The organism is Shewanella sp. MSW (assembly GCF_007636515.1).
Classification (GTDB): domain Bacteria; phylum Pseudomonadota; class Gammaproteobacteria; order Enterobacterales; family Shewanellaceae; genus Shewanella; species Shewanella indica.
In genome coordinates, this window is the sequence record NZ_LVDR01000019.1 from 1 (window position 1) to 57,671 (window position 57,671).

Annotated in this window: 51 protein-coding genes, 1 rRNA gene and 1 pseudogene (1 of these 53 running past the window's edge); 11 read left to right on the forward strand and 42 right to left on the reverse strand. The window is 52.3% G+C overall.

Annotation, left to right across the window (positions count from 1 at the left end; genetic code table 11):
- Nucleotides 1-211: ribosomal RNA gene (locus tag AYI96_RS17085) — 16S ribosomal RNA — on the reverse strand; the annotation flags it as partial.
- A gap of 562 nt (nt 212-773) precedes the next feature.
- Here AYI96_RS17085 and AYI96_RS17090 point away from each other — a divergent pair.
- On the forward strand, nt 774-1,223 hold the full coding sequence (locus AYI96_RS17090) for an RNA recognition motif domain-containing protein (protein WP_039036161.1): 450 nt from the start codon (nt 774-776) through the stop codon (nt 1,221-1,223).
- Between the two features lie 5 nt (nt 1,224-1,228).
- Here AYI96_RS17090 and murI read toward each other — a convergent pair whose 3' ends face one another.
- On the reverse strand, nt 1,229-2,032 hold the full coding sequence (gene murI / locus AYI96_RS17095) for a glutamate racemase (RefSeq protein WP_039036162.1): 804 nt from the start codon (nt 2,030-2,032) through the stop codon (nt 1,229-1,231).
- 165 nt (nt 2,033-2,197) lie between these two features.
- Between murI and trmA the strand changes: the two genes are divergently transcribed.
- Both trmA and AYI96_RS20410 read left to right on the forward strand, forming a co-directional pair.
- On the forward strand, nt 2,198-3,298 hold the full coding sequence (gene trmA, locus AYI96_RS17100; protein ID WP_039036163.1) for a tRNA (uridine(54)-C5)-methyltransferase TrmA: 1,101 nt from the start codon (nt 2,198-2,200) through the stop codon (nt 3,296-3,298).
- Nucleotides 3,299-3,629: 331 nt separating this feature from the next.
- Nucleotides 3,630-3,845 carry a transposase gene (locus AYI96_RS20410; protein WP_222116214.1) on the forward strand — a complete coding sequence of 72 codons (216 nt, stop codon included), beginning with the start codon at nt 3,630-3,632 and terminating at the stop codon, nt 3,843-3,845.
- Here AYI96_RS20410 and AYI96_RS17105 read toward each other — a convergent pair.
- A pseudogene (locus AYI96_RS17105) lies at nt 3,781-4,753 on the reverse strand (IS630 family transposase). The gene AYI96_RS20410 and the pseudogene AYI96_RS17105 sit on opposite strands and share 65 nt — an antisense overlap.
- 462 nt (nt 4,754-5,215) lie before the next feature.
- Between AYI96_RS17105 and AYI96_RS17110 the strand changes: the two are divergent.
- Nucleotides 5,216-6,406: an NAD(P)/FAD-dependent oxidoreductase gene (locus AYI96_RS17110; protein ID WP_039035186.1), complete on the forward strand. Its 1,191-nt coding sequence runs from the start codon at nt 5,216-5,218 to the stop codon at nt 6,404-6,406.
- 61 nt (nt 6,407-6,467) lie between these two features.
- Here the strand turns inward: AYI96_RS17110 and AYI96_RS17115 are convergent, their stop codons facing one another.
- The 6 genes from AYI96_RS17115 to AYI96_RS17140 all read right to left on the reverse strand — a co-directional run bounded on the left by AYI96_RS17115 (nt 6,468) and on the right by AYI96_RS17140 (nt 13,086).
- Nucleotides 6,468-9,611, reverse strand: coding sequence for an efflux RND transporter permease subunit (locus AYI96_RS17115; RefSeq protein ID WP_039035185.1), 3,144 nt, complete (start codon nt 9,609-9,611; stop codon nt 6,468-6,470).
- 8 nt (nt 9,612-9,619) lie between these two features.
- Nucleotides 9,620-11,143 carry an efflux RND transporter periplasmic adaptor subunit gene (locus AYI96_RS17120; RefSeq protein ID WP_144362048.1) on the reverse strand — a complete coding sequence of 508 codons (1,524 nt, stop codon included), beginning with the start codon at nt 11,141-11,143 and terminating at the stop codon, nt 9,620-9,622.
- Between the two features lie 26 nt (nt 11,144-11,169).
- Nucleotides 11,170-11,490, reverse strand: a complete 321-nt coding sequence (locus tag AYI96_RS20610; protein WP_039035183.1) for a heavy metal-binding domain-containing protein — start codon at nt 11,488-11,490, stop codon at nt 11,170-11,172.
- Between the two features lie 115 nt (nt 11,491-11,605).
- Nucleotides 11,606-12,073 (reverse strand): hypothetical protein, encoded by a 468-nt coding sequence (locus AYI96_RS17130; RefSeq protein WP_260853020.1) that lies wholly within the window; start codon nt 12,071-12,073, stop codon nt 11,606-11,608.
- 122 nt (nt 12,074-12,195) lie between these two features.
- Nucleotides 12,196-12,651 (reverse strand): DUF2057 family protein, encoded by a 456-nt coding sequence (locus AYI96_RS17135; protein ID WP_039035182.1) that lies wholly within the window; start codon nt 12,649-12,651, stop codon nt 12,196-12,198.
- A 69-nt stretch (nt 12,652-12,720) separates the two neighbouring features.
- The gene (locus AYI96_RS17140; RefSeq protein WP_039035181.1) at nt 12,721-13,086 is read right to left on the reverse strand and encodes a hypothetical protein; all 366 of its coding nucleotides are present in this window, start codon (nt 13,084-13,086) and stop codon (nt 12,721-12,723) included.
- Nucleotides 13,087-13,474: 388 nt separating this feature from the next.
- On the opposite strand from AYI96_RS17140, the gene AYI96_RS17145 reads away from it, so the two are divergent.
- Nucleotides 13,475-14,038, forward strand: coding sequence for a NapC/NirT family cytochrome c (locus AYI96_RS17145; protein ID WP_039035180.1), 564 nt, complete (start codon nt 13,475-13,477; stop codon nt 14,036-14,038).
- Nucleotides 14,039-14,158: 120 nt separating this feature from the next.
- Here AYI96_RS17145 and AYI96_RS17150 read toward each other — a convergent pair whose 3' ends face one another.
- The 15 genes from AYI96_RS17150 to gspC form a co-directional block, all read right to left on the reverse strand.
- Nucleotides 14,159-14,593, reverse strand: coding sequence for a GNAT family N-acetyltransferase (locus tag AYI96_RS17150; RefSeq protein ID WP_039035179.1), 435 nt, complete (start codon nt 14,591-14,593; stop codon nt 14,159-14,161).
- 4 nt (nt 14,594-14,597) lie between these two features.
- Nucleotides 14,598-15,410, reverse strand: coding sequence for a 3'(2'),5'-bisphosphate nucleotidase CysQ (gene cysQ, locus AYI96_RS17155; RefSeq protein WP_039035178.1), 813 nt, complete (start codon nt 15,408-15,410; stop codon nt 14,598-14,600).
- A 59-nt stretch (nt 15,411-15,469) separates the two neighbouring features.
- Nucleotides 15,470-16,033, reverse strand: a complete 564-nt coding sequence (gene nudE / locus AYI96_RS17160; RefSeq protein WP_039035177.1) for an ADP compounds hydrolase NudE — start codon at nt 16,031-16,033, stop codon at nt 15,470-15,472.
- Nucleotides 16,034-16,249: 216 nt separating this feature from the next.
- On the reverse strand, nt 16,250-17,011 hold the full coding sequence (locus AYI96_RS17165; RefSeq protein WP_039035176.1) for a type II secretion system protein N: 762 nt from the start codon (nt 17,009-17,011) through the stop codon (nt 16,250-16,252).
- Between the two features lie 9 nt (nt 17,012-17,020).
- Nucleotides 17,021-17,500 (reverse strand): type II secretion system protein M, encoded by a 480-nt coding sequence (locus tag AYI96_RS17170; RefSeq protein ID WP_039035175.1) that lies wholly within the window; start codon nt 17,498-17,500, stop codon nt 17,021-17,023.
- Entirely contained in the window at nt 17,501-18,691 is a 1,191-nt protein-coding gene (gspL, locus tag AYI96_RS17175) for a type II secretion system protein GspL (RefSeq protein WP_039035174.1), read from the reverse strand.
- 48 nt (nt 18,692-18,739) lie between these two features.
- Nucleotides 18,740-19,732, reverse strand: a complete 993-nt coding sequence (gspK, locus tag AYI96_RS17180; RefSeq protein ID WP_039035173.1) for a type II secretion system minor pseudopilin GspK — start codon at nt 19,730-19,732, stop codon at nt 18,740-18,742.
- Nucleotides 19,732-20,475 carry a type II secretion system minor pseudopilin GspJ gene (gene gspJ, locus AYI96_RS17185; protein WP_144362049.1) on the reverse strand — a complete coding sequence of 248 codons (744 nt, stop codon included), beginning with the start codon at nt 20,473-20,475 and terminating at the stop codon, nt 19,732-19,734. Before gspJ ends, gspK begins: the two co-directional genes overlap by 1 nt.
- Entirely contained in the window at nt 20,456-20,839 is a 384-nt protein-coding gene (gspI, locus tag AYI96_RS17190) for a type II secretion system minor pseudopilin GspI (protein WP_039035171.1), read from the reverse strand. The genes gspJ and gspI overlap by 20 nt, the downstream gene beginning before the upstream one ends.
- Nucleotides 20,826-21,401, reverse strand: a complete 576-nt coding sequence (gspH, locus tag AYI96_RS17195) for a type II secretion system minor pseudopilin GspH (protein WP_144362050.1) — start codon at nt 21,399-21,401, stop codon at nt 20,826-20,828. The genes gspI and gspH overlap by 14 nt, the downstream gene beginning before the upstream one ends.
- A gap of 1 nt (nt 21,402) precedes the next feature.
- The gene (gspG, locus tag AYI96_RS17200; protein ID WP_039035169.1) at nt 21,403-21,837 is read right to left on the reverse strand and encodes a type II secretion system major pseudopilin GspG; all 435 of its coding nucleotides are present in this window, start codon (nt 21,835-21,837) and stop codon (nt 21,403-21,405) included.
- Nucleotides 21,838-21,886: 49 nt separating this feature from the next.
- Nucleotides 21,887-23,110 carry a type II secretion system inner membrane protein GspF gene (gene gspF / locus AYI96_RS17205; protein ID WP_039035168.1) on the reverse strand — a complete coding sequence of 408 codons (1,224 nt, stop codon included), beginning with the start codon at nt 23,108-23,110 and terminating at the stop codon, nt 21,887-21,889.
- 3 nt (nt 23,111-23,113) lie between these two features.
- Entirely contained in the window at nt 23,114-24,679 is a 1,566-nt protein-coding gene (gspE, locus tag AYI96_RS17210; RefSeq protein WP_039035167.1) for a type II secretion system ATPase GspE, read from the reverse strand.
- Nucleotides 24,672-26,795: a type II secretion system secretin GspD gene (gene gspD / locus AYI96_RS17215; protein ID WP_039035166.1), complete on the reverse strand. Its 2,124-nt coding sequence runs from the start codon at nt 26,793-26,795 to the stop codon at nt 24,672-24,674. Before gspD ends, gspE begins: the two co-directional genes overlap by 8 nt.
- Nucleotides 26,796-26,820: 25 nt before the next feature.
- A complete protein-coding gene (gspC, locus tag AYI96_RS17220) occupies nt 26,821-27,732 on the reverse strand; it encodes a type II secretion system protein GspC (protein ID WP_039035165.1) in 912 nt (303 codons plus the stop codon).
- Nucleotides 27,733-27,990: 258 nt separating this feature from the next.
- Here gspC and hslR point away from each other — a divergent pair, with 258 nt between their 5' ends.
- The 4 genes from hslR (at nt 27,991) to AYI96_RS17240 (ending at nt 32,907) form a co-directional block, all read left to right on the forward strand.
- The gene (hslR, locus tag AYI96_RS17225) at nt 27,991-28,389 is read left to right on the forward strand and encodes a ribosome-associated heat shock protein Hsp15 (RefSeq protein WP_039035164.1); all 399 of its coding nucleotides are present in this window, start codon (nt 27,991-27,993) and stop codon (nt 28,387-28,389) included.
- A 19-nt stretch (nt 28,390-28,408) separates the two neighbouring features.
- Nucleotides 28,409-29,272 carry an Hsp33 family molecular chaperone HslO gene (hslO, locus tag AYI96_RS17230; protein WP_144362051.1) on the forward strand — a complete coding sequence of 288 codons (864 nt, stop codon included), beginning with the start codon at nt 28,409-28,411 and terminating at the stop codon, nt 29,270-29,272.
- 165 nt (nt 29,273-29,437) lie between these two features.
- Entirely contained in the window at nt 29,438-30,979 is a 1,542-nt protein-coding gene (locus AYI96_RS17235) for a phosphoenolpyruvate carboxykinase (protein ID WP_039035162.1), read from the forward strand.
- Between the two features lie 188 nt (nt 30,980-31,167).
- Entirely contained in the window at nt 31,168-32,907 is a 1,740-nt protein-coding gene (locus tag AYI96_RS17240) for a hypothetical protein (protein ID WP_039035161.1), read from the forward strand.
- Between the two features lie 119 nt (nt 32,908-33,026).
- On the opposite strand, the gene urdA is transcribed toward AYI96_RS17240, so the two are convergent.
- From urdA to AYI96_RS17270, 6 genes are all read right to left on the reverse strand, one after another.
- Nucleotides 33,027-34,781: a urocanate reductase gene (gene urdA, locus AYI96_RS17245; protein ID WP_039035160.1), complete on the reverse strand. Its 1,755-nt coding sequence runs from the start codon at nt 34,779-34,781 to the stop codon at nt 33,027-33,029.
- 42 nt (nt 34,782-34,823) lie between these two features.
- Entirely contained in the window at nt 34,824-35,588 is a 765-nt protein-coding gene (locus tag AYI96_RS17250) for an outer membrane protein OmpK (RefSeq protein WP_039035159.1), read from the reverse strand.
- Nucleotides 35,589-35,855: 267 nt separating this feature from the next.
- On the reverse strand, nt 35,856-37,067 hold the full coding sequence (locus AYI96_RS17255) for a sensor histidine kinase (protein WP_039035158.1): 1,212 nt from the start codon (nt 37,065-37,067) through the stop codon (nt 35,856-35,858).
- Nucleotides 37,068-37,069: 2 nt separating this feature from the next.
- Nucleotides 37,070-37,732, reverse strand: a complete 663-nt coding sequence (locus tag AYI96_RS17260; protein WP_144362052.1) for a response regulator transcription factor — start codon at nt 37,730-37,732, stop codon at nt 37,070-37,072.
- A 1-nt stretch (nt 37,733) separates the two neighbouring features.
- Nucleotides 37,734-38,474, reverse strand: a complete 741-nt coding sequence (locus AYI96_RS17265) for a helix-turn-helix transcriptional regulator (protein WP_039035156.1) — start codon at nt 38,472-38,474, stop codon at nt 37,734-37,736.
- A 330-nt stretch (nt 38,475-38,804) separates the two neighbouring features.
- Nucleotides 38,805-39,197 carry a hypothetical protein gene (locus tag AYI96_RS17270; RefSeq protein ID WP_144362053.1) on the reverse strand — a complete coding sequence of 131 codons (393 nt, stop codon included), beginning with the start codon at nt 39,195-39,197 and terminating at the stop codon, nt 38,805-38,807.
- A 360-nt stretch (nt 39,198-39,557) separates the two neighbouring features.
- On the opposite strand from AYI96_RS17270, the gene AYI96_RS17275 reads away from it, so the two are divergent.
- Together AYI96_RS17275 and AYI96_RS17280 are read left to right on the forward strand one after the other, a co-directional pair.
- On the forward strand, nt 39,558-41,372 hold the full coding sequence (locus AYI96_RS17275; RefSeq protein WP_409928949.1) for a M14 family metallopeptidase: 1,815 nt from the start codon (nt 39,558-39,560) through the stop codon (nt 41,370-41,372).
- Nucleotides 41,373-41,404: 32 nt separating this feature from the next.
- Entirely contained in the window at nt 41,405-41,821 is a 417-nt protein-coding gene (locus AYI96_RS17280; RefSeq protein WP_144362055.1) for a GFA family protein, read from the forward strand.
- A gap of 75 nt (nt 41,822-41,896) precedes the next feature.
- Here the strand turns inward: AYI96_RS17280 and AYI96_RS17285 are convergent, their stop codons facing one another.
- The 12 genes from AYI96_RS17285 to AYI96_RS17340 form a co-directional block, all read right to left on the reverse strand.
- Nucleotides 41,897-43,234: a coproporphyrinogen III oxidase family protein gene (locus tag AYI96_RS17285; RefSeq protein WP_144362056.1), complete on the reverse strand. Its 1,338-nt coding sequence runs from the start codon at nt 43,232-43,234 to the stop codon at nt 41,897-41,899.
- A gap of 257 nt (nt 43,235-43,491) precedes the next feature.
- The gene (locus AYI96_RS17290) at nt 43,492-45,078 is read right to left on the reverse strand and encodes a methyl-accepting chemotaxis protein (RefSeq protein WP_144362057.1); all 1,587 of its coding nucleotides are present in this window, start codon (nt 45,076-45,078) and stop codon (nt 43,492-43,494) included.
- Nucleotides 45,079-45,508: 430 nt separating this feature from the next.
- Nucleotides 45,509-46,489: a formate dehydrogenase subunit gamma gene (locus AYI96_RS17295; RefSeq protein ID WP_039035150.1), complete on the reverse strand. Its 981-nt coding sequence runs from the start codon at nt 46,487-46,489 to the stop codon at nt 45,509-45,511.
- Between the two features lie 53 nt (nt 46,490-46,542).
- A complete protein-coding gene (gene fdh3B / locus AYI96_RS17300; RefSeq protein WP_025010615.1) occupies nt 46,543-47,112 on the reverse strand; it encodes a formate dehydrogenase FDH3 subunit beta in 570 nt (189 codons plus the stop codon).
- Nucleotides 47,113-47,141: 29 nt separating this feature from the next.
- On the reverse strand, nt 47,142-49,994 hold the full coding sequence (locus AYI96_RS17305) for a molybdopterin-dependent oxidoreductase (protein ID WP_039035149.1): 2,853 nt from the start codon (nt 49,992-49,994) through the stop codon (nt 47,142-47,144).
- A gap of 18 nt (nt 49,995-50,012) precedes the next feature.
- Nucleotides 50,013-50,210, reverse strand: coding sequence for a twin-arginine translocation signal domain-containing protein (locus AYI96_RS17310; protein ID WP_039035148.1), 198 nt, complete (start codon nt 50,208-50,210; stop codon nt 50,013-50,015).
- A 373-nt stretch (nt 50,211-50,583) separates the two neighbouring features.
- Nucleotides 50,584-51,582, reverse strand: coding sequence for a formate dehydrogenase subunit gamma (locus AYI96_RS17315; RefSeq protein WP_039035147.1), 999 nt, complete (start codon nt 51,580-51,582; stop codon nt 50,584-50,586).
- 45 nt (nt 51,583-51,627) lie between these two features.
- Nucleotides 51,628-52,224, reverse strand: a complete 597-nt coding sequence (gene fdh3B / locus AYI96_RS17320) for a formate dehydrogenase FDH3 subunit beta (protein WP_039035146.1) — start codon at nt 52,222-52,224, stop codon at nt 51,628-51,630.
- A gap of 27 nt (nt 52,225-52,251) precedes the next feature.
- A complete protein-coding gene (locus tag AYI96_RS17325; protein WP_144362068.1) occupies nt 52,252-55,101 on the reverse strand; it encodes a molybdopterin-dependent oxidoreductase in 2,850 nt (949 codons plus the stop codon).
- Nucleotides 55,102-55,119: 18 nt separating this feature from the next.
- The gene (locus AYI96_RS17330) at nt 55,120-55,317 is read right to left on the reverse strand and encodes a twin-arginine translocation signal domain-containing protein (RefSeq protein WP_025010612.1); all 198 of its coding nucleotides are present in this window, start codon (nt 55,315-55,317) and stop codon (nt 55,120-55,122) included.
- 75 nt (nt 55,318-55,392) lie between these two features.
- Complete coding sequence (locus tag AYI96_RS17335; protein ID WP_039035144.1) at nt 55,393-56,049, reverse strand: molecular chaperone; 657 nt, start codon at nt 56,047-56,049, stop codon at nt 55,393-55,395.
- Nucleotides 56,050-56,059: 10 nt separating this feature from the next.
- Nucleotides 56,060-57,671, reverse strand: the 3' portion of a protein-coding gene (locus tag AYI96_RS17340; protein ID WP_144362069.1) for a 4Fe-4S binding protein. 53 nt of this gene lie beyond the right edge of the window; the window shows 1,612 of its 1,665 coding nt (coding positions 54-1,665); its start codon lies off the right edge, out of view; its stop codon occupies nt 56,060-56,062.

Consider the following 57,671-nt stretch of genomic DNA (forward strand, 5'->3'; position numbering starts at 1 on the left):
AAGTTCCCCTGCTTTCCCCCGTAGGGCGTATGCGGTATTAGCAGTCGTTTCCAACTGTTATCCCCCACAAATGGGCAAATTCCCAGGCATTACTCACCCGTCCGCCGCTCGTCATCTTCAAAAGCAAGCTTTTGAAATGTTACCGCTCGACTTGCATGTGTTAGGCCTGCCGCCAGCGTTCAATCTGAGCCATGATCAAACTCTTCAATTAAAGTTTTGGTTGATTCCGAAGAATCGACTCAATGAATTCTGTTCGTATGAACACTCTTCATCGAGTTAAATCGTTTTGTCGATTTCTCAATGCCTGTGAGTGTCCACACAGATTGCTTGATATATTGTTAAAGAGCAGTACCGCGATGGTTCCCATCGGGTCAGGGCTGCGTATTCTACGCTTTCCTGCTGCGGCGTCAAGAGGTATTTACCATCTTTTTTCGCCTGTCGTTGAAAGGACTCGAGAGCCTCTTTTCTTCGACCCTGCCACGTCTTTCGCGTTGCCGCTGTGTCGTGTCAGTGGGAGCGCATTATAGGGAGGCCAGCCAATAGCGCAAGAGCTTTTTACTCCCCCTTACACTAAGCGCCTACCTTTTAACCTCGAAGGCCATTTAATAGCCTTTTTGCATAAAAAACTTAGCTTAAAGGTCCTGCTTATGTTTAAAAATGAGAGCAAAGGTCATTTTTTGGGCGTCAGTCTGGTTTAAAGGTAAATAATTCATTACCATAGTCATTGCTTTTAACAGTAATTTATCAATTATTCTTCACAGAGAACATTTCTTATGCAAAAGTCATTTTTGATTGTGTTGGGCATCGCCATTCTGGGCGCGCTTGCGATATACCAACTCATGCCTCAACTGCCTGCATTTTTGGCCTTCCCTGTTGGTGCACTCCTTGCTGCTGCAGTTTATGCATTCACATCCAGTCCAAGCCAGGCTCAAGCTAAAGGACAAGAAACTTACAATGGCCCAACCATGACTCTCTACGTGGGTAACCTCCCTTACAGAGCACACGACACTGAAGTAAAGTTATTATTTGAGGAATACGGTCCAGTGAATTCTGTTCGTTTAGTGAGAGATCGCAAAACCGGCAGACGTAAAGGATTTGGTTTTGTGGAAATGTCAGAGTCCGGCGCTCAAAAGGCGATGACCAAACTAAATGACTTCATATTCCAGGAGCGCACCCTGAAAGTACGTGAAGCCAAATCGCAAGATTCAGATAAACAGGAATAGTAGTCCTACGTCATCACGCTGGTCGAGGTCTTGGCCGTTTGAGCAAAACCATACTCGGCCAGCGTTGATTTCAATCCTTCAGTAATTCTCTCGCTGGTATAAAAAGCCCATTCATTACTTGGTTGATCTAAGTCAGCGGTTTCCTGCTGATATTGCAGTAGATTCTTCACTCTCTTCGCAATCGCCTCACCGGAGTCCAATAACTCAACATAATCACCCAGTATTTGTTGTAGCTCAGGCTTCAGCATAGGAAAGTGAGTGCAGCCAAGCACAAGCACATCTAGTTCACTGTAGATGATAGGTTGCAGTAACTTCTTCATTTCTGCGATATCTATGGCCTGACCAGCCGCCTTGGCCTCTGCTAGCAATACCAGTTCTGAACAACCAAAGAGTTCCACTTGACAGTCGTTGGCAAAGTGATTGATCAGTTCCTTGGTATAAGCCCTTTTGACAGTTCCCGGTGTGGCCAGTAAGCCTATATGCTTTCGCTTGGAGATAGCCGCAGCCGGTTTGATAGCGGGTACAACCCCGACAACAGGAATCGTCAGTTGAGATCTCAACTCGGGAAGAACCAAAGTGCTGGCTGTATTGCAAGCTATGACCACTATCGCGGCATCTATCTGCTTGGCCATGGTAGTAACCAAGTCCACACATCCGTTTATCAACTCTGCTTCCGCGAGCTCACCATAAGGCAAGCGCGCGTTATCAAACAGATAGCAATACTGTCTCAGCGGCAATAGCTTACGGATCTCTTTCAGCACCGATAGGCCACCTATGCCTGAGTCAAAAACCAGTATGGGACGTGACAAATTGAGCCTCTAAACGATATAAGACGAGTCATGGTTTGAAACCACGAAAGCAGATAAGAACTTATTTTTTCACAGCTTGAATAAAAGCACAAAGGAATGAAACTGGACATAAGCGCCACGTAGTATAATATTTGCGCCCCCGGTTTTAAGCCAAGAGTGAATATTATGAATTTAGAAGCAATGGACCCCAATCAATATGACACGCAGTTGGAACAAAAGCGTCTCAAGCTGGAACAGGCCTTTGCCCGCTTCACTCCGCCGGTATTAGAGGTATTTCCCTCGGTACAGAAACACTACCGTATGAGAGCAGAATTCCGGGTTTGGCATGACGGAGATGACCTCTACTACTACATGTTTGACCAACAACAACAAGCCAAGGTTCGTTGCGATCAATTCCTGCCAGCCAGTGCCCTTATCAATCAAATGATGCCAGCACTGATGGCCGAGCTACGCCCCAACAGCATACTGAGACACAAGCTGTTTCAAGTAGACTTCCTCTCTACTCTGTCCGGCGAGATTTTGGTGTCACTGCTGTATCACAAGCAGTTGGATGATAACTGGCTCGATGAAGCCAAGGCGTTGAAACAAAGACTCGGGAAAGAGTTCAAGGTCGATATTATCGGCCGAGCCCGCAAACAGAAGTTTGTCTTAGATAGAGATTTCGTTATCGAACGCCTGCAAGTCAACCAGCAGGAATACATCTATAAACAAGTGGAAAACAGTTTCACCCAGCCTAATGCCCATGTGGCGACCAAAATGCTGGAATGGGCGATAGACTGTACCCGTGACAGTAACGGCGATTTACTTGAACTCTATTGTGGTAATGGCAACTTTTCCATTGCTCTGGCACAGAATTTCACTAAGGTACTGGCAACTGAATTAGCCAAACCTTCTGTCGATTCCGCTCAATACAATATTGAGCAAAACGGCACTGAGAACCTGCAAATAATTCGTATGTCAGCCGAAGAGTTTACTCAAGCCATGACGGGTGAACGTAGCTTCAAACGTCTGGAGGGAATAGACCTCAAGAGTTACGACTGCAACACCATCTTTGTTGACCCACCGCGAGCTGGCCTGGATCCCGAGACCGTCAACTTGGTACAGAGTTATGACTCTATTCTCTATATTTCTTGCAACCCACAAACCCTGGCAATGAATCTCGAACAATTGAGTCAGACTCATGAGATCAGACGCTTTGCCTTGTTTGATCAATTCCCTTATACCGACCATATGGAAGCGGGTGTATTGCTAAAGCGCATTAAATAAAGGTTTCAGAGTTGCCATACTATAACGAGAATAACTCAAGGTACGGCGTGGGGGATATGGAAGCTGAATCGCCACTGATTTCCTAGACGCCTCTCAGTTAGAGAAACTGCGAACAAGTCCCATGTATGCACTGCGTCGGCTTACATGACTAAATGCAAGACGTGGTTCGTAGCAAATGGCCTTAGTCCTTTGCTAGAAACACAACACAGCATTCTGGTCTGTAAGCCACGAACTTCGGGGCCTTCACAGCAACCCGCTCTCTACACAAGAGAACGCCACAAAGGCTTATTCGCACCTTCCTTAGATAAAATAACTGAAAAATAGCTGGTCATTGAGTGGTAAACATTACCCTGAAGAGTTCCAAGTTGGAGCAGTCAAACAGCTTGTTGATCGTAGCCATTCCATCGCAGATGTTGCACATTGCTTAGATATCCCCCCAAGCAATCTAATAAAGCTCAAGCGGCTTTTAATACCATTCCGCATTAAAGTTCAGTCACTTTCGCCCAGTCTCTGGTGCACATCTTTATCACTCGCTTTGTACTGCTGACGCAGTCGTTCCAAGCCTGACTGCAAACATCCACAATGTCCTCATATCCTTTGAAACCGCGATTAGCGAGATGACGTTGGCGTAGCCAACTCCACACCTGTTCGATGGGGTTTAGCTCCGGGGAATAGGACGGCAATTTGAATATCGACAAGTTGGGGATATCAACTGCAATGTCATTGGTATGCCACCCTGCACCATCCATTACCACCACAGCATGTCGTCCTGGTTTAGTTCGGTTGGCGATCAGTTCCAGGTGCTGGCGCATGATGTCCTTATTAACAAACGGCGTGATGATGGCTTCAGTTTCTCCTGTTGCGGGGCAGACTGCGCCGAAGAGGTGCGCGTATTCAAACTGCTGCAGTTTGACGGCACGGGGACGGCTACTCCGTTTTGCCCAAAGTCTTGTCGTTTGGTTTTGCTGACCAAATCAGGCTTCGTCCTGAAACCAAATATCAATCTGGTGTGGTCGTATATGGATAGGTGTGTGAAGGTTAGTTTCCAGAGTAAACTTTTTTAAAAGCGTTCTGCACGCCTTGAGTCTGTTTGGGATGCCTGGAGCGGCTGGTTATCCAGCTGAACCCCATGCCTTTGAGTAGCTTGTAGATATGATTGAGGTGGTACTCGACACCAAACTCACTCAATATGTATTATTGGATATCTGCCCCGGTTAGCCTGCCTCCCTCATTCGATTGTGCTTTGAATTCAATATATCTGGCGAGCCTCCGCTTTTGGTCATAGGACAATGATGGTCTTTTGCCGGGTCGCTGCTTATCTTCAAGCCCTACGAGCCCTTGTTCAAGATAGTTTGAGACCCATGAGTTGACGCTGGATCTTGCCACCTTCAACTGGTTCGCTACTTGAGTACGATTACGGGATTGCAAAAATATGGACACGGCGAGTAACCGCATACGCTTTTGGGGATTTTTTCTTTTTTAGAGAGGCAAAGCAAGCTTTCGGCAGTTTCAGATTTCATGGGCCAACCATAAGTGTTGAGTTGCCTACCATTAGATCAGACTTCAATGCGGATTGGTCTTAGTTTCCATCGGTAAGTTTTTTAAAAGCCGCTTGAGCTTCATCAGATTGCTTGGGGTGTTTTGAACGGCCTTGGCCGGTTTGCGCAAGCACAGTGACCATTATCAATCGATTTTAGCTGGATGATGAGGGTTTGTTGATTTTGCTCGGTATGGACGGCTTCAAAGCCTTCCCAGAGCGCAATGGTAAAGGTAAGATTCGACATCGAGAATGGTTGGGGTTGGTCATTGTTTTTGTTTGGCGACTAAACAATAACTCCAACCGTTTTCGTTTCCAGTCCACACTAATCTGCGATGAACCTTTTTTATTGCCCCTTGTTGGGCCAGAGAGTGAGCGTTATGTCAGTTAAACAGCATCAGGTGATCATTATCGGCGCTGGCGCCGCAGGGTTAATGTGTGCCCTCACTGCCGGGTATCGGGGCCGGGATGTCCTTTTGCTGGATAACGCCAAACAACTGGGGCGCAAAATTCTGATCAGTGGCGGCGGTCGCTGTAACTTCACCAATCAGAACATTGAACCGGGCGCCTACCTCTGCAGTAACCCACACTTCGTCAAGTCGGCGCTGGCTCGTTTCAGCCAGTGGGACTTTATCGCCATGGTCGAGCGGCACGGCATCGATTATCACGAGAAGACCCTTGGACAGCTGTTTTGCGATGACTCGGCCAAAGATATTGTCGATATGTTGACCACAGAGTGCGATTGGGCAGGAGTCAAAATTCAGCTGCGTACCGAAATTCTGTCTGTGGCAGCCACAGATGGTGGTTACAGCCTGCAAACCAGTGAAGGGGAATACCGTTGTAAATCTCTGGTGATAGCCACTGGTGGCTTGTCCATGCCGAAGCTCGGGGCAACACCGTTTGGATTCCGTATCGCCGAGCAGTTTGCCATCAAGGTGCTGCCGACCACTGCCGGGCTGGTTCCCTTTACCTTACAGCCTGAAGACAAGGCCAGGTTTGAAGGCCTGTCCGGCATCAGCTTGCCGGTTATCGCCAAAGCCGAATGCGGCAGGCAGTTTAGAGAGGCCATGCTATTCACCCACAGGGGTTTGTCCGGGCCGGCTGTGCTGCAGATCTCCTCCTACTGGCAGCCAGGCCAGAGTGTGCTGTTTGATTTACTGCCGGACCTGGATTTTGTCGACTGGTGCAAAACAATCACTGCTGAATCACCAAAATTGTCGCTTAAGAATGGACTATCTCGGCTGTTACCTAAGCGCTTGGTTGAGAGGCTGCAGGAGCTGGGTGAATTACCGAACAAGAACTTTAACCAACTGTCCAAGGCAGATGTGGCGGCGCTGGACAGTTATTTCCATTGCTGGCAGATCCAACCCGGCGGCACCGAGGGTTATCGCACCGCCGAGGTGACTCTGGGCGGTGTGGATACCGATGAGTTATCTTCCAAGACCATGGAGGCCAAGCGTCATCCCGGGCTCTATTTTATCGGTGAAGTGGTGGATGTCAGTGGCTGGCTCGGCGGCTATAACTTCCAGTGGGCCTGGAGTTCCGGCTACGCCGCCGGTGAAGTGGTGTAACTGAGATCAATCCAATAAAAAACGGCTGCATTGGCAGCCGTTTTTGCGAGCATCAGTTTGCTTATTCAGCCTTGGCCTTGCTCAAGTGGCGACGGTAGATCAGCAGATAGAGCGCCGGCAGCACAAAGAGCGACAGCACTGGGGCGGTAACCATACCACCGACCATGGGCGCGGCAATCTTCTGCATCACGTCGTTGCCCGAACCTGCGCCCCACATAATAGGGAGCAGACCGAAGAAGATGGTCGCCACCGTCATCGCCTTGGGGCGGATCCGCATTACTGCACCTTCAATCAGGGCGTCCTTGAGGTCTTCCACTCTGTGGTATTCGCCTCTGTCCTGCTTATGCTTGATGGCATTGTTGAGATACACCAGCATGACCACACCAAACTCGGCGGCGACCCCGGCGAGGGCTATCATGCCCACCGCGACAGCGACCGACATATTGTAGTCCAGCAGATACAGCAACCAGGTACTGCCCACCAAGGCGAACGGCAGCGACAGCATTATGATGCTGGCCTGCATGGATGAGCCGAAGGTCATCATCAGCAGAATGAAGATCACCGCTAGCGCCATGGGGATCACTTGCTGCAGTTTGGCATCGACCCGCTGCATATATTCATACTGACCGGCAAAGCTGTAGCTGTACCTGGCAGGCAGATCCAGTTCCTGCTCCAATACCGGCTTGACGGCTTCGATATACTCACCAATGGACGTGCCGTCAATATCGACAAATACCCAGGAGATCAATCGACCATTCTCGCTCTTGAGCATAGGCGCGCCATCAGTGATTTCGATGTCGGCCAGATTGCGCAGCGGCAGATAGTGGCCACTCTTGGTGATCACCGGCAGCTCTCTGAGCTTTTCGATATTGTCACGCAACTCTCTTGGATAGCGCAGGTTGATGGGATAGCGCTCGGCACCTTGAACCGACTCACCGATATTCATGCCGCCAATGGCGTAACGTACTACGTCCTGAATATCGCTCAGGGTCATGCCATATCTGGAGGTCACCTCGAGTTTCGGTGTGATGTCTATGTAGCGGCCGCCACCCACCCGCTCGGCATAGGCCGACTTGGTATGAGGCTGAGCCGATAGAATCGCTTCTATCTGGGCCCCTATCTCCTGCAGTTGATTGACATCGGCGCCGGTGATCTTAATCCCCACTGGTGTCTTGATACCGGTAGACAGCATGTCGATACGGGTCTTGATCGGCTGTACCCAGGCGTTGGTGAGACCGGGCACTTTTACCGTACTTTGCAGCTGAGCAATGATGCCGTCGAGATCCATGCCTTCGCGCCACTGCTCTTTGGGTTTGAGCATTATGGTGGTTTCCAGCATGGTCAATGGCGCAGGATCCGTGGCGGTTTCGGCGCGGCCTACTTTGCCAAACACCCGCGCCACTTCCGGAACGGTTTTGATCAGCCGGTCGGTTTGCTGCAGCACTTCGGCGGCCTTGCTGGCGCTGATGCCCGGCAAGGCTGTTGGCATGTACAGAAGATCCCCTTCCTCGAGCTCTGGCATAAACTCGCTGCCCATATGACTCACTGGATACCAGGCACTGGCCAGCGCCACCAGAGCCGCCAGCAAGGTCAGCTTGGGGAAGCGCAGCACGGCATTGAGCATAGGTTTGTAGATGGCTATCAATACCCGGCTCAGTGGGTTGCTGCTTTCCGAGGGGATCTTGCCGCGGATAAAGAAGCCCATCAGGATAGGCACCAAGGTGATTGACAACACAGCCGCGGCCGCCATGGCAAAGGTTTTGGTATAGGCCAGAGGGCTGAACAGCCTGCCTTCCTGGGCTTCGAGGGCAAATACCGGCACAAAGCTCAGGGTAATGATCAGCAAGGAGAAGAAGAGTGCCGGGCCCACCTCAATAGAGGCTTCGGCGACAATTTTCCAATGCTCTTTGGTGTCGGGTTGGCGCTGATGGTCTTGTTTGAAATGCTCGAGGTGCTTGTGCATATTCTCGATCATCACAATGGCACCATCCACCACGGCCCCGATGGCGATAGCGATACCGCCAAGACTCATGATATTGGCGTTAACCCCCATCTTGTTCATCACAATAAAGGCGATCAGTATCGACAGTGGCAGGGTAATAACGGCCACCAGGGTCGAGCGGGCGTGCAGCAGAAACAGCAAGCAAACAATGCCGACCACTACCATCTCTTCCAACACCTTGTGCAACAAGTTGTCGACTGAGTTTTCAATCAGTTGCGATCTGTCGTAGGTGGGAACTATCTCCACGCCTTCGGGGAGACCCGCCTTGAGTTCTTCCAGCTTGGTTTTCACCGCCTCGATAGTCGCCAGGGCGTTTTCCCCATAGCGCATGACTATGATGCCACCGACGACTTCGCCCTCACCATCGAGCTCGGCTATGCCACGGCGAGATGCCGGGCCCTTGCGTACGGTGGCAACGTCTTTCAGCAGCAGCGGTGTGCCTGAGGGACTGGTGATCCCCAGCGGGATTTCACGAAAGTCCGCCAGTGTTTGACGATAGCCCTTGGCGCGCACCATGTACTCGGCTTCGGCCATCTCCACCACAGAGCCGCCGGCCTCGTTGTTGGCCTTGGTAATCGCCTGCTTGACCGAGGCGATGTCCAGCTTGTAAATCGCCAGCTTGTCCGGCTCCAGCACTATCTGATAGGTCTGTTCCATGCCACCGACAGTGGCGACTTCCGATACCCCGGCAACACTCTGCAATTCCAGCTTCAAATACCAGTCCTGCAAACTCTTGAGTTGCGAAAGGTCCAGATTCCCGCTGCGGTCTACCAGGGCATATTCATAGATCCAACCGACCCCGGAGGCATCGGGCCCCAGTGAGGGTTGCACCCCTTCGGGTAAACGACTGCTTATCTGGCTCAGGTATTCCAATACCCGGGAGCGGGCCCAATAGATGTCGGTGCCATCTTCAAAGATCACATAGACATAGGAGTCACCGAACATGGAATAGCCGCGCACCGTCTTGGCCCCGGGCACGGCCAGCATGGCGGTAGACAAGGGATAGGTCACCTGTTCCTCTACCAGCTTGGGCGCCTGTCCCGGATAGGCGGTTTTGATGATGACCTGCACATCGGACAGATCCGGCAGGGCGTCGAGCGGCGTGGTACGCAGCGCCTGAATCCCCCAAACCGTCACCATCAGGGTGACAATCAGCACCATCACCCTTTGTTTGATGGAGGCTTCAATGATTTTTTTCAGCATGTTGCCTCCTAGTGCTGGTGGCCTGAGCTCAGGCGCATCAGGCTACCCTTGAGACTGGCTTCTGAATCCAACAGGAATTGCCCGGAAATCACCACGTTTTCGCCTTCATGCAGGCCTTCGAGGATCTCTGCCTTACCCTGACTCAACATGCCGACAGTGACCTTTCTGGCACTGAAACTGGCATCATCCTGTTTGACTATGACCCGGTTTTCCTTGCCTGTTTGGATCAATGCTTCCTGAGGGATCACCAAAGTATCGCGTTTCGGGCCACCATAGAGGGAAACCTTGGCCAAGGTCTTGGGCCTGAGCTCCATTGCTTGATCATTGTTGAGTACCACTCTGACTCTCAGGCTGCGGGTGATGGGATCCAGTTCGGGATAGATGTAATCAATCTTGCCTTCTATGCCCTTGAGTCCCATGGCGGGGATATTGACCTCGGCGGTCTGGCCCACTTCCAGCCAGCTCTGCTCGTTTTCAAACACATCGGCAATGACCCAGACCTTGGAGAGGTCAACCAGTGACATGACCTCTGTCTGAGGTTGTATATACATGCCGTCACGCACCGCGAGTTGTTTGACTACGCCGCTTTCGCGGGCGTAGAAAGGAACCCGGTATTGGGTCTTGCCTGTCTTGGCCAGCTGTTTGATCTGCTCTTGGTTCATGCCCAGCAGTTCGAGGCGTAGCCCGGCCTTGCGCAATAGCTCTTGGTAGTTGGCACTGTTGCCTGAGCGTTTCAGCGTCTCCTGGGCCAACAGATAGTCGTCCTGGGCATTGACCAGGTCCGGTGAATAGATCTCGTACAGCAACTGACCTTTCTCGACCCTGTCACCGACAGACTTTACTTTAAGTTTTTCAATCCAGCCGTTGACCCTGGCATGGATATGATTGATTTGGCTCTCGTCATAGTCTATCTGGCCGACTGTTTTGACAAACTTCCACAGCGTGTCCCTTTCCACCTTGGCTACCTTGAGGGCCAAGGCTTGTTGCATCTGGCCTGAGACATCAATCTCAACGGTTTCCGAGTGGCCGCCCATCTCGACTTTTTCCAGATTCATGCCGCAGATGGGGCAGGTGCCGGGCACATCGCTGATGATATGCGAATGCATGGGACAAACATATTTGATGTTACTGCCCTGATCCAGAGGAGCTGGTTTGATCTCCAATGCGGGTTTGCTCTGCTGCATGGCGTGCTGGCTATGGTCATTAGCCTGGTTTTCCGCGGCTTTAGTTTCTGTAGCCAGGGTTTCTGTAGCTTCGGCGTGACCGGCATGGGAACCTGGCTCCTCTTCTTCCTCTTCGACCAGGAACATATTGCATTTGGGGCAACGTCCCGGCTCGTGACTGGTCACTTCCGGATGCATGGGGCAGTAATACTCCTGGGTTGCCGTCCCATGTTGATGATCTTTGTGTTGTTCCTGCCCTTGGGGCTGATTGCCCTGGGCCATTGCCTGCATACTCCATTGCGGGCCGACAGCCAGCACCAGACTAAGCGCACAGGCCAGTCGTTGGCGTTTACGGTTTGAATCGCTCATATGCCTCATCTCCAGCTACAGCTTGTTTAGTGGTGGTGGTGTTTCTGGCCAGCTACAGGCTCAAGATTCATACCACACTTGGGGCAGGAGTCACCTTTCTTGCCTGTCACTTCAGGATGCATGGGACAGTGATAGTCGGCTTGTTGCGGTTTTTCCAGAAACATGCCGCATTTGGGGCAGGAATCGCCTTTGTTACCTGTCACCTCCGGGTGCATGGGGCAGCTATATTCGGCAGTTACCACGGCTTGTTGCTGACCGTGGTGATGATCTCGTTCACTTGCGAAGCTGGCTCTGGCCAGGGTGACAGACAATAGGGCAATAATCAGGACGCTGATAAAGGTTTTCATTGATTCACTCCGTTTGGGATACGCTTTGGCCAGGTGCAACTGTGCACTCTTGGGGCTTATCCCATTAAAAATTTGTATTTATTGTCAGATTTTGGGCACAGGTGTGCCTTGGATATCAAACTATGGGTGGCTTGATTGTCTGGCCGATAGAAACAGAGTGGAAATGAGGCATAGGCGTGGCCACGGCGGCTTCGGGCAGAGACATCACCGGCCAGGAACCGACGGCAATGAGAGTACCCGCTACGGATATCACCAGACAATGGTTACAGTCGCTCTTGCAGAATCCTTTGCCTTCACAACAATGACTCACAGTGTCGGGAAGCACTGTATCAATTTGCGAGTCATCGCAGCAGTGACTGGCATTTGTCTGTTGAGTGTGACAATCCATGGTGGCAGCCATTGAGTGTGCCGTGGAGTCCATTTTTCCGGAATGCGCTTCAGCTATTGGCACCATCCAGTGTCCATTGGTTAGCATACCCTGCCCGAGCAATGCGAGCATGGTAAACAGAACCAGGATGTGGTGGCGAACCGATAGCATCTTGAGCTTGAACTCCAGAGAGAATGGACCCCAATAGTCTACCATGCTTTCAAAAGCTTGCCTTGATATGACTCACATCTGAAGAAGTGTGATGACATTGCTACACTTTTTCCGGCAATCATTGTTAGCAGCATGGTAGAGCCTCTGTCTCATTCCACTCTGAAAACTCAGCGGCGCAGCTGTGCCAACCAGTCGGCCATCAGGCCTCCGTGGGTCATTACCTCGGCAGGAACAGCCTGACCGGCTTCATCAACAACTTGTAACTGTGGACTGCGAATAAAGGCGTTGGCTTCTGCCTCGGTATCCAGAGTCGGTAGCTGCAGTTGCAGACTTTGTTGTTCGGCAACAGTCAGTGTCAGATAAAGAGGACCGGATTTAACCCAAGCGCCCGAGTCATCGGCATTGACGGCAAAAATGTCCCGGTATTTGAGTTCGACAACATGTTTTCCGGCGGCTAACTGGTGGCGGTCAAAGTTGGATACAGCTTGGCCATCAATAGCTTTGATCACCAGATTATCCGGCAGGTTCAACTCGGCTGCGAAACTGCCCGAAGCCATAAACAGGCTGGCAAAGATTAACAGGGCGGCGCTAAAACGAGATGCAGAAATTTTGTATGCAGACATAGTGGGAACTCCCAAAAAATATTCAGATGTAAAAACATTAACTAAAGCTTTGCGGCCGTAAGGCCAGAGTTACATCTGTGCTGAATTGGGAGGGGGTGTTTGCTGTGAGAGTATAGCGGTTTGCAAGCTCCAGCTAGGCAGGGCGATCTGCTGGCTTCCTGTCACCAACAAAGGATGGCCGGCGGTAAGCAGGCTTACCCCTGGTGTGCAGTGGCTGGCACAGTTGCCCATGGTGCCGCAATCCATACCCAGATCGCAGTCTGGGCAATGCTGCTGGCCTTGGCAGCAATCCATATCCATAACCATGCTGGTGGATGCAGATGAGTTCATGGCTGCCATTGACTGATGCTCAGACACTGAAACAGACGCGGCTGCAGGCATCACGGCCTGTCCCAGCGTCATTATCAGTGTCAGTATCAACAGCAAGCTTCTCATCGTTATCCTTTCGTTCTGGTGAAGCACGCAGTCTGTGCTTACCTCAATAGACAGACATCTTGATTAAATAGTTTCGTCTTGTCCAAAATAAAATTGTTCATTACCTCCTTAGCGTCGCCTGGATCACATTTATTGTTTCGAGAATTGGTTGTATGTTAATTATTCGATTGACTATGCTTGATTAAGCGTGTGCCATGCTTTAAGTTTAGGAAAAGTGCATATATGGCATTAACTTAAAATTCAGTCGTCATTAGGCCTTGAGAGTTAGAGCTAAGTCTCATTTTGCACTTTTCGGGTCAGATTAATGAAAGAAAACTGGTTTATAATCAAATTTCAGAACAACGAATAGCTCAATATAGATATAAGAATTTTATTTTGGAGAAGAGTGATGAACTGGCGTGCAATCTTTAAACCCAGCGCAAAGTATTCCATCCTGTCGCTACTGGTCGTCGGCATAGTGATAGGTGTTGTTGGCTACTTCGCTACCCAGCAGACGCTGCATGCAACCAGTACAGATGCGTTCTGTATGACCTGCCACAGCAACCACTCACTGAAAGATGAAGTGTTGGCATCTGCCCACGGTGGTGGTAGTGCCGGTGTTACTGTTCAGTGTCAAGACTGCCACTTGCCTCACGGTCCGGTTGACTATCTGGTGAAGAAGATCATTGTTTCCAAGGATCTCTACGGCTTCCTGACTATCGATGGCTTCAATACTCAGGAGTGGTTGGACGCTAACCGTAAAGAGCAGGCTGATAAAGCACTGAACTACTTCCGTGCCAATGACTCTGCCAACTGTCAGCATTGCCATACCCGCATCTATGAGAACCAGCCTGAAACCATGAAGAAAATGGCTGTTAGAATGCACAGCATGAACTTCAAGAAAGATCCTGAAAGCAGAAAGACCTGCGTGGATTGCCACAAGGGTGTAGCGCATCCTTATCCAAAGGGTTAATCATTTTGAGCTGGAAAAACCGCTGCTTGCAGCGGTTTTTTTATATCTGAAGTGAAGCCGGACTAGCGATCGACAGGCTTGATGGGGGCTGGAGCGATTAAACAAAACACTCGGTGTTTTTTATCTTTGCCAGCGCATCAATAGTCTGTGTTCACCAACGCCAAAATAGTCGGCTTCCAGTCCCAGGTTTTCAAACCCCATGCGGCTGTAGAGATGGCGGGCGGAATTATCCGGCGCTACCGTCAGTAACAGTTCATCGACACAGTGGCTGCAATCATCCAGACAAGCACTGAGTAATTGCTTACCTATCCCTTGACCTTGTTTCGTCGGAGATACAGCCAGCGACAACAGCCAGTGCTGTCCAGGCTTTTCGCTGCTCACCCGCAGCAGGTAACCTACCAGCTGACCGTCGACAAAGCTCCCCAGAAAACCACTGGACCAAGCATCCAATGCCTGACGGAAAAAGAAGTCCGGGTAGCAATGCTCACCGAAGGTTGCCAGTTCCAAGGCCAATACCGCATCCAGATCGGCTCTGGATATTGGTCTTATCTGCATTAGATTAATCTCCGGTCAGTATCTTGTCCCATTCGAGGTTCGGGGAACCGACCACGATAAAGTTGGGGTTTTCCAACGACTCACGCTCGTTGTAGGTCAAGGGTTGCAGTTCAGTATCCATTAATTGACCACCGGCTTCTTCTATGATGATTTGCGCTGCGCCTGTATCCCACTCGCCCGTAGGGCCGACACGTACATAACAATCCGCTCTGCCCTCGGCGACCAGACAGCTCTTGAGCGCAGCGCCACCGAGCGCTACAAGTTCACAATGTTTGGGTTGGTTGAATAGCTTGAGCACGGACTGCGGATCCTGACGGCGACTGACCGCCAGGCGCAGGGCGTTATTCTGTTCTTTCGGTAACAGCTTGCTGTGAATTCGCAGCTCCGTCAGGGAAGTGCGCTTATAAGCTCCGAGTCCCGCGATGGCGTAGTAGCATACTTCGGTCATGGGCGCATAAACTACACCCATAATAGGACGGTTGTGCTCAACCAAGGCGATAATCACCGAGAAATCGCCGCTGCCGGCAATAAATTCTCCGGTGCCATCCAAGGGATCCACCAACCAGTAGCGGCGCCACTGGCTGCGTTCAGAAAGGGGAATATCAGCTGCTTCCTCAGATAATACCGGGATATCCGGTGTCAATGCCTGCAGGCTGCTGCAGATGATATTGTGGGCCGCGATATCGGCCGAGGTGACAGGGGTATTATCTTCCTTGGTTTCCTTGCTGAAACTGCCTTGTTGGTAGATCTGGCGAATTTTCTGCCCTGCTTCCATTGCAATGGCGATAACATGATCTATCAACTCTTCTGGCTTCATAACTACTCCAAACGCTTTCCATCGGATAAGCAAAAGTCAGTGGCCGGGAGTGGCCATTTTTAGGGGGATTCAGTCAGTCTCAGCTGTTTCATCGCCAAAAACAAGGCGCTGACGCTGCGTCCTTCTGAAAAATCATTCATGTCCAGCAGTTCTTGCCAGCGTTCCAGCGGCCAGGGAACCAGCTCTATCGGCTCAGGTTCATCGCCTTCCAGGCGACTCTCATAGAGATCTTCGGCCAGGAAAATTTGCATCTTACTGGCGAAATACCCGGGAGCCAGACTCAACTCCTTCAGCTTGGTCAGTTTACGGGCACCATAGCCTATCTCTTCCTGCAGTTCACGGTTGGCGGCTTCAGCGGCGGTTTCACCCGGGTCGATCAGTCCCTTGGGAAAGCCAAGCTCATAGTTGTGGGTTCCCGCGGCATACTCGCTGCCCAGCAGTAACCACTCACCATTGAGAACCGGCACCACCATAACAGCACCACGGCTGGCACTTTTCATCCGCTCGTAGTGACGTTCCTCTTGATTGGAGAAACGCAGGTGTACCTGTTCTATTTGAAACAGACGACTGCGGGCTACAACTTCGGTGTGCAATATTTCCGGCTTCTTCTGCCGCTCTGTCATAGAGGCCTCTGACGCTGACAAACTGAAAATGTGACTCAGGCTACAATGTTATACCAATTCACACGAAATAACAGAGCTGCAGAGTTTGTCGGGGCGGTGGGGTTTTTCGGATTAATTGATTTGGGTGCAAGCGATTGCGGGTTTTCGCAAGAGTTTTAAACGGGAAAGCTCAACTTGAACAAACGGCAGCCGGGAGGAGCCCGGCTACCTACTTATTTAAAGACCCGGGATTTTGCCGTTGTAATTGATGGGGAAATATCCTTGGGGATCACGCTTGCCCAGAAATGGCAGCGCTTTTTTCAGATCTTCAGACTGAGCCTGAGTCTCACGAATGCGGGCCTTGACCTCAAGTTGTTCATTGGCCTTGAGCAGCAAGGTGCCGGCCACGCCTATGGCGTTTTTCTCCTCATCGGTCGCCAGTTGCACCTGACCGGCAACACACTGCAGGCCGAGTTCTATGTCTCCCAAGGGATATTGACCAAACTGGTTCTTGATGCCGACCCGATTGAGAAATACTTTGCCGCTGAGCGCCTCACACCAAGGCTGGCCTTGTGCCAGAGTATCCAGCAACACAGAGACATCACCGCTCACTTGAGTGCGAAATGGCAGACGACTGCCAGCCAAGAGAAACTCGGCCGGTGCTTCAAAACGCAGCTTCTCAGCGCTGATAGCGCCGGCAGCCAAGGTGACTTGCCCCTTGGCGTTGACGGCACTGGCGCGACTGCCCAGCTGGAAGTCCAGTTTGGCTTTGCCGGTCAGCAGTGCCCAGGGACTGAGCTCCCAGCTCAGCTGCTCCAACTGACGTTGTTGCAGCTTAATGACATCAATACTGCCGCTCCAGATAGTGCCGCTGACGCCACCGAGTTGCAGATTATTTGGCAGAGGCGCTAGCGAAACCGCCAACCTTGCGGGAAAGAGTGCCAGCATAAATGCCAGGTAAATCAGCACACAGAGTATTATTTTACTAATCAGTTTCAAGACTACACCTTACGACTGAGATAACTGGATTCGTCTGACTTTCACCATGCCAGGGCTATCACCTTCGGCCAGATCCAGGCTGTCCAGAGACAATCCCTGTTTCTGTACCAGATCCCCAAGATAGGAGATCAGGCTATCAAAGGGCACTTCATCCATCCAGATCTGGATCTGTTTCCCCTGTGGTGCCATGCGGGTGATCTCTAAGTCATAGCTGGCGGCACTCTGGGTCACCACAGTGCTGAGACTACCCTTGAGAGCCGGTCTGTTGCCGCTCTGTTTGATCCCGGCAATCTTATTGGCCGTCTGTTTCACAAAGCTGAGCATCTGGGTCTGAGCATTGAGGTTATTCTGTGCCTTCTGTTCGGCATTGCTTATCGGTGTCCAGATCCCCCAATAAAGGACCCCGACAGCGACTATTACTGCCATGGCCGCGACCAATTGCTGCTCCCGCTGTGCCAGAGATTCCCACCAGTTACGCAAATTTTCCATTTATTTGCTCCTTAGGGTCAGAGTACTGGTAACCGCATTTTCAGTACTGTTCATTGCCCCTCCCTCGAGATGGAATTGACGCCCGGCCAGCTCTTTGAACTGTTCTATCTGGGCGTAGCTCTTGGCCGTCACCTGCATACGGATTTCATTGCGCCCGGCATCAAATCTTAGGCTGTTGGGTTTGAGATCCGGCACTTGTTTGAATGCACCTTCCAGTCTATCCAGCATGGTAAAAAATTCGCCACCCGAGCCGCTACCCTGCAGGGCTCTGAGTTGAGATTCCAGCTGTGAGCGCAGATTGACTATCCGTGAACTGCCGGGAACCACCTGGCGATAAATGCTTTCGCTCTGGGCCTTCAAGTCATCGGCCTCACTCTGCATCTGATGTATGTTGAGCCCTTTGTTAACCAAGCCAAGCAGCAGGGCAATGGCGGCGACGATTGCCACCCGTTTCCAAAGCAGTAGGTGCTTGCTGTATTCACGCTTGGGAACATAGGGGCCGGATAGCAGATTGATAGGTGACTTGAGCAGCCCTTTGGCCAACACCAGCATGGGCATTTCCAGCGGCATCTGCCGACACTCCAGATCCGGCCATTGAAATTCGGTATAGCAGGCCAGGCTCGGTGCTGTTTGCTGCTCTTCGAGCAACCCGGGCAGTAAGGGTTGCAGCCAGTCCTTGGGCATGCTCATACCCATGCCCTCGGCTGTACGCAGTAAGAGTTGATCTTCATAGGCCATCAGGGCCCAATCACAGTCTTCCCGCTCCAGTGCCAGACAATCCGGTACCATTTTACGCACTTTGAGCCCGGCCTCGTTCAGCCAGGAGAGCCAGTTTTGCATCTGCTCATGGGCAACCACGGCCACACTCAGGCTCTCGCCGCTGCGGGGGCCAACGACAAAGTGCAGCTCATCAACATTCTGGGCCAGGGTATCTTCAAGCAGGAAAGGCAACGCCTTGAGAGCCTGGCGTTGGCCCTTCTCCGGTAGTTCGACCGAAGTGAGCTGAATGGCACTGGCCGGCACCAACACATCGACCGGCCGATTACCGGCTCGTTGCGTCAGGGTCGCCAGCGACCGCGCATCAACCAGCTCTCCCGAGGCAATAATCTCCTGTTCCTGCTCAGACCATACGACCCAGGCGCAGGGCGAGCCCAGGTTTTTGCCTAAACGGATAAATAAGCGTTCACTCACTATTATTCTCCACAATCCCTGGCCTTGGAGGCTTAGGGGCTTGTCCTGTTATTCTTGTCCGCCATATTGCCGGGTCAACACTTCGAGCTGATTCCCACCCACTATATGCAGCATACTTTCCAATCGGAACAGGGCATCATCTACCCTGGCCTTGGCCTCCAGCTTAAAAAACTTACTGTTGACCACAAAACTGGACTTGAGCTGATCATTCTTACTGGCAATCGAGGTCAAAGAACCCAGCGCCCAGAAATCTTCTATTTTGTCGAAGCCCCCCGCTGGGCGCTGGTTAATAATGCTTTCTGCTTCGCCTACCGAGATCTGGTTTTCCAGCATGCCAGCCAGCAGTGCAGCCTGCTCAACCTTGATGGTGTTGACGTTCAACAACTGTCGGTCATTTCCCGGTATGGCGCAAACATAGGGCTTTAAAATGCGATAAGTCTCTTGGTTAAAGCCAAACACAGCCCTGAGTTCACTGCTGTGACTCATTAGCGTGTTGGCCGCCCGGTAAGGGACAACCCGCGCTTCATACTCGGCATCTTCGGCGCCAAAGGGTGAGGCTATCGAATCCTCATCCAGATAATCTTTCAGCGTATGGGTCAGACGTTCGGCACCGAATTCATCCATCCCCAAGGATTCCAGCAATCCTTTGAACTGTCTGGCGGCCAGCGGCATCTTCTGCGGTTGCCCATCTGTCGTCTCTTTGCTGCTGACACTCAAGGCATTGAGGTTAAAACAGCTGCGAAGATCGGAAATGGTGCCGCCGATTTCGCCATTTTCTGCCGGGAGAATGACATCTGCCAGTGCCCAGTATTGTTGCAGATGCACCCGACCTTCAGAGTCATCCAGATCCTGTTTCAATACCTTACGCGCTAACTCTTCGGCCGAAATGGCATACCAGTAAGCTTGGTCATACTGCGCCAGATTTAAGGTTCTGCGCACTGATAACTGATTGCGCCCGGTAATACTGGTCGCCAGCACGGCCACAATCGCTACTATCAGCAGCACCACTATCAGAGCAACCCCTCTTTGTTTGCCTTTCATCAGAGTTCCTCTTTACCTTGGCCTGAGTCGTTACCCTCTTGGCCGTCCGACTCCTGCTGACCACCATCTGTATTAGTGCCGCTGTTGTTATCCCCTTTGTTGGTGTCGCCACCATTGTCGTCCTGTTTGTCGGCTGCCGGGGCTCCAATCGGCAACAGGAATTTGCGGCTGATAACGCCTCTGTCCTCTGTTTCTATCTCTATGGCGATCGCCTTGGGTAACTTGCTTGCATCGGCTTTACGTTGCCACTTGTCCTCGACAAAAAAGGCGTACTTTACCGATAGCACCTTGTCCATCAATACGGTTTTAATCGGCTCGGCGCCGAATTCCGGCTCTGGATAAGGATAGTACCAACGCTCAAGTCGGCCTTCCTGTACTACATAGGCCACAGACTGCAGGCTGCCTCTTGGCAGTAAACCTCCCGGGTTGAGCCACCCGAGACGAAAAAACACCAGCGCCTCGGATTCAGAGTCCAGAATATCAGTCCCGGTTTGAAACACTGTGCTGCCACGGCCGCCTTCCAGTAGCCTGGGAGTACGGGCCACCATCTGGCCCAGATCCCGCTCCAACACCCCAAAGCCCTGCTGCAGGTATTTGAGTTGCTGTGAAAAATCGCGGGTCACCTCATCGTTCTTCAGCACAGTTTGTAATACAGCATTGGCTGCCAGGCCCAACATGGCGAAGATCGCTATGGCGATCAGCATCTCCAGCAGGGTAAAGCCGCTATTCCTGCTTGAGTACATAAGAGTTCACCTGCGCGATGATCCGCTCGAATTTGTCATCATCGCTGACACTGATACGGATCATCCGAAAATTATCATCTGTGGTCTTGACCACCTCTTTGCGCCAATACCAGGTTTGGCCGGCCAGTTCGCTACGACCATCTTTGCGTCCAAGAGCAGGAAAGCCTTTTTCCAACCTGGCATCCACCATCTGGTTATCGGCCACCCACTGTGCCAGGGTGCGCTGTTCCAGAATCGGCATATTGGCAATCTGATCGCCTATGCTCTTGGTAATGGCCACCGCCGCAATGGCAAACACTGCCAGAGCGACTATCACTTCCAGCAACGTCATCCCCTTTTGCCGGGCAAGTTTATTCGAAATCATCGAACCTCCCCAGCTTGAGGCTACCCAGGCTATCACCACTGACCAACACCTCAACGGTTTCGCCCAGGCTGTCGCTGGCAATAAAGCTCAGCTCGAAAGCTGTCATTTCGCCACTTGGCAACAGCATGATCTGCGGCTCGGGAAACTTCTTTTTGTCCGCGTCCGATTCTTCGATAAAGGGCTCGTCGAACCAGGAGTCCTGCTCTTCATCTTCCTGCACCAAAGGCAGGCCTTCGAGCTCGACCGACAGTTTGATGCCTTCCGGCAACTGCTTTTCGGCCAGTAGCCTGTCCTGCTCCAGCGGTTGCCATTTGTTCTCTTTAAACAGCACGAAGTGGTACTTGTCCTTGTCCACCACTATGCCGATAAACTGGCCACTGAGTACGGTTTCATCCAGTACTGTCTCGGTGGCCGCCATAAATCTCTGCGCCTCACGGGTTAACTGTTGCTTGGGACCGCTGTCCCCCATTGTCATGGTCACAGCCGTAGCTGCCAGCCCCATCAGCAGCACTACCAACATCACTTCCAGCAGGGTAAAACCCCGTGAGTGCTTGTTTTGCATCTTATTGGAAATCTTGCAGATTCCAGTTGCCTATATCGTCTTCTGTGCCGGGCTGGCTATCAGGGCCTGAGCTGAAGACGTCAATCTTGCCGTGTTCGCCCGGGCTCATCAGTAGATAAGGATTACCCCAGGGATCCATAGGCAGACGCTTAACGTAGCCTCCGTCGCGGTAGTTACGTGGCTCAGGAGAAATGGTCGGCTTCTGGACCAGAGCTTCCAGTCCCTGTTCGGTTGTGGGGTACACGCTGTTGTCCAGCTTGTACATGTCCAGCTGGTTTTCCAATGCGACTATGTCAGACACCGCCTTTTGTTGGTCGGCCTTGTCCTTGTTACCCATCAGATTGGGTACCACCATGGAGGCCAAGATCCCCAGGATCACTATCACCACCATCACTTCCAACAGGGTAAAACCTTTCTGTCTGTTGTTGCTTTGCATTAACTTACTTCCTCCTAAAAAATCTCACATGGCTGCGGTGAAATAAGACTCAGCCACTAATCATATTGTTGAGCGCCAATATCGGTTGCAAAATTGCCAGAACAATAAACAACACTATCCCGGCCATACTCACCACCAACAGAGGTTCGAACACCCCCAAGGCGATATTGACGTTGGACTCGAACTCCCTGTCCTGGTTATCTGCGGCGCGCTCCAGCATCTGCTCCAGTTCACCACTCTTCTCACCCGAGGCTATCATATACAACATCATCGGCGGGAACAGCTTGGTATTAGTCAGTGCCGCTCCCAGACTGGTTCCCTCACGCACTCTGGCCGTGGCCTCTTCCACTGCCTGACGTACCCGCACATTCAGCAAGACCTCACTGGCAATCCGCATGCCATCAAGCAGCGGCACTGAACTGGCACTGAGGATACTCAAGGTTCGGGCAAAGCGTGACGTATTCAGCCCCTTACTGACTTTGCCCACCACAGGCAAACGTAGCAACAGCTTGTGATACTTGAGTTTGAAGGCGGGTTTGGTGAGCATCTTCTGAAACAGCAGCGCCAGCAATACTATGGCGCCGAGGACGAATAGCCCGTAATGCTGGACAAAGTCAGAGGCGGCAATCAAAAACTGAGTGGTACCGGGTAACTCCTGGCCCATATGTTCAAATTGACCAACTACTTTGGGCACTACGGCCGCCAGCAGCACGGCGATAACGCCGATAGCCACTGTGGTCAGCACTATGGGGTAGATCATCGCCTGGGTCAGCTTAGTCTTGAGCTGTTGGCGCCGCTCCGTGTAGTCCGCCAGGCGATTGAGCACCACTTCCAAATGGCCGGACTTTTCACCCGAGGCCACCATGGCGCGGTAGAGATCATCAAACACATGGGGAAACTCGGCCATGGAGTCGGCCAGCGAGTAGCCTTCCACCACTCGCGAGCGTACCGCCATCACCATGGAGGCGAGACGGTCTTTTTCGCACTGTTGGCCTACGGCCTTGAGGGCTTCTTCCACCGGCAAACCGGCAGCGACCAGAGTTGCTATCTGGCGGGTGATCAGCGCCAGTTCAGCCACAGAGATCTTCTTGCGCCGCGCCAACCAACTGCCACTGCTGGCCTTGGCTTCTTTTTCGGTGACCGGGGCGATATCCAGCGGCATCAGCTTCTGTTCACGCAGCTGACTGCGGGCCAGTCTGGCGGTATCGGCTTCGATAACCCCTTTGACCTGCTTTCCGGCTTGATTGAGCGCCTTATACTCGAATGCCGCCATGAATTACTCCTCGCGGGTCACGCGCAGCACTTCTTCCAGGGTAGTGATCCCCGCCAGCACCTTGACCATGCCATCATGGCGAATGCTGGGGTTGTGCTGACGAATATATTTTTCAATCGCCAGTTCGCCACGGCCACCGTGGATGAGTTCGCGGACGTTGTCGTCCACCAGCAGCAGTTCATGGATCCCGGTACGGCCACGATAGCCGTTATGGCCACAGCTCTTGCAGCCCTTGGCGCGATAGATCACCGCATCTTCATCGCCTATGCCCAGGAGCTCACGTTCGCGGGCATCCGGGGTATGGGCTTCCTTACACTCGTTGCATAGAGTCCGCACCAGGCGCTGGGCCAGCACCCCCAGCAGACTGGAAGACACCAGGAAAGGCTCAACGCCCATGTCCTGCAAACGGGTAATGGCACCGGAAGCCGTGTTGGTGTGCAAGGTAGAGATCACCAGGTGGCCGGTGAGTGAGGCCTGCACCGCTATCTGCGCCGTTTCCAGGTCACGGATTTCCCCTATCATCACCACATCAGGATCCTGACGCAAAATGGCTCGCAAGCCGCGGGCGAAGGTCATATCCACCTTGGTGTTGACCTGGGTCTGGCCTATGCCTTCCAGCTCGTATTCAATTGGGTCTTCAACTGTGAGTATGTTGATGTCGTTGTGATTGATTTCGGTTAGACCGGCATAGAGGGTAGTACTCTTGCCCGAACCCGTAGGGCCGGTGACCAGAATAATGCCGTGAGGTTTACGGATCAGTTCATCGAACTGGTGGCGAATACTGTCTTTCATTCCCAGTTGTGCCAAGTCCAGATTGCCAGCGTTCTTGTCCAGCAGACGCAGTACGACCCGCTCGCCGTGGCTCGATGGCATGGTCGATACCCGGACATCCACAGCGCGGCCACCGATACGCAGTGAGATCCGGCCATCCTGCGGCACCCGCTTTTCGGCGATATCCAAACGGGCCATAACCTTGATCCGCGATACCAGGAGCGAAGAAAGCTTACGGTTCGGCTTGAGTACTTCCTTGAGCACGCCATCAACCCGGAAACGCACCACCAGCTGCTTCTCATAGGTTTCAATATGAATATCCGAAGCTTCCTCTTTGATGGCTTCGGACAATAAGGCGTTGATCAGCTTGATGATGGGCGCATCATCTTCTCCTTCCAGCAGATCTTCGGTCTGCGGCATCTCTTCTGCCAGGGTAAAGAGATCCATCTCATTGCCTATGTCTTCCATCAGCTGCTGCGCCTCGGAAGAGTTACTCTGATAGGCCTGAGTCAGGTAGCGCTCAAACTCATGGGCTTCCAGTTTGTGCAGCGGCAGTTCCTGGCCGGCATAGCGACGCACCTCAAACAACACAGACAAAGGCGTTGCCTGGGTGTAATAGAGGGTCAGCCGTTCATCTTGGCCTTTACTGAGCACCAGGTTGTATCTGTGAGCAAAGGCAAACGGCAGCCGCTCACGGCTGCTTGAGTGAAACAGCTCGTCACTTTCAGCCTCGGCGGTCAGCGCCAGTTCACTGGAAACCTGGGCCAGATCGTCTGTTGGCGGCTGGACTTCAGTCATCGGCTTCGTCCTGCTTGTTTTCTTCCAAGGTCTTCAGGGTGGAGTCTGTTTTACGCATCTTGGTATCCAGTCCCTTACCCTGCTTGTAACGATCGAGGATCTCATTGACTTCGGGTGGCAGGTATTCTTCCTGGCTCCACTCTTCCAGCATGGGCACATCAGTCCTTGGCATCAGGTTGATACCACGTTCCTGCTGTTCCAGCTGCAGGGCTCGGAAGTAGTTGTATTTACGGCCGGCAATGCCTTCCATGGTGACACCATCACGGATGATGGTCGGCTTGATAAATACCATCAGGTTCTTTTTCTTCTTGCCGCTGCTGGATGACTTGAACAGATGCCCCAGAATCGGGATATCGCCCAGGAAAGGTACTTTCTGGACGCTTTCCTGTACCTCTTCATTAATTAGCCCCCCCAGCACCACGATTTGACCCGAGTCGGCCATTACGGTAGTCGTCAGGCGGCGGGTGGCAAAGGTCACGTCCACATTGGTCTTGCCGTTGATGCCGGAGACTTCCTGCTCAATGGTGAGCTTGACGGCATTGCCTTCGTTGATCTGCGGCACTACCTTGAGCTTAACCCCGACTTCTTTGCGTTCAACGGTTTGGAATGGGTTGCTGTTGCCATTGCTGGAGTTCTGCGCGCCAGTAAGGATGGGCACTTCGTCACCGACGATGAAGGAGGCTTCCTGGTTGTCCAGGGTGGTAATAGAAGGGGTCGCCAATACGTTGGAGTTGGTATCGCTGGACACCGCCTGTATCAGAGCGCCAAAGTCGCCCATGGTCACACCCCAGGCCATGCCGTTTACCTTACCGAGCGCCTGGGCCAACAGGGTGATATCGCCCTTGGTGTCAGGGTTATCGGTACAGGTCAGGTTGTCACCCGAACCGGTACAGGTCTGGGAGGCTTTCTTGTCCTGCGCATTCCAGATACCCGCACCAATTTCACCTATGGTGGGTCCCAGGTTGTTGAACTGAGTACCACCACCGGCCTCTGTGGCCCATTGGATACCGAAGCCCACATCATCCCCTTCGGCGACCTCGACTATGATGGCCTCCACCAGTACCTGGGCGCGGCGGATATCCAATTGGTTGATCACGCTCTCCAGGGTACGCATCTGATCTGGCTCAGCGCTGATCACCAGGGCATTGGTGTCTTCATGGGCCATGATATTGATTTCATTGCGGCGTTTACCGCCGGCGCTGCCGGGGGCTGGTGCTGCACCATCTTTCGCTTCCAGTTTTTGGGCAAACCCTGTCAGCACTTCCACCAGGTCTTCGGCCTTGGCATAACGCAGATAACGCACCTTGGTATTGCCTGTGCTGGCCTGTTCGGCATCGAGGCGATGAATAAGCTCTACTACCCGCTGACGACTGCGTTCATCACCACTGACCACCACGGCGTTGATCCGCTCATCGGCCACCACCTTGGGCGCTTGGCCCGGTAGCTGTGCCTGGTTGGCACTGGCGCGATAGAGGGTATCTATGATCCGCACCATCTCACCGGCAGAAGCGTATTCCAAGGGCACCACCTGCACTTCAGTGTCACCCTGCTTGTCTACCCGGCGCACGATTTCCACTAGCTTGTTGACCACATTGGCGCGGCCGGTGATCATCAATACATTGGAAGGATCATAGTTGACCACGTTGCCGCCACCGGCATTGTCATTGAGCTGACGCAGCAAAGGTGCCAGTTGCTTGGCTTCTGTGTTGTACAGCGCCACTATGCGGGTCACCATCTCGTCGCCAAGACCCGGGGTATTGTCATCGGCAACCCGAATCGAAGAGGTCTTGGCGTCTTTGTCTTTAATCACCTTGATGACATTGTTTTCCAGCTCGACCACAGCATAGCCGTAGACCTGCAGCACGTTGAGGAAAAATTGGTAATATTGCTCGTCGTTGAGCATGTCATAGCTGCGGACGTTGATTTTGCCGCGAATAGTGGGATCGACAATGATGGTCTTGTTGAGGTTTTTACCAACTATGTTGATAAACTCCTGAATATCTGTGCCTTTAAAGTTTGCCGCATATTGCTCAGACCAAGCGCTTGGCTGGGTCAGCAAGGCCGCGGTAGCTACCAGACCAGCGATAAGCTTGGTTCGAATCCGTTTATTGTTCATTATTGTGCTTTCCTCTAAACCTGCTTTATTGCGGCAAACTGAACATGATTTCAACCAACTGACCTTCGCGCTCTACCATCACAGAGACTTCGGTCAGCTCCGGCAACTGGCCCATCACCTCCAGCGCCTGACTCATATCAGTTAAATCATAACCATTGATGGATTTTGCCAGGTCATTGGGCTGGAACCCGGCATCCTTGAATAATCCGGCATCTTTGCCCGGATTGAGTCTGTACCCTTGCACTTCGCCATCCTTTTGAACCGGTGAAATTGCCAGGTAATCGGTAATCTTGCTGGGATCGGCCAGCAACTCATCGCGGGAAGCCACCAACTCGCGGCCAATGTCGGCATCACGGCGGTCAACCTTGGTCACGTCACCACCGCTGCGGGCCTGTTGCAGCTGAGCATTGGCTTGTGACTGAGTAGTATATTGCAGGCCGTCGAGCATCAGGGTTTCGTAACGACCGGCATTGGTAATAATGATACGGTCGGCATACACCTCTTTCAGCGATGCTGAGGTGCCCTTGATCTTATCGCCCAGACTGTAGGTTTCCTGGCTGCCTTGAGACTCGATAATCGCCAGGCCTTTCTGCTCGGCGCTGGACGCCACCACCCCGGTCAACAGAATCGACAGTGACGTTTTGGGCGCATCTGTGATCATTTCAGTTGAGACTTCTTTAGGCTTGGTGCTGCTGGCGTCTTTTTTGCCGAACAGCGCCAAACCATTGATACCGCTGATATCGACATTCTGTGATTGGGGACCAGACACCGGGGTTGGTGTCCAGTTGGCAGTCGGTTTTCCTGTTGGGATCAGTTTCCAGCTAATCTGTGCCGTCAAATACAGAACCAATAGCAACAATAGCCAAAACACGGCGGTGCTGGCGGGTTTTTGCGGTATGCTGCCCGTCTTGGCGATAATCTTATCCAATAAATCCATATTTTCCGGACCCTCTAATCAGGTCTCTGTTCTGATTATAATAGTGAATGAAACCTTCGCCATGCTAACTCACACTCTTGTTTGCAACAAGACCATAACAGGGGGTTGGTTGGCGAAAATTGTACGATTATGCTACCTTTGCGCGCCTGGAAAGGGTGTGAAGCGCTCCACTGTTTAACCCCGTATTGGCGGCTTGGACAAGGGGTTTATCCCCGAGTTGTGAGCTCATCCCCTTTTTCAATTATGACAGGAGTATCCATGGCCAATAGCAATGACAACGCCGAGGCGGTCCGGCTCGATAAATGGCTCTGGGCGGCGCGCTTTTACAAGACCCGCGCCCTGGCCAAAGAGATGATCAACGGCGGTAAAGTACATTACAACGGTCAAAGAGCCAAATCCAGCAAGCTGGCAGAAGTCGGTGCGCGCATTAGGTTACGCCAGGGATATGACGAAAAAGAGATCGTCATAAAAAAAGTTTCCGGTGTCCGTCAGGGAGCGGCTATCGCCCAGAGCCTGTACGAAGAAACGCCGCAGAGCATACAAAAACGGGAAAGCAATGCTGAAGCCAGAAGGCTCAACATATTGCATAATCCGGCGCCCGATACCAAGCCGGATAAGAAACAGCGGCGGCAAATCATTCGCTTCCGCGAGACCTGAATTAACTGTGAGAAACCCAATGAACCAAGATACTCTCCATCGCTATCTGTTTGATAACGCTGATGTAAGGGGTGAACTGGCCCAACTTGGTGACAGCTATCGCCAGATAATTAGCACCCATGATTACCCGGAGCGCCTTAAGGTACTGCTGGGTGAATTGCTGGCGGCGACTTCGCTGCTGACGGCAACACTGAAATTTGAAGGTGATATCAGTGTACAGCTGCAGGGGCAGGGTGGTCCGGTGTCACTGGCGGTGATCAACGGCAATAACCGTCAGGAATTAAGGGGCGTTGCCCGCTGGCAAGGCGAGATTGTCACAGATGCAACACTGGATCAGCTCTTTGGCCAAGGTTATATGGTCATCACCCTGACTCCGACCGAAGGTGAGCGTTATCAAGGGGTAGTGGCCCTGGATAAGCCCAGCATCGCAGAATGTCTTGAGAGCTACTTTGCCCAGTCGGAGCAATTGCCTACAGGTATTTGGTTATTTGCCAATGGTGAACATGCCGCCGGTATGCTGTTGCAGGTATTGCCGAGTGAGCAGAGTGAAAATACCGAGTTTGAACACCTGACTCAGCTGACCGCTACTATTAAAGCTGAAGAATTGTTCAGCCTGCCGGCTACTGAAGTCCTGCACCGTCTTTACCATCAGGAGCAGGTACGGTTGTTCGACCCAGTAAGCGTCAGCTTCAAGTGTACCTGTTCCCGTGAGCGCAGCGCTGCAGCGATCCGCACCCTGGCGAAGGAAGAGATAGACGCTATCATTCAGGAGAAGGGGCTGGTGGAGATGGGCTGTGAATATTGCAACAGTCACTACCGCTTCGATGCCATCGATATCGAAGCCATCTTTGCCAACAGTCAGACACCTAATACTCCCCAATAACGGGGGCAATATTCAGTTGTTTTTAAGAGAGCGAGTGATCGCTCTCTTTTTTTTGTCATTTTTCAGAACGTGCTCACACTTTAGCCGCGGCTTAAGTTACAATCGCGCCAACCCGACAGCAGACCGGGACTATATCAGACCTCATAATAGATGGAGACCTTACTTATGGCGGCAGAAGCAAACCGCATTCAACTCAACCTCAACAGTGCCCAACTGGTCGAGCAGGCAATTCTGCGCGGTGAAGGCAGATTAACAGCTAACGGTGCTCTGGTGGCTCAGACCGGCGAGCGCACCGGCCGTTCCCCCGCCGACCGTTTTATCGTCAAGGAGCCGGGTACCGAGGCTGATATCGAGTGGGGCGTGGTCAACCAGGCGTTTGAACCTCAGAAGTTTGCCGCCCTGTGGGAGCAAGTCGAAGCCTATCTGGCCGACAAACAAGTATTTGTCTCTGAGCTGGAAGTCGGCGCCGATGCCGAACACTACCTGCCTATCAGAGTCACGACCGAATACGCCTGGCACCAATTGTTTGCCCGTAATCTGTTTATCGTACCTGAGCACTATAACCAGAGCCACAAACCCGAGTGGCAGATCATCAACGCCCCAGGCTTTGTCTGCTCACCCGAGCGCGATGGCACTAACTCGGACGGTGCAGTGATCATCAACTTCGCCGAGCGTAAGGTACTGCTGGCCGGTATGCGCTATGCCGGTGAAATGAAAAAATCCATGTTCTCGGTACAAAACTTCCTGCTGCCGGCCAAAGATGTACTGCCTATGCATTGCTCGGCCAACGTCGGCAAAGATGGCGACACAACTCTCTTCTTTGGTCTTTCAGGTACAGGCAAGACTACATTGTCTGCCGATCCCAAGCGTTTTCTGATCGGTGATGATGAACACGGCTGGGCTGAAGGCGGCGTCTTCAATATTGAAGGCGGCTGCTATGCCAAGTGTATCGATCTCAGTCAGAAGAATGAGCCGGTGATCTGGGATGCGATTCGCTTCGGTACTGTGCTGGAAAACGTGGTGCTGGATGCTCAGCGAGTGCCTGACTACAAGGATGCCAGCCTGACCGAGAACACTCGCGCCGCTTACCCACTGGAGCATATTGCCCAGCGTAAGGAAGATAATCGTGGTAACGAGCCTCACGCCGTGGTGTTCCTCACCTGTGATGTTTCCGGCGTCTTGCCTCCGGTAGCCAAACTTAGCAAGGAGCAGGCAGCTTATCACTTCCTCTCGGGGTATACCGCCAAGGTAGGTTCCACCGAAGTGGGCTCAACCGCCGCGATTCAGTCGACTTTCTCCACCTGTTTCGGTGCTCCCTTCTTCCCTCGTCCTGCCGGGGTTTATGCCGAGCTGTTGATGAAGCGTATCCAAGCCTTCGGCAGCCAAGTTTACCTGGTGAACACAGGTTGGACCGGCGGCCCTTATGGCGTCGGCAAACGTTTCGACATTCCTGTCACCCGCGCCATAGTGGATGCCATCGTCAGCGGTGAACTCAAAGAAGTGCCGACCGAACATATCGAGCAGTTGAATCTGGATGTCCCGGTTGCCATTCCCGGCGTCGACAGCGCGCTGCTCAATCCGGTCAACACTTGGGCTGACAAGGAAGAATACGCCAAGTATGCCAAACAGTTGGCTGAATCTTTCCAGAGCAACTTCGCTAAGTATCAGGTCTCCGATGCCATTAAGGCTGCCGGTCCTAAAGCTTGATGACAGCAGTAAATGATAAAAACGGCTCCTGAATGGAGCCGTTTTTATTGGCCAATTCCTGCTCTTGTCATAAAAGGGATTTAGTCTATTCAATGGACTCGCAAAGACTTAGTGCTTTCGGGGGGTTGTGATCACCCCAAAGGCTAAGGAAAATGCACCTTCAAATTTAATTAATCACGGACGATCAAATGGTTAAACCAAAGTATCTCGCAGTACTTCTTAGCGCCACGCTGCTTTCCGCCTGCGGTAATTCCGACTCAGATGACAACCAACCACCTGTGACCAAGGATATCAGTGTTCTGGGACAGGTCAGTTATTTGGGGGCTGTAGCTGGTGCTGATGTTTGCGCCGATCTCAATCGTAACTTGTCTTGTGATGCCGATGAGCCCACAACAACAACCGACAGCGACGGCAAGTATCAGCTCGATTGGCGCAGCGATGAGCCTACTCCCGATTATTATCTGCTGGCCAGCTGGATAGCGCAGACCAGCGACAACCCCCCGGTCAAACAGCAGCACAATAAGCAGAGTGTCACTGCCCGAACCGCTGATGACGGCAGCCTGATGCTCTTTGCCCTGAACCAGCATACGGGCGCCATCAACCTGGTAACCCATTTGGAATTCAGTCGTTTCCAGCAGATGTTGCAGGCGGGCATTAGTGATGCCAAGCGCGATTCCCTGCTTAAGGAACTCAGGCAGTTATATTCTCTGCTGTTCGCCACTGAAGGCAAGACCCCCTACCAGATCCCAGCCGAGGTCACAGCAGCGCCGACCTTTGCCGAGGCCTTCTGGCTACTGCAACATATTCACGCTTTGACAGCAGCTCAGATAGAAAAGCTTCTCGGGGAAGGTAATCATGAGGCAATTCTGGCGGCCGAACAGACCCTGGCTATGACTCTGAATGAGCTGCGACACTTGATTGCTGCCAGTGGTCAGACAGCGGCGACATTCCTGGCAACAGATCCCCAAGAGGTGCGGAGCAAGGTAAACAACGCCATGGTGGTCCTGGGTTATCTGGAGCCTCAGGATGATAAAACCATGAACGACAATGACTGGGTGATAGTGCTCAATGGTTTGATGGAGGATGATGAGCAAGCTCATCTGCTGGATTTGGGGCTGAGTGGCGCACAGGAGTTTTTCTCCCTGCAATATGGTGACCCCTCAAAATTTTTGATCGGTAGTGTCAACCAAGGCAAGGTTTTGGCCCAGGATATTCCTCTGGGAGATGAAGTCGCTTCCGAGTGCTGGAATACCCAAATGGAGCGCTGGATAAATGCCGAACGCAAGGATCAAGGCTATCGCCCAAGCGCGCCGGTTATCGAAGGCAATCAACTGCACACCTTCTATGATGGTACTCAGGTGCCAATCACTATGCAGGTGGACAAGTACCAGACCGGCGATGAAGACTGGCAAAGCTTGTTGGCAGGCACCCCGGCTGTCCTGCAGTTAGCCAAGCTCGAATGGCCTGGGCAGGTTTACCGCATCTGGACAGCGCAGCAAGCCGATGTGATGTGTCGCAATGAAGAGTTTGTTTCCTGGGAGATGCCGGTTGCCAACGCCGAAGCTCTCGACTCCAGGGCCTTGATTACCCTCTTTTGGCCTATAGCAACAGAGGATGAAATTACCCTGGATGGCGAACAGCGTTTTACGCTTAACTTTGGCGATGCCCCTGAAAGCTACGAGTGGCAGCTAATCCAGAGCCCGAGTGGTGCGCCTTTGTTGCAGATCACTGAGCTGCTGGACAATCCTGAGTTGGCCGACAAGGTTTTACCCAGTGAATATTTGATCCAAGGTGGCCAACTCATTGAAGTGGATATCTACCGTGCCTTTGATTTCGATGCCGGCAGGCAGCAGTTACGACTCACCTACGAGCAAAGCTTCAGCGAGCCCTTGTATCAACATCTGAAGCAATTGGCACAGGCTAATTGAATACGGTGTGATGGAAGTGAATGTTTGTTGCTATCGCCTTCAATGAAGGAATCGCGATAAAAAAACGGCCCTTACGGGCCGTTTTGAGTTCTGGGGAGATAGATGAGTTGTTTGGCGGCTTAGTTGGCGGCAGCCTGCTGACCGGCGATACGGCCAAAGACAATGATGTCAGTATAGGCGTTGCCACCCAGGCGGTTGGTACCGTGAGTCAAACCTGTCACTTCACCGGCGGCAAACAGACCTGGGATTACCTTGCCTTGTTCATTCAGCACGTGGGTCTTGGTATCTGTTACCAGACCACCCATGGTGTGGTGTACTGATGGCGTGGCTTTCAGGATCCAATATGGGCCCTTGCTCAAGTCCACCAACCCGGCTCTGTGGTTGAAGGCTTCATCCTTACCGGTTTTCGCATAGTGGTTCACATCTTTGATGGTCTTCTTGAGGTTTTCCAGCGGAATGTTGAATACCTTGGCGGCTTCTTCAATGCTGTCTACTTCATACATCAGACCACGGCTGGTGAAGTCTTTGTATTCACCCTGGTGCATACCAATGGTACCGGCTACATCATCAATGTCCTTGTTCCACAGAACATAGGTGTAACGACCGGGTTGTTCCAGAATCGCATGGGAGATCACGTCGCGACGTTCCAGCTCTTCCACAAAGCGCTCACCGTTTTGGTTGACCAGAATCGCGCCAAAGAAACGGGAGTCGGCGATCAGGGCAATGGCTCCTGTCTCTGGGTTACAGATAGGGTAGGTTTGGATATAGCCCAGGTTACGGGTGTCGGCATGGATCTTCTCACCCATGACAATACCGTCACCTGTACCACCTGAAATACCTGTTGTACCGTAACGCTCATCCAGCTCTGGGTTGTATTGCTTGCGCATAGCCACGTTGGCAGAGAAACCACCGGTAGCGACAACAACACCGCGCTTGGCATGATAAGTGATCTTCTTGCCGTTCTTGGTCGCCTCAACACCGACCACACGGCCATTGTTGTCCATCAGCAGACGGTCGGCGGTAGTGTTGGTGTGAATAGGCAGACCGACTTCTTCGGCTTTCTTGGCAAACTTGCCGATCACTTCGGCGCCCGTGTGGCCTTTGGGGATCAGGGCGCGCTTGACGCTGTGACCACCAAACTGGAACAACTGGTTGGGATAGAACTCAACCTTAACATAGTCACGCAGCCATTCGGCGGCATTGACGGCATTGTCCACCATCACCTTGACCATCTCAGGGTCACCCTTGAAGTCGCCCCCTTTGAGTGTGTCTTGGATAAACAGCTCTTTGGAGTCGGTAATCTCCATGTTTTTCTGTACCCAGCTACCGGCTACGTTCATTTCGGCGCCGGAGATCAGTGAGTTACCACCTATGATGGGCATTTTTTCAATGATAACGGCAGAAGCACCGGCTTCCATGGCCTCCAGACCGGCACTGAAACCGGCGCCGCCTGAACCTATCACGACTACGTCATAGGTGTATTCGGCTGGTGTCAAAGCTTCATTATGCTTGGCCGTGGCACTTGCGGCTACCAGGGTCACCCCGGCAGCTTCAATACTGGCGGCTACGGCTTTCTTGAGAGCATCTGAGGTCACGGTTGCACCGGAAACCCCGTCAACTTCTACAGAGTTGTTATCTATAATGGCTTGCTTTACATCTTTGAATGCGGCGGCGGCCAACACAGGGTTTTCTTTCTGCTTCAGCACGTCGATAGCCACAATACGGCCATCCTGAATGCTGGTTTCAACCTGGATCTCACCATGCTTGCCCTGGGCAGTCCCCTGACTCTTGATGATCTCATGGGTCACCTGACAGCCGGTAATCACCACGGCAGTGGATACGGCCACGCCCAAAACGGATTTGTTCAACTGCATATTCAGTTCCTGTCGATTAAAAAAGGGAGCTTGGCTCCATTGTTAAAACTGGTATCCGAAAGCCAACCCATACTCGATACCGTCGTTGTACTGTGCGCCCCAGCTATCGTACTGAGTCAGGTGCAACTTGCCGTAGAAGGCATCGGTAAAGTGGGTCTGCCACCCTAGAATGATCTGGTGCCCATAGCTGTCGTAACTAAACAGCTTTTGGTGCTCTTCGTCCCTGTCTATCTGCGCTTCGTAGTTGACGGATAAGTTGTGCTTCAATCCGGCAAAACTCAGCGGGTATTTGGCGTTGAGCACCAGGGCGTAACCTGAAATGTCATTGAAGTTCTCATCTGTTGGTGAGAAATGACCAAAGGTATAGTTGAAGCCAACCCCATAGTTCAGTGCCAAATTGCCAAACTTACTGTTGTGCGTAACCCCCAGATAAAGGTTGTCTTCGACCAGAGTCTCACTGGCAGAGATAAAGTTCTGGGCCCAAAAGTTAAAGCCGCTTTCACCCAGTTTGTGCTCTATGATTGCCAATGCCTTTAGAGTGGTTTTACCATCTTCATTCTTCTGGTTTTCTGCGACTTCCCCCGGATTCTCCAGCTTGATATTGGCGAAATAACTGCCCCAATCGGCCAAACCCAAATGATTTAACTTGAGAAAGGGTTGGTTAAAGACGCCAGGGTTATCATCTTCGGTATCACTGGTATAAAATTTATAACCAAGATCCAGGCTGGTTTTGGTCACATCGGCCTGCACATTGGCAGAAAATGCCATAGCCAGTGCCACCCCACTCAACAACCATTTTGAGTTCATAATATTTCCTCAGACAAATAAAATGCCAAGTAATTGAAAACTTTAAACACATGAATTAGACGAGGAAATAATAATTAATTGTTGCCAATAACTGCTGTGATCTTGGTCGATTACAATCCTTAAAAAAATAAACTCTGTGGTTTAAGGAAGTAGGTGATAAGAGAACATAAATTAAGTGAAAATTCCGTCAAATAAATAAAAAAGAGACAGCGAAAGCCATCTCTTTTTAAAATGGTAATAAAATATAAGCCTAACTCACATTTTCCTTTAATCTGTAATTTCTATCTCGGCAATAAACATTTGTGGAGTTCTATATTCCTTGAACTGCCAGCCCAGTTGTTTCGCCAGCCGTTTGACCAACATTAGTCCCAGACCAAAGCCTCCCAGACTATCCTGTAAGGTCGAGTTACTGACCCTGATATGTTTACCTCTCTGCTCCACTTTGACCTCACCTGTGCCATGTTCGAGTGCGTTGCGTAGCAGATTATTGAGCATGATGGACAGAGGCTCTTTCAGCACCTGAAGTTGGGTATCGTCACAGTCCAACTGAATCATGCCCTGCTTGCCCTGAGCATGTTCCTGCTCGGCGGCCAACTGTTGCAGCAATTCAGCCGGCATCAAAGGTTGTTTCTCCAGCTGAGTGCTGCTCTTGTTGGTGAGCCAAAGCAGAGTTTCTATGATGGATTTCATCTGCGCTGTCGCTTGGCTGGCGGCCAGTACTGGCCCGGTCAACTTGCCCTTTTGCAAGGTGAGCAGCTCAAAGGATGACTGGCAGATAGCCACAGGCGTGCGCAGTTCGTGGCTGGCAAAGCGCAGGAAGTTGAGCTCCCTCTGCTGCGCTTTTTGTAATTGCTGCAACGAAGTATTGAGCGCATCCACTATCGATTGCAGCTCGGCATAGCCTTGTTTGGGAAAACTGAAGCCATTCATGCTTTGCCAGTCGTGTTGCTTGATCGCCTGACTGATTTTGTGCACCGGAGTGATTACCTGTTTTTGCATGTGAAACGCCAGGCTGGCCACCACCCCGAAGGTCATCACTATCAGCAATAAAATGGCGGTCATGTTCTTGGGTGCAAAGACAAGATCATGGGTGGCATCATAATGTAGCCATAGATACAGCGGCTGGCCTGAAGCCGTGTAGTGGACACTTAAGGCATCGATATAGGGGCCATCGAGATGCTGGTAGCGGATGCCGGTTTCTGCAGTGGGAGGCTGAAAGTCATTGATGGCTTTTATCTTATCCGGTACCCGCTGCCAGTCGGCAAATACACTGATGTTGTCGGTATCCAGCTCGGTACTGCCTTGGGTAAATACCGCCTCGGCTGCCTGGCCTGCGTTATGCAAGGTGATTTCATGCATGGAAAACATGCCGGTGCACATCATGCAAAGGGGGATGATGCTATTGATGGCCAGAGTGACCGCCAGAAAAATAAGCCCATAAATTTGATAGCTGCGCTTGAGACTGAACTTGGGCATCATCTTCAGTCACTCCTCAGGCAGAGTCCTACCCCGCGAATAGTGTGGATTAACTGGCTGTCGAACGGCTTATCCACTACCCGTCGCAACAGATGCAAATGGCTGCGCAAGCTGTCGCTGTCCGGGGGACAATCGGGCCAGAGCATACGTTCTATCTCTTCCCGCTCCACGGTTTCCGGGCTGCGGCGAGCCAGCAAAGCCAGTATCTGCCAGCCGGTGCGGCTTAGAGATAACTGCTGCCCTTGGCGATAAGCCTCGTGTTTACCAAAGTCCATTTCCAACTCACCCAATTGTAGTTTTGGCGGTGCTGGACGGCGCTGAGCCACTACCTTGATGCGGGCGACCAGCTCCTCCATGGCGAAGGGCTTAATAAGATAATCGTCGGCGCCGGCATCAAAGCCGCTCAATCTGTCATCCAGACCACTGCGGGCGGTGAGCATGATCACCGGCGTGGTCATACACTGGGCCTTCCAGCCCTGGCATGCTCGCACACCGTCCCCGTCAGGCAAGTTGAGATCCAGCACCACCACATCAAAATGCTGCTGTCTCAGCAGTTCATTGGCTTGAGCCAAGGTTTCGGCATAGTCACATTCAATACCCTTTATCGCCAGGTATTGAATGATATTGTTTGCCAACAGACGATTATCTTCGACCAGCAGTATTAACATGTCAGATCAACTCAAATTGATGGGCCAGATGGATTAGATTTGCCCTGTTGCTGGCACCCAGTTTTTTACGCATTGACTCCATATGGTATTCAACCCCACGGACACTAATGTGCAGTCGATCAGAGATCTCATGATTTTGCAGTCCGGTTGCCGCCATTCGCAGCACTTTTCTGGCGTTGGCCTTGAAGATCCGGCTTTGCAGAAACGGATTGAATCTCTGCCTGTCATGTTCAAACAATAGACTCTGAGCCAAGATCAGGGTCTGTTGCAAACGCTCAGGTTGCGGATCCGGATGACCTGAACCCAACAGCATAAAACGGCCAAACCAAGTCGGGTTGGCATAGCTGGGCACGGGGAAGCTCAGAACAGTGTCATAACCATGTTTGGCGAACAGGACTTTTACCGGGTCATCCTCTTGCCAGCGGTAACACCAGGCTTTGTTTGCGCATAAAGACTCGGCGAAATTATTGTCGCTGCGGGCATAGTGTTCCAGATAGTACTGTTGCAGGGTTGCTATCCGACAGGAGGACGCCAGTGACGCGATTGGCCTTCGTAGCCACACGGGGGCGAATAGGCCTTGATTTCCCGGGTGCTCCAAATACTCCCTGGCGTTGCTTGGCAGCCCTTGAAACCAAAACCCCTGGAATCCTTGCGCGGCAATCAAAGGACCGACGGTTTGCAGCACTTGCCTTAAACTGCTCTCTGCTTCTGTGAGTGCAGTCTTGTTCAATACTGTACTCATGCGATTACTCCTCAAGAACAAGAATCAAAGCCAAAATAACCCAGGCTATGAAGTGAACAAAGATAGTTGAAACAGATATATAGGCTAGGCTACAAAAATGTAACTCTATGTAAAGTCGTCGGTTATTTTGACGTTATTTTGACATCGATTGTTCTATGATGCCAAAACAAGCAGCAAGTTGGATATAGCGTACGCTTGACTTTAAAGCGACAGCTATGGCGCTCAAGAGCGCTAAACATCTTCCCGTATCGGTTACACGGTCGAGCAACAGTCCGCATCAGTTCTCCACCACCAAGCTGGCTCATTATGTCAGAGTCCAAGGCATCTGACTCAGTGCCCGAAAACCCATTGAGCAAAGGCTATTCCCGGTTCTCTCAACATAGAGCCCCGGAGGTCAATCCTATCGGGGCTTGGTTTTCTTGGAACTTCATCAGGAATTGCGTTGAGGCCTCGACATCCGGGGTAAACAACCTGTTTGCGCAGCGCCTTTAATAGTTGCTCATTCTGGGGTGACAACTGCCTGTGATTCACTTTCTTCTGCAGATCCAGCGCCTGGGCCACCTGCATCAGCTCAAAGCCATAGATACGTGCCACGCCATCCACTACCTTGCTGAGATTCTTACCGGCCTGGAAGCCGACGCAGAGCACACATGGGACTTGTTCGCACTTTCCCTTATTAATGTGAATGCCAAAAGCACCATTGATAATTAAAACGGCCGTCACATTAAAATACTACTTTACCTATATAAGCTATTTGTCCAGCCGTTAATGATCACTGGTATAGATATAAAATTCTTTTTTAATTTTCTTAGTTAAGAAATTACAACACAGAAAATAACTTAAGAAGCGAGATTAGATATTTATTCAGACTGGACTGCAAATATGTAAATTACTGCCCTTGAATGCCATTTTTTGACATTACTTTGACGAAACAAAATTTAGGGAGGGGCAGTTTGCTTTCATTGCTATAACCACAAAATAAAGAGAGAGTCACTCCGGGTGACTTGCAGGGTTGAGTAAATTGGTTAAAGATAGAGCGCTTCAACAATAACAATATTCTGTATCCCGGAGCCTTTCATGCGCATGCTGTCCCTGCTCTGGCTCGCTGTCGCGACGTTCCCCGGCGCCGCACTTGCCGAACCAGCCACCCAAGCCAACACCTATATCAATGATGCCATTTTGCCGCCGCTCAAATCCTGGAGTGGTGCCAGCGAGGCCTTAATGCGTGCAGCCGACGACGGCTGGGCCACGCCTTTTGAGCAATCCGGCGGTATTGAAAGCCCAAGCTATCAGCAGACCTTTGCCTGGCTGGATAGGCTGATGACCCAAAGCAATAAGCTCAACAAGGTGAGCCTGGGCAAGAGCCCCCAGGGCCGTGATATCTGGATGATAGTGGCCAGCGCCGAAGGTGCCGCCACCCCGGCACAGCTGAGACGCAACCATAAGCCCAATATTCTGGTGCAAGCCGGGATCCACTCGGGTGAAATTGACGGCAAGGATGCCGGCATGATGTTATTGCGGGATATCATAGTCGGCGACAAGGCCGAGCTGTTGGAACAGGTCAACCTGCTGTTTGTACCTATTTTCAGTGTCGATGCGCACGAGCGCTCCAGCCAAAGCAACCGGGTTAATCAACGCGGCCCACTGAGCATGGGCTGGCGAACCACCAGCCAAAACATCAACCTCAATCGTGACTACGCCAAGGCCGACAGCATAGAGATGCAACACATGCTGACCGCCATCAACGACTGGCAGCCACAGCTGTATATCGATGTGCATGTCACCGACGGTATCGATTACCAATATGATGTGACCTTTGGTTACAACCTGTCTCAGGGGCTGAGCCCCGCCGGCTACAACTGGCTGCAACAGGAGTATCGCCCGGCGATAGAACAGGCGCTGACCCAGGCAGGTCATATCCCGGGACCTCTGGTCTTCGCCTTGGACAATACTGACTTGATCAAGGGCATGTCACTGTGGAATGCTTCGGCCCGTTATTCCAACGGCTATGGCGATGCCAGACACCTACCGACCATATTGATTGAAAACCACAGCCTCAAGCCGTTTCGGCAACGGGTGCTGGGCACTTATGTGATGCTGGAGCAAACCCTCAAGACGGTGGGGGCCAAAGCGACCAAGCTGCGTGCGGCGATAGAGAAAGACAAGTACCGCTACCCACGGCTGGTGACCCTGACCTGGAAGTCACAAAAGCAGCAGCAGGGCTGGGATTTCAAAGGCATAGACTACCAATTGGAACAGAGCCCCATTTCGGGCAAACAAGTGGTGCGTTGGACCGGCGAGTCCAAGCTGTATCCCAACCTGCCGGTAATAGGTAATACAGAGGCGGATATCCGGGTCAGCCGCCCGGCCGCTTACTATATTCCGCCCCAGTGGCAAGAGGCGATTGCCAAGCTATCGCTGCACGGCATTCGCATGACTCGCCTGGAACAACCTCAAACACTGAAGTTGCAACAATATCGCCTCAGCGACCCCCAGTTTGCCGCCAGTGACTATGAAGGCCGCCAGAGAGTCAGTGCCAAGGCCAAACTGGAAAAGGTTGAGCTCACCTTGCCTGTCGGCACGGTCAAGATAAGCACTGAGCAGCCGCTCGGCGATCTGGCGATGATATTGCTGGAGCCGCAATCGCCCGACTCACTGCTGCAGTGGGGCCTGTTCAACACCATATTCACCCGCACCGAGTATATTGAGGACTATGCGGTTGAACCTCTGGCACAACAGATGCTGGCCAATTCCAAAGCGCTCCAGGCCGAATTTGACCAGGCGCTCAAAGACCCGGCCTTTGCCGCCGATGCCAAGGCCAGGCTGCGTTGGTTCTACGAGCGCAGCCCTTACTATGACAAGGCTTACCTGGCGTATCCCGTCTATCGCGCCAGATAGGCCCTGACAATAAGCAATCCCGGAGTCGAGCGATGAAACCGCAGAATGAGTTACAGGGAGGCTGCCTGTGCGGCGCCATACGTTATCGCCTCGAGGGTGAACCGTTCGATGCCGACCACTGTTACTGCAGTCAATGCCGCAAGAGCACAGGGGCTGTGGTGGGCAGTTGGATGGACTTCAGGCTGGAGCAACTCACCTGGCAGGGGGAAGCCGTGCGGCAATATGCCTCCTCGGCCAAGATCCGCCGCGGCTTTTGCCCAAACTGCGGCACCAGCCTGAGTTATCGCAGTCTCGATCATCCCGAGTTTATCAGCTTGAGCATTGCTTCTTTGGATGACCCAGACAGAGTGGTGCCCAGATATCATATCTACTGCGCCGACAAACCCGCCTGGTTGGAGATTAGCGACGATTGCCCCCGTTATCCCGCTAATCGCAGTCAAGGCGACTAGCCGTCGGCAGAACCTTTATTGCACAATAAAAAAATCCGCTCAGTGGCGGATTTTTGTCATTGATTGCGCCAAAGATTACATATCACAAGGCTTCAGCGGTTTACGCAGCTGCGCCCGGACATTATCCATACCGGAATAAAACTCTTTCATCATCAGCAGACCCATCATCTTGCCGTTGTCTGTGATGATCAGCTCATCCGGATTTTTAGGATCATTCTTGATAGCGCCAATCAATTTCATCGAGCTCATCTCTTTGAACAGGGCTGTGTCCAGATTAACGCCAAAGGTATCGCGGAAATACTTGCGCGACAGACGACCGGAGAACATCCCGAGCAAGAAACGATACTGCATCACATCTTTCTTGCTGTACTGCTTTTGCTGCTCAACACCCATCTTGCCACTGGCGATCCGCTCCTGATACTTGCGCAGCGAGAAAGTATTCACATGCAGGGTATCGTTAAGGAAACTGAATGAGCCTGAACCCACACCCAAGTATTCGTCGTAGTCGATTACGTATTCGTCAAAGCCTTCATCGTTGGCCTTACCAAAGGCCCAGGCCGACAACTGGTTGTACTGGCCATTAAGGGTATTGAGGATCATTCGGTACTGGTTGGCCATATCGGCCTGAGGCGCCGCCAGTTTCCCTTTGACGCTCTTGCGGGTCTGGTGGGTGATCATCAAGGGATAAGTGGTGATCTGGCGCGGATCCAGTCTGGAAGCCATATCCAAGTCATGTTGGATCACTTCGTCTGTCTGACCGCGGAAACCGAAGATCAGATCGACGTTGATAATCGGAAACAGCTCTTTGGCGGCCATGATCTTGTCGAATGTCTGCTGGCCGGTACCGAACTTTTCCAACCTGTCTGTCATCTTGAGGATGTCATCATTGAAGCTCTGCACCCCGATGGACATGCGGTCAACCAAGCCCTTGAGCTGTTTAAAGCCAGGGCTGTCCAGGTGTTGGGGATCCGATTCACAGGAGACTTCCTTGATGGAAGGGAACAGGGTCTTGGCATACTCGATAGTACGCGCCAGCTCATCTTCAAGCACTGTTGTAGTGCCGCCACCTATGTACATGGACTCGAAGTCGTAGCCCAACTGCTTGACCATATCCATCTCTTTACGCAGCGCCACAAAATAAGCGCGGGCCTTGTCTTCCTTGAACAGGAAACGATGGAAGGTACAGTAAGAGCAAAGCGTGTGGCAGAAAGGGATATGGGCATAGAGCATGTATTTCTTGCCCTCTACCGGTGCCGGCATTACATCCGCAGAAATAGTGTCCAGCCTCAGGTTCTTATCAACATAGTACTGCATCACCCGCTCCATAGCCCCCAGCATCCAGTTGGGTACTGTGATATTGGCTTGGTATGGGGTGACCAGTTGGCGATCGAGAGTTTGGATAATTGACGACATAAGGCTTCCTGTTAGTTTTGCTAATCCTTAGATACCACAATCAGTTAGATTATTTCCAAGGTACTGCCAGCTGTTTGTAGACTACCTCCTGTGGAGTAGTTAAAACGTGAACTGGCTAGAAGATAACAATACCTATCAGTATCGGAAGTGATGTTTTGTTAAGCAGATCATGTTTTAGCATTAACGGATGAAAAATCAACCTTTCGAGGGGTGTCTTTACATCAGGCAGCAAAAAGGGGTCCTTAGACCCCTTATATTCAGTTGAGCTTAAACTGTCTGACCACGCTGGAGAGCTGATCTTTGGCTGCTGCCAGTGCCGCTGTGCTGCTGAGAGTCGCCTTGCCGCTCTGATTTAGCTCCTCAACCATTTCGCGAATGACGCTGAGGTTGCGGGTAATCTCTTCAGAAACCGAACTTTGCTCTTCGGCGGCCGTAGCTATCTGAGTGCTGAGGCCATTGATATCGAACACATGCTCGGTCAGCCCCTGCAGACTTTCGGCCACCAGTGTTGTGGTATCGGCCGTTGCCTGACAGCTTTGGCGGGTACGATTCATGGCATTGACCGCCGAATCGGCGCCTTGACGCAGCTGCTCTAACATATTGTTGATCTCTGAAGTGCTGGCCTGGGTGCGTGCTGCCAATGCCCTGACTTCATCGGCCACTACGGCAAAGCCGCGCCCTTGTTCACCGGCACGGGCCGCTTCAATGGCCGCATTCAGTGCCAACAGGTTGGTTTGCTCGGCAATCTCGCCTATTACGTCCAGTACGCCGGCAATTCTGCGGGTGCTCTCATCCATCTCGGCTATGGTCTGGGAGGCACAGTCGACTTCGCTGACCAGCGCCATCACATTGTTGGAAGCCTGTTCGACCGCCTGACGGGATTCATTTCCTTGAGCTCTGGCCTTATCGGTCAACTGCGCTGCTGAAGCAGCATCGTTGGCAACCCCTTGGGCGGTAGCACTCATCTCTTCAACTGCGGTGACGACCTGGTCGGTTTCCAAGGCGTGGGCCTGCAATGCGGCCGAGTTGGACTCAGACTGCACATTGAGCTCACCGACCTGTTGCGCCATATGTTCAGAAGCTTGGGCAATGTCGCGGATCATGACTTGTAATCTGTCGCTGAGCTGGTCCAGATCGGCTGCGAGGGTGCAGAGTTCATTCTTGCCCTGGATCCCTATCTTGTGGGTCAGATCCCCTACAGCCAGCTTGGCGACAGATTGCTGGATCCGGCTGACAATAGCCACCAGATGGCGGCTCATTAAGAGTGCCATCAGCAGGGAGGTCACTATGGCAAACAGGATAAGTCCGAGCAAAATGGCTTCGGTATTATCTACCTCGGAAACCGTCATTTCGCCTAATTCCTGGTTACGCTTGGTTATCTGCGCCACCAGTTGATTGATCTCGGCACTTACCTCAGGGCCCAGATCTCGCCTTACCGGCGTCAGGACCGGCTCTGTGCCGGTTCGCTCAGCCAATGCTAATTCATCGAAATAGAGGCGGGCGTATTTGTCGATCCCGGGTTTGAGAACGGCGATTCGCGCGCCGGCATCGCTCATAAAGGCAGTGTCGAATTGGCTCAGGCGGGCTATCAGGTTATGCACCTTATCCTGATGCATGCGTACTCCTTGAGTGTTGTGCACTAAGGAAGCCAATCGCAGTTGATAGAACTCCTCGCGGATCCCGGCGAAAGTTTCGGTCAGGCTGTTGTTGTTCACCAGACGTTCGCTGGCGTCATTGAGTTGGAAAAATGCACGATAAGCAAAGATGCCGATCACTATCAGTAGCACACTGGACAGCAAAGACGGCAGCATGGATAGCATGCTGGTTCGAGTATTATTGATCATGATGGTATCTGATTGAGTGAAGGGAAATTGTGTAAGTTTGTTACGTTTGTAGAAGTATTTTACATGCGGGTGATTAAATAAGCAATTTACCACAAACAGCCTTGCCGCCATCAAGTGGTTATCTTTAAAGTATTTTGTTCTATTTTTGGATGTATGTTTTGCGTTAAAGAGGGATGTTGGTTAATCATATTTTTGTATTGCTGTGTAATTATGTTACTTTTCGCTGTGTGCCGATGGGAAAATAAGCGCTAGATTAAAATAAATTAATCTTAAAAAACAGTTGATTAAGAATTTAAGCCAACAAAGTAGCTTTATGTTTCTCTTTAGTTGGAATAAGTGCGGAATATAAAAAAATCACCTTGATATTTTTCATTATTGATAAAAAAGCCGTGTCGATTGACACGGCTTTTCAGTAGACAGAGTGCTGACCTTAGTCTCTGTATTTCAGAGTACCGTTGGCCTTGATCTCGTCATACCACAGGTTGTGGTGTTGAGTGGCCCAGTTTTCATCACAGTAACCGGAAATCATACACTCCATACCACCTTCAGACATAACAGTCGCCATGAAGATATGCACTATGGAGAAGGCACAGATGATGATGGCACTGATTGAGTGCAATACCAGAGCAATCAGGCTCAGGGTACGGCTGGGTTCAAACAGGTTGGGGAACAACAGCAGCATGCCTGAAGCAGAGATGATCAGCCCAAAGAAAGCAAAGGCCCAGAACCACATCTTCTCACCGGCATTGGCAAAGCCGGCATCAGGGTGTTTGCCCTTGAAAGGCCCGAAGTTGATGTAACCGCCCACTACCATGAACCACTTGACGTCATACATCTTGGGCAACTGGTTCTTGGCCCACAACAGCGTCATCAGTGCCCAGCCGAACATGAAGGGAATCGCCATCACGTCGTGCACTTGCTTGGCGCCATTGACCATTGATGCCCAGAAGCCTTCACCCAGATACGGCTGGAAGAAGAAACGCCCTGCCAGCAGCACCAAGCCGGTGAGGATCAGCAGTAAGCAGGGAATTGCCCCCAGCCAATGAATGCTCACATCAAACTTGGACCAGCGATGCACCATCTTGCCGGAGAAACCATGGTGCAGTTTGGAAATACCATTAACCATGATAAATAGGGCAAAGATGATGATCATACCGAACAATGCCAGCATCAACCCCGGTGCCAGCCAGTCGCTGCGAAGTTCCAGTACCCGCAGATCATAGGTGTTGATCGGCTGGTTGTGGAACTGACTGTCGGATGTTGTATAACCCGTTGCTCCATCTTTGAGCTGAGCCCAGATCTGGGCATCGCTCGCTTGTGGTTCCACAGGTGCATCGGCACCATTGGCGAAGCATACGGCGCTGAACATGAGCGCAATAGCCAAGCCTATGTGTTTGAACCATTTGTTCATATTAACCTCTCTCACCGGCCCAGCTAAGCCGGGCCGGATATTCGTGCCGTCTGTTACTTCCAGGCGCCGTTTTCGGCACCGCGATAAGCCACACGCTCACGGTAGATGCCGGAAACCACTTCCGCATCACCGGCCAGCAGGGCCTTGGTTGCACAGAGTTCGGCGCACATAGGCAACTTGCCTTCCGCAATACGGTTGGCACCGTATTTCTGACGCTCAGCGTCCGAATGGTTTTCTTCAGGACCACCGGCACAGAAGGTACACTTGTCCATCTTGCCGCGGGAGCCGAAAGCACCTGATTTCGGGAACTGAGGTGCGCCGAATGGACAGGCATAGAGACAGTAACCACAACCGATACAGGTATCTTTGTTGTGCAGCACTATGCCGTCTTCGGTGCGGTAGAAGCAGTTGGCAGGACATACGGCCATACAAGGCGCGTCGCTGCAATGCATACAAGCCACAGAGATAGAGGCCTCGCCGGGCTGACCATCCTTGATGGTCACCACGCGGCGACGTTGGATACCCCACTCGAGAGCGGAGTCGTTTTCGTTTTTACAAGCGGTGACACAGCCATTACATTCAATGCAGCGCTTGGTATCACACAGAAATTTCATTGTAGCCATAGTGGCAATTCTCCTCGCTTAAGCTGCACTTATGCTTTGACGATCTGACAAAGCGACGCCTTGGTTTCCTGCATCTGAGTCACTGGGTCATAACCATAGGTCAGCGCAGTGTTACAGGATTCGCCCAATACGTAAGGCACTGTGCCTTCCGGATAGTTGGGCTCCAGGCTCTCGCCGTGCATGATCCCGGCAAAGTGGTAAGGCATCCAGGTCACACCAGGTTTAACCCTTGGGGTCACCATGGCCTGAACCAGTATCCGGCCGCCTTCGGCGCCTTCCAGCCATACCTTCTCACCGTCACGGATACCGCGGTCGGCAGCGTCACCAGGGTTGATCTCAACGAACATCTCCTGCTGTAGCTCTGCCAGCCATGGGTTGGCACGTGATTCTTCACCACCACCCTCGTATTCCACCAGACGACCGGAAGTCAGTACCAGTGGGTACTTGCCACTGACATCTTTCTCCTGGATAGACTTGTACAGAGTCGGTAGACGATGTACTTGCATGTCGTCATAAGTTGGATACTTGGCTACCAGATCGCGACGGGCTGTGTACAGCGGCTCGCGGTGTACTGGCACCTGATCAGGGAAGGTCCACACAATACAACGGGCCTTGGCGTTACCGTATGGGATACAACCGTGCTTGATGGCAACCCGGACAATACCGCCGGAAAGGTCGGTCTTCCAGTTCTTGCCTTCGGCTTCGGCTTTCTCTTCGGCAGTCAGCTCGTCCCACCAGCCCAATTGCTTGAGCAGCTTGTCGGAGAATTCAGGATAGCCGTCCTGGATTTCAGCACCTTTGGAGAAGGAGCCTTCGGCCAGCAGGTTCTTGCCTTGATATTCCACACCGTAACGGGCACGGAAGTTACCGCCGCCGTCTTTGACGTGCTTGCTTGTGTTATAGAGGATCTGGGTACCTGGGTGCTTCATCTCAGGTGTACCCCAACATGGCCAAGGCAGACCATAAGTTTCGCCCTTGCATGGGCCACCTTCGGCTTCCAGAGTCTTGTTGGAGAAAGTGCCCCAGTTCATGGTGTGAGCCTTAATACGCTCAGGGCTCTGGCCGGACATACCGATAGTCCACATACCGCGGTTGATTTCGCGGGTGATGTCTTCGATCAGAGGCAAACCATTTTCTTTCTTGATACGCTTGGTGTACTGCTCGGCGAAGCCCAGTTTCTGTGCCAGACGATACATGATTTCAATATCTGTCTTGGACTCAAACAACGGCTCGATAACCTGTTCACGCCATTGGATAGAACGGCCTGAGTTGGAGATGGAACCACGGGTCTCAAACTGAGTCGCGGCAGGCAGCAGGTAGACGCCATCCTTACGACGGTGCATAACACCGGCCATAGTTGGGAATGGGTCAACAACAACGACTGTATCCATCTTGTCCAGTGCATCACGCACGTCGCGCTGACGGGTTTCAGTGTTGACTGACTGACCCCAGAAGAAGGCCAGGCGTACGTTGTCTTTCTGTGCCAGCTTTTGCTTGTCTTCCAGCACACCGTCGTGCCAACGGGAGCAAGGAATACCCGGAGTCGTCATAGGTTCGCGGCCCAGGTAAGTCCCCTGGTCGAAGCGGCTCTTCATCCACTCCATATCCAGATCCCATACGTGGGTCCAGTGTTGCCATGCCGCAGTGGTCAGGCCGTAGTAACCAGGCAGGTTATCGAACAGCAGACCCAGGTCGGTAGCGCCCTGTACGTTATCGTGACCACGGAAGATGTTGGTACCACCACCGGAAACACCCATGTTACCCAGAGCCAGCTGCAGGATACAGTAAGCACGGGTGTTGGCATTACCTACGTGGTGCTGGGTACCACCCATACACCAAACCACAGTGCCTGGACGGTTATCGGCCATCATCTTGGCGGCTTGGTACAGGTACTCTTCGCTACAGCCAGTGATGTTGGCCACTTCTTTAGGTGGGAACTTCTTGGCTTCTGCACGGATGGTTTCCATCTCGAACACACGTTCTTTGATGAAGGTCTTGTCTTCCCAGCCGTTTTCGAAGATATGCCACAACATACCGTAGATAAATGGAATGTCGGTACCCGGACGGATAGAGCAATGCAGGTCGGCATGAGCTGCGGTGCGGGAGAAGCGTGGATCAACCACGATCAACTTGGCATTGTTCTTCTCTTTGGCGATCAGAATGTGCTGCATGGAAACAGGGTGTGCTTCAGCAGGGTTGGCACCAATGAAGAAGATGGCGCGGGCATTCTGAATGTCGTTGAAAGAGTTGGTTTGCGCACCATAGCCCCAGGTGTTGGCCACACCGGCTACAGTGGTAGAGTGACAAATACGGGCTGAGTGGTCGACGTTGTTGGTACCCCACATGGCAGCCAGCTTACGATACATGTAGCAGCCTTCGTTGGAGAACTTGGCACTACCCATAAAGTAAACAGAATCAGGGCCTGATTCCTGGCGGATCTTCAGCATCTTGTCACCAACTTCGTTGATGGCCTGATCCCAGCTGATACGCTTCCACTTACCGCCTTCAAGCTTCATTGGGTACTTGAGACGTTTCTCACCATGACCGTGCTCGCGCAGTGCAGCACCTTTGGCACAGTGACCACCGGCGTTGAATGGGTGATCGAAGGCAGGCTCCTGACCAGTCCAAACACCGTTTTGTACTTCGGCATACAGACCGCAACCTACGGCACAGGCACTACAAATGGTGCGTTTTACTTCTATAGGCGCATCATGAGGTACATCTTTGGCTTCGGCGCGACGTATCATGCCGGTACCCAGCATAGAGGCGGCAGCGATACCACCGGCAGTAATACCGGCATTTTTCATAAACTGACGACGGCTGATCCCCAGTTTGGGTTTGTCGGCCTTAGGGGCGACATTGGATGTGCGAGTTAACTTCATCGCTTGAGATCTCCTGGATTAGCTACGCAGGCTGTTGTAATAGCTGCGGATATGCGCTGTTTCGTGATAGCCCTTTGTCGCGGACTTCGCTTCAACAGGCTCACTGGCCTGAGCGGCATTCACCCCTGTTGCAGCAATCGCGGCACCCGCGGCACTGCCTATGGTGATAGCCTTCAGCAGGGATCTGCGGTTCAGATCTGGCTTCTGGTCTTTCATTTTCGCTCCTGATAATTTTCCCCCGCGCTGCGGGTGACTCGACACTTTTTTGTGCACTCCAGCCTATTAACAACTCAAGCTGCGCTTATGTACAAAAAAGGTAAAAAATCCGTTATATATGAATGGAGTCCTTCTTTAAGCATGGGCAATATAAGGCTTTGCAAGAGTATGGGTTTTGATCTGGGACAGTTTGAATGTAAGCCCCATGGGAGCGGCTGTTTAAAGCGTTAACTGCTTCAAACTTTCAATAAAAGGAAAATAGCGAAAGTATCAGGAGAGTGTGGATTCTGAAGTAAATGATGTTAAAAAACGGATCATAAAAAAACACCCCGGCAGGCCGGGGTGTTTGCAGTCTTAAATCAGCTCAGGGGACTCAATTTTCGCGATATTTGAGCGTACCGTTGGCCTTGATTTCGTCGTACCAGACATTGTGGTGCTGCATCGCCCAGTTTTCATCACAATAACCTGACTTCATGCACTCCATACCACCTTCAGATAGTACGGTCGCCATCCAGATATGCACTATGGTGAAGGCGATGATCAGAATTGCACTGATACCATGCACCAACAGCGCCGCCATTGAGGCTTCGCGGGGCAAATCCAGGTTAGGCAACACCATCATGATGCCGGAAATGCTGATAAACAGGCCGAAAATGGCCAGGGTCCAGAACCACATCTTCTCACCGGCGTTGGCAAAACCCGAATCCGGGTGCTTACCCTTGAAGGGGCCGAAGTTGATGTAGCCTCCCACCAGCATGAACCACTTGAGGTCATAGCTCTTGAACAGCTGATCCGGCATCCATTTCACCACCAATACCGCCCAAGAGACGATAAACAGTGGCCCGACCCAATCGTGGATCGTCTTGGAGCCATAGATCAGTGCCGCCCAAATATCGCCACTGACATAGGGTTGCAGTACATGCTTGCCCAACATGATGTTGAGCCCGGTGAAGATCAGGATAAGACAACTGATCGCCACTACCCAGTGGATGATCAGGTCAGCCTTACTCCAGCGGAACACCAACTTACCGGAAAAGCCGTGATGCAGCTTGGATGGGCCATTCACCAGGTAAAAGAGCACGAACGCCCCAAACACGCCGACTACGGCTATCGCCATAACGGGTGTCAGGTACTGATTGCGCAACTCCTTGCCCTGATTGCCGGCCACGTTGATCAGCACGCCGGTTTCAACACCTTTGGCTGTGGTATAGCCGGATTCACCGGATTTTACCGCGCGCCAAAGATCGGCCTCACTGGTTTGCGCCTGTTGCTGGCTCGACTGTTCATCGGCGGCCATGGCTGTGGAAGCAAACCCCAGCCCGGCAACCAATACCAGCAGAGCGAACAGACTGCGCAGTGATTTGATTAACATAGTCACTCCTCGTCAGGGTGGGCCTTAGCCCACCCTCGCTCTGTCTCAGTTGATCTCACCGGTCTTGGGATTGTAGCCCCAAATGACATCAGGGTTACCCCGGGCGGCCATCCGCTCACGATAGATATTGGATACCACTTCCGCGTCACCGGCCAGCAGCGCCTTGGTGGAGCAAAGCTCGGCACACATAGGCAGCTTACCTTCGGCGATACGGTTGGCACCGTACTTCTTGCGCTCGGCTTCAGAGAAGTTTTCCTCTGGGCCACCGGCACAGAATGTACATTTATCCATCTTGCCGCGACTGCCGAAGGCGGTCTTTTTCGGGAACTGAGGCGCCCCGAAAGGACAGGCATAGAAGCAGTAGCCACAACCGATACAGGTATCTTTGTTGTGCAGCACTATGCCATCGTCAGTGCGGTAGAAGCAGTCTGCAGGACAAACCGCCATACAAGGCGCGTCGGTACAATGCATACAGGCAACTGAAATGGACGCTTCACCGGGCTGACCATCATTGATGGTTACCACGCGGCGACGCTGGATACCCCACTCGAGCGCGGAGTCGTTTTCGTTTTTACAGGCTGTGACGCAACCGTTACACTCGATGCAGCGCTTGGTGTCACATAAGAATTTCATGACTGCCATAATGGCTTATCTCCTCATCAAGTACGGTTAGGCTTTGGTGATCTGACACAGGCTGGATTTGGTTTCCTGCATTTGTGTCACCACATCATAGCCGTAAGTCAGAACCGTGTTAGCCGATTCACCTTGAACGTAAGGTACTGTACCTTCCGGATAGTTCTTCACCAGGCTCTCGCCTTCGAAGATACCGGCGAAGTGGTACGGCATGAAACATTCACCGTTGATCACCCTTGGTGTTACCATGGCCTTAACCTTGATCTTGGCGCCTTCAGGGCTGTGTACCCAAACATCGTCGCCATCGCGTAGACCGCGGTCGGCAGCATCTCCTGGGCTGATTTCGATAAACATCTCTTGCTGCAACTCGGCCAACCAAGGGTTGGAACGGGTTTCTTCACCACCGCCTTCATATTCCACCAGACGACCAGAGGTCAGTGCCAGCGGGAAGTCTTTGGAGAAGTCCTTGTCCTGAATTGACTTGTACAGGGTCGGCAGACGCGCCACCATACGGTCTTCGTAGGTGGGGTACTTGGCGACCAGGTCTCGACGAGGCGTGTACAGAGGTTCACGGTGCAACGGAATGTCGTCCGGGAAGTTCCATACGATACAACGAGCCTTGGCGTTACCATAAGGGATACAGCCGTGAGCTATGGCCACACGCTGAATGCCACCGGAAATATCGGTTTTCCAGTTTTTGCCTTCGGCGTGTTTCTTCTCTTCTTCGGTCAGGTCATCCCACCAACCCAGCTGCTTGAGCATCTTGTCGGTGAACTCAGGGTAACCGTCCTGAATCTCACTGCCTTTGGAGAAGGAACCTTCGGCAAGTATGTTGTTGCCATTGTGCTCAACACCGTAACGGGCACGGAAGTTACCACCGCCGTTGCGGACTTCACGGTCAGTACGATAGAGGATTTGAGTCCCTGGATGCTTCATCTCAGGTGTGCCCCAACATGGCCATGGCAGACCATAAGTTTCACCCTTGGCTGGGCCGCCGGGTGCTTCGAGGGTATCGAAGTCGAAGGTACCCCAGTTTTCCTGGTGCATCTTCAGACGCTCAGGGCTCTGACCTGTGTAACCTATGGTCCACATACCGCGGTTGAACTCGCGGGTGACATCTTCAACCAGCGGCTCTTCACCGTTGACCTTGATGTGCTTACAGAACTCTTTCTCAACGCCCCACTTCTTGGCCAGCTTGTACATGATCACATGGTCAGGCAGCGATTCGAACAGAGGGTCGATGACCTGAGAACGCCACTGCAGTGAACGGTTGGAAGCTGACACAGAACCATAGGTTTCAAACTGAGTCGCGGCAGGCAGCAGGTAAACGCCATCTTTACGCTGGTGCATAACACCGGCCATGGTTGGGAATGGGTCAACGACGACCACAGTGTCCATCTTGTTCAGTGCTTCACGCACCTCGCGGCCACGGGTTTCGGTGTTGACAGACTGACCCCAGAAGAAGGCCAGACGGATATTGTCTTTCTGGGCAATCTTGTTCTTGTCTTCCAGCACACCGTCGTGCCAGCGGGAACAAGGAATACCGGCTGAAGTCTGTGGCTTCTGGCCCAGATACTCACCTTGGTCGAAACGGCTGTTGACCCAGGCAGGATCCAGATCCCACACATTGCACCAGTGCGCCCAGGCGCCGGTAGTCAGACCATAGTAACCAGGCAGGTTATCGAACAGCAGACCAAAGTCAGTAGCACCCTGTACGTTGTCGTGACCACGGAAGATGTTGGTACCGCCACCGGAAACACCCATATTACCCAGGGCCAACTGCAGGATACAGTAAGCACGGGTATTGGCGTTCCCCACGTGGTGCTGAGTACCACCCATACACCAAACAATAGTGCCGGGCTTGTGTTCGGCCATCATCTTGGCGACGCGACGCATCTGAGCTTCACCGACACCGGCAACATGCTCAACCTCGGCAGGGTTGTACTTCTTCACCTCTTCGCGGATACGTTCCATGCCGTAAACACGCTGATCGATAAAGCTCTGATCTTCCCAGCCGTTTTCGAAGATATGCCACAGCAGACCGTAGATGAAAGGAATGTCGGTACCGGGACGGATATGCACGTACTCGTCAGACTTGGCTGCAGTACGGGTGAAACGTGGATCAACCACTATGACTTTGGCACCGCGCTCTTTACCTACCAGAATGTGTTGCATCGCCACAGGGTGAGCTTCACTGGGGTTGGAGCCGATAAACAGCATGCACTTGGCATTGTGCATATCGTTGAAGGAGTTGGTTTGCGCACCATAGCCCCAGGTGTTGGCCACACCGGCTACAGTGGTAGAGTGACAAATACGCGCCGAGTGGTCGACGTTGTTGGTGCCCCACATGGCTGCGAGTTTGCGGTACAGGTAAGACTGTTCGTTGGAGAACTTGGCACTACCCATGAAGTATACAGAGTCAGGGCCGGATTCTTCGCGGATCTTCAGCATCTTGTCGCCGACTTCGTTGATAGCCTGCTCCCAGCTGAGACGCTTCCACTTGCCGCCTTCAAGTTTCATTGGATACTTGAGACGTTTCTCACCATGGCCGTGCTCACGCAGTGACGCGCCCTTGGCACAGTGACCACCGCGGTTGAATGGATGGTCCACGGCAGGCTCCTGCCCGGTCCAAACACCGTTTTGAACTTCGGCGTAAATGCCGCAACCCACTGAGCAGTGAGAGCAGATAGTACGCTTCACTTCGGTAGGGGCATCATGAGGAACATCTTTGGCTTTGGCTTTACGCATCATTCCTGCGCCCAGCATAGATGCTGCGGCAATCCCACCGGTAGCCAAACCGGCAGACTTAAGGAACTGACGACGATTCAGACCCAGAGCGGGCTTTGCAGCCACCGCGGCCTGGTCTGTTTTGCGGGTTAATCGCATCACATACTCTCCTTATCGTTATTTGTTACGCAGTGAGGCGTAATAATTGCGCACATGGTCAGTCTCACGGTAGCCCTCACCCTTTGGCACTTCTGGTGCTTCAGGCTTAGCCGCCAAGGCTTGACCACTGACAGTCGCAACCGCGCCTGCCGCACTGCCGATCGCCAATGCCTTGAGCAGTTGACGACGACCCATGTCGGAAGCTTGCTTCTTCATAGTGTCTCCTCGTGTTGAAGGTAGACGGGGGAAACTCCCCCGCATGCTTTAGCCCGTGTTGCCACGGGCAAATTCTTAGGCCAGCTCACTGGCCTTGGGCTGGATCTGTACCGCCGGGGTTTCCACCACAGGCGTGCTCAGCACCAGCTGTTCAAACTCATTGATTTCGGTTTCAAAGAAGGCCCGGCCGAGTTGAGCCACCACGGCGTAAAACGCGGCGGAGGGACAACGGGACAAGGTATCGAAGAAACGTATGATCCAGCTGCCGATATGGCGGCGGTAGAAGGCCAGTTGCTGGTGGGCCGGAGCTTCCAGCAGCAGTATGCCCATTACCTCGCACAGAGCGGCGACATGATCTTCCGGTTCCTTGACATTTTCTTCGCGCTCGAAGCCCAGTTGCATCAGGTCCTGACGCAGCAGAGCCAAGGGCTTGTCCATCAGCGAACCTGTCATAAACCAGCTACCGTAGGGCAGGATTTCCCCTGAGCCTACGCCGAGGAAGATGTTGAAATACTCATCTTCCAGCTGGTTACTGTCGAATTGTACGGCCGCCAACTTGAGCGCCAACCAGGCCTTGGTCATCTCACTGTCGTCATTGGCGTCGACTTCGAGGTCGCCAAGAAAACTCAGCAATTCCGGGCTGGGGTGGCGCCTTAACAGCGCCGCCAGCAGCTGATAGATATCTGCTCTAAGCTGATCGTTTTCTGATACTTCTCTTACTGTTTCGGTCATAGCGGATCTCTTATCTCAGTTGCTTTTCCGGATCCTGGAGTATGTCTTCAAACATATCCTTCACCCGGCAATCACCACACATCTTTAAGCGCTCTATGTTGGCGCTGAAAGCGCTGTGGCTTCCGACCATATCCAGCATCCGGTGCACCATAGACTGGGTCGCGAACGGCGCTCCACAACGAATACATTCGAACGGAGCTTCTTCTTTCAGGATCCGGCGCTGCTGCCGTGCAGCCTTATCCAGATTGACCTGAGGAGTCAGGCTGATCACCTTCTCCGGGCAGGCAGCCTCACATAGGCCACACTGCACACAATCCTGCTCGACAAAATACAGTGCCGGAGTGTCGCCACCGTCGGTCAGCGCCTGGGTAGGGCAGGTCGCGACACAGGACATACACAAGGTGCACTTGTCGGCATTGATATTCACCAGGCCATAGGGGATATTGCCCATGGTCAGTTGAGTATCAACATTGGCTGCTTGCTCATTGAGATGGTCGATAGCAGCGTACAGCTGGGTGCGCTTGTTACCCTCAGAGAGCACAGCAGGTACTATCACGGGCCAGTCCAGACTTACATCCAGTATAGGCCAGAGATTGGCAAGCTCGGCTTCGTCGATAACCCGAATCCTTTGAGGCTGTCCCATCTCATCCAAAATGGCATTGGCCAATCCCAGTTCGCCCTTGAGCATCTGGGTCAGGGTAGGGGCCGTAGCGCTGGTGTTGAGGATCAACACCTGGCGCGCTCCCCAAGCCAGAGAAGCCATCCAGTGATCCATGCTGGCCACAGTGACTTCTTCCAGTGCCACAGGTAGAACCTCGCCCGGCAACTCGTAATTGATCAAGGCGCCACCCTGTCCCATGTCGTGGAACAGCACTACAGGCGCGGTTTGTGCCTGTTCGCGGAAGCGGGAAATCAACTTATTCAGGTATGAATGCAGCGCCTGAGGGGTTGGCTGGTCGTAGGCAATGGCCCCGGTTGGACAGGCATTGGTACAGCTGCCGGCGCCGTGGCACAGATAGGGGTCTATCTCAATCTGCTTGGCCACGCTCTTGATAGCATCGGCCGGACAGAAGTTGAGGCAGCGGTTACAACCATTATTGCCGTTGCGATTGTGGGCACAGAGATCGGCGTTGACCTTGACATAGCGAGGCTTGTCAAACTGGCCGATCATCTGGGGCAATTCCTGCAAGGCTTCGGCTAATTTCTGCGGATCCTGACCCACATAGAAATAGCCGGGTGGCAGCATTTCCAACTGAATTTGCGGCTCGCGGCTCAGGTCGAGGATCAGGTCAAAATGCGGCTTGCGCAGCGCAACCACACTGAGCTCGGCGGTGCCATTGTCATGTTCGACACTCACCTGGAATTGACCGAGGAAGCCTTTGATGCCAATCAGCTTGTTGTAGTAGCTCTCAACATCTTCGGCGGCAGCCATTACGGCTTCGAGATGGGCCTCTTCCTGGCTGGTGATCGGCTCGTTGGCCAAGATCACTCTGCCGGCCATGGCAGACAGTTTATCTGCCGCCAGCCGGGCCAGATCCTCAGGGCCTATCACAAGGACATTCCCTTCTGTGGTGTAACTTACGGTCGGCGGGATCAGGTTTTGCAGAATCTGAGTCTGCTGG

What these genes read in the sequence shown, in the direction of transcription:
- AYI96_RS17090 (WP_039036161.1), top strand. Translation starts at nt 774, where the DNA reads ATGCAAAAGTCATTTTTGATTGTGTTGGGCATCGCCATTCTGGGCGCG.
- trmA (WP_039036163.1), top strand. Translation starts at nt 2,198, where the DNA reads ATGAATTTAGAAGCAATGGACCCCAATCAATATGACACGCAGTTGGAA.
- AYI96_RS17110 (WP_039035186.1), top strand. Translation starts at nt 5,216, where the DNA reads ATGTCAGTTAAACAGCATCAGGTGATCATTATCGGCGCTGGCGCCGCA.
- AYI96_RS17115 (WP_039035185.1), bottom strand. Translation starts at nt 9,611, where the DNA reads ATGCTGAAAAAAATCATTGAAGCCTCCATCAAACAAAGGGTGATGGTG.
- AYI96_RS17120 (WP_144362048.1), bottom strand. Translation starts at nt 11,143, where the DNA reads ATGAGCGATTCAAACCGTAAACGCCAACGACTGGCCTGTGCGCTTAGT.
- AYI96_RS20610 (WP_039035183.1), bottom strand. Translation starts at nt 11,490, where the DNA reads ATGAAAACCTTTATCAGCGTCCTGATTATTGCCCTATTGTCTGTCACC.
- AYI96_RS17130 (WP_260853020.1), bottom strand. Translation starts at nt 12,073, where the DNA reads ATGGTAGACTATTGGGGTCCATTCTCTCTGGAGTTCAAGCTCAAGATG.
- AYI96_RS17135 (WP_039035182.1), bottom strand. Translation starts at nt 12,651, where the DNA reads ATGTCTGCATACAAAATTTCTGCATCTCGTTTTAGCGCCGCCCTGTTA.
- AYI96_RS17140 (WP_039035181.1), bottom strand. Translation starts at nt 13,086, where the DNA reads ATGAGAAGCTTGCTGTTGATACTGACACTGATAATGACGCTGGGACAG.
- AYI96_RS17145 (WP_039035180.1), top strand. Translation starts at nt 13,475, where the DNA reads ATGAACTGGCGTGCAATCTTTAAACCCAGCGCAAAGTATTCCATCCTG.
- AYI96_RS17150 (WP_039035179.1), bottom strand. Translation starts at nt 14,593, where the DNA reads ATGCAGATAAGACCAATATCCAGAGCCGATCTGGATGCGGTATTGGCC.
- cysQ (WP_039035178.1), bottom strand. Translation starts at nt 15,410, where the DNA reads ATGAAGCCAGAAGAGTTGATAGATCATGTTATCGCCATTGCAATGGAA.
- nudE (WP_039035177.1), bottom strand. Translation starts at nt 16,033, where the DNA reads ATGACAGAGCGGCAGAAGAAGCCGGAAATATTGCACACCGAAGTTGTA.
- AYI96_RS17170 (WP_039035175.1), bottom strand. Translation starts at nt 17,500, where the DNA reads ATGGAAAATTTGCGTAACTGGTGGGAATCTCTGGCACAGCGGGAGCAG.
- gspK (WP_039035173.1), bottom strand. Translation starts at nt 19,732, where the DNA reads ATGAAAGGCAAACAAAGAGGGGTTGCTCTGATAGTGGTGCTGCTGATA.
- gspJ (WP_144362049.1), bottom strand. Translation starts at nt 20,475, where the DNA reads ATGTACTCAAGCAGGAATAGCGGCTTTACCCTGCTGGAGATGCTGATC.
- gspI (WP_039035171.1), bottom strand. Translation starts at nt 20,839, where the DNA reads ATGATTTCGAATAAACTTGCCCGGCAAAAGGGGATGACGTTGCTGGAA.
- gspH (WP_144362050.1), bottom strand. Translation starts at nt 21,401, where the DNA reads ATGCAAAACAAGCACTCACGGGGTTTTACCCTGCTGGAAGTGATGTTG.
- gspG (WP_039035169.1), bottom strand. Translation starts at nt 21,837, where the DNA reads ATGCAAAGCAACAACAGACAGAAAGGTTTTACCCTGTTGGAAGTGATG.
- gspF (WP_039035168.1), bottom strand. Translation starts at nt 23,110, where the DNA reads ATGGCGGCATTCGAGTATAAGGCGCTCAATCAAGCCGGAAAGCAGGTC.
- gspE (WP_039035167.1), bottom strand. Translation starts at nt 24,679, where the DNA reads ATGACTGAAGTCCAGCCGCCAACAGACGATCTGGCCCAGGTTTCCAGT.
- gspD (WP_039035166.1), bottom strand. Translation starts at nt 26,795, where the DNA reads ATGAACAATAAACGGATTCGAACCAAGCTTATCGCTGGTCTGGTAGCT.
- gspC (WP_039035165.1), bottom strand. Translation starts at nt 27,732, where the DNA reads ATGGATTTATTGGATAAGATTATCGCCAAGACGGGCAGCATACCGCAA.
- hslR (WP_039035164.1), top strand. Translation starts at nt 27,991, where the DNA reads ATGGCCAATAGCAATGACAACGCCGAGGCGGTCCGGCTCGATAAATGG.
- hslO (WP_144362051.1), top strand. Translation starts at nt 28,409, where the DNA reads ATGAACCAAGATACTCTCCATCGCTATCTGTTTGATAACGCTGATGTA.
- AYI96_RS17235 (WP_039035162.1), top strand. Translation starts at nt 29,438, where the DNA reads ATGGCGGCAGAAGCAAACCGCATTCAACTCAACCTCAACAGTGCCCAA.
- AYI96_RS17240 (WP_039035161.1), top strand. Translation starts at nt 31,168, where the DNA reads ATGGTTAAACCAAAGTATCTCGCAGTACTTCTTAGCGCCACGCTGCTT.
- urdA (WP_039035160.1), bottom strand. Translation starts at nt 34,781, where the DNA reads ATGCAGTTGAACAAATCCGTTTTGGGCGTGGCCGTATCCACTGCCGTG.
- AYI96_RS17250 (WP_039035159.1), bottom strand. Translation starts at nt 35,588, where the DNA reads ATGAACTCAAAATGGTTGTTGAGTGGGGTGGCACTGGCTATGGCATTT.
- AYI96_RS17255 (WP_039035158.1), bottom strand. Translation starts at nt 37,067, where the DNA reads ATGATGCCCAAGTTCAGTCTCAAGCGCAGCTATCAAATTTATGGGCTT.
- AYI96_RS17260 (WP_144362052.1), bottom strand. Translation starts at nt 37,732, where the DNA reads ATGTTAATACTGCTGGTCGAAGATAATCGTCTGTTGGCAAACAATATC.
- AYI96_RS17265 (WP_039035156.1), bottom strand. Translation starts at nt 38,474, where the DNA reads ATGAGTACAGTATTGAACAAGACTGCACTCACAGAAGCAGAGAGCAGT.
- AYI96_RS17275 (WP_409928949.1), top strand. Translation starts at nt 39,558, where the DNA reads ATGCTGTCCCTGCTCTGGCTCGCTGTCGCGACGTTCCCCGGCGCCGCA.
- AYI96_RS17280 (WP_144362055.1), top strand. Translation starts at nt 41,405, where the DNA reads ATGAAACCGCAGAATGAGTTACAGGGAGGCTGCCTGTGCGGCGCCATA.
- AYI96_RS17285 (WP_144362056.1), bottom strand. Translation starts at nt 43,234, where the DNA reads ATGTCGTCAATTATCCAAACTCTCGATCGCCAACTGGTCACCCCATAC.
- AYI96_RS17290 (WP_144362057.1), bottom strand. Translation starts at nt 45,078, where the DNA reads ATGATCAATAATACTCGAACCAGCATGCTATCCATGCTGCCGTCTTTG.
- AYI96_RS17295 (WP_039035150.1), bottom strand. Translation starts at nt 46,489, where the DNA reads ATGAACAAATGGTTCAAACACATAGGCTTGGCTATTGCGCTCATGTTC.
- fdh3B (WP_025010615.1), bottom strand. Translation starts at nt 47,112, where the DNA reads ATGGCTACAATGAAATTTCTGTGTGATACCAAGCGCTGCATTGAATGT.
- AYI96_RS17305 (WP_039035149.1), bottom strand. Translation starts at nt 49,994, where the DNA reads ATGAAGTTAACTCGCACATCCAATGTCGCCCCTAAGGCCGACAAACCC.
- AYI96_RS17310 (WP_039035148.1), bottom strand. Translation starts at nt 50,210, where the DNA reads ATGAAAGACCAGAAGCCAGATCTGAACCGCAGATCCCTGCTGAAGGCT.
- AYI96_RS17315 (WP_039035147.1), bottom strand. Translation starts at nt 51,582, where the DNA reads ATGTTAATCAAATCACTGCGCAGTCTGTTCGCTCTGCTGGTATTGGTT.
- fdh3B (WP_039035146.1), bottom strand. Translation starts at nt 52,224, where the DNA reads ATGGCAGTCATGAAATTCTTATGTGACACCAAGCGCTGCATCGAGTGT.
- AYI96_RS17325 (WP_144362068.1), bottom strand. Translation starts at nt 55,101, where the DNA reads ATGCGATTAACCCGCAAAACAGACCAGGCCGCGGTGGCTGCAAAGCCC.
- AYI96_RS17330 (WP_025010612.1), bottom strand. Translation starts at nt 55,317, where the DNA reads ATGAAGAAGCAAGCTTCCGACATGGGTCGTCGTCAACTGCTCAAGGCA.
- AYI96_RS17335 (WP_039035144.1), bottom strand. Translation starts at nt 56,049, where the DNA reads ATGACCGAAACAGTAAGAGAAGTATCAGAAAACGATCAGCTTAGAGCA.